Here is a 56440-nt window from a genome sequence, read left to right as displayed (position 1 = left end):
CCATTGGCTATCTGCTGATCTGCGTCGGAATGGTCAGTTCCTTCGTGGTCCCGGTGCAGATGCCGCAGCTGATGATCGACATCGGGCAGCACTCGTCGACGATGATCGGTGCGGTCTCGGGTATCGGTTTGCTATCGACGCTGGCCGGCTCCATCGCATGGCCATGGTTGCGCGACTCGCTCGGCCGGCGCTTCGTCAATGTCGCGCTCCTTGTGCTGCTTGCGGTGGGTCTGTATCTGCTTGCGAGCGCCAATACGGTGCCGGCCATCGTCGTGGCGGTCGTGATTCACGGCTTCGGCGGCGGCATGCTGGTCCCAAACGCAATCCTGCCGCTGATGCGCAGGCTATCGCTCGCGATTCGTGGCCGCGCCCTGGGCGGTTTCACAGCCGCGCTCTATTTGGGCCAGTTCCTCAGCCCGTTGGTCGTGCTCGGATGTGCACAGGCGTTCGGCGGACTGCGTCCCGCAATCGTCTCCATCGCGTCCGGTACAGCCGCCACGGCACTGCTGTGGTTGCTGCCGGCATTTCGTAGCCGCGGCGACGATTGATCCACTCCCATTTTCTTGTTCTCGAACGATAGACCTATGAAAGATTTCCAAACGCTCATCGCCACGCATGATGGCATCGCGCTCGCGGCGCTCGTTCGCGAGAAAGAAGTAACGCCGACGGAACTGCTGGACGCCGTCCTCGCCAGTCTCGACGCGATCAACCCCTCGCTGAATGCCGTCGCAGAGCGCCTCGACGAAACGGCCAGACTAGCCGCATCGACCATCACTGGCCACGAGAGCGTACTCGCCGGTGTCCCGACACTCATCAAGGACCTTTTCATGCCGGTGCGCGGCGCACGCATGGCGAACGGATCGTTCCTGTTCGGCGACTACCGGCCCGACTTCGACGGCGAACTCGTGGGGCGCCTACGGCGCGCGGGCATACCGATCGCTGGAACCTCGCTGTCGCCCGAACTGGGCACGTCGTTTTGCACCTCCTCAGCGCGTTTCGGCGTCACACGCAATCCGTGGAATCCGCATGTGAGCGCCGGCGGATCGAGCGGCGCCGCGGCAGCGCTTGTCGCCGCGCGCGTGCTGCCGTTCGCGCACGGCAACGACGGCGGTGGCTCGCTGAGGGTGCCCGCGTCCTGCTGCGGCGTGTTCGGATTGAAGCCGACACGCGGTCGAACGCCGAATGGCCCGATGATCGGCGAAGGATGGGCCGGCATGGCCATCAACCACGCGATCACGCGCTCGGTTCGCGACAGCGCCGCCCTGCTGGACCTGACCGCGGGCGCCGATACCGGCGCGCCCTATGCGGCGCCATGCCAACCGGAGACGTTTCTCGCGGCCACGCAGCGCGATCCGCGGCCGCTAAAAATCGCCGTGATAGAGCAAGCGCCACCGTGGCCGCTTCATCCGGCCTGCCGACCCGCACTCGCACATACCGTCGCGTTGCTGCGCTCGCTCGGACACCACGTCGAGCCGCTCGATAGTCCGGTCGATTCGGAGGCGTTCTATGACCGTGTATTCACGATCATCGGCGCACAAACGCGTGCGCTGGTCGACATGATAGGCAACCAGCGCGGACTTCCGGTACGCGACGGCGAAATCGAGGCCCGCACCCGTATCATCCTGCGGGAGAAAGGCAATGCAAGCGGCGCCGAATACGCGAGCGCCGTCGACTGGATCCATGCATTGGGCCGGACGTTCGGCCGGTTGATGGAGCGCTACGACGTGCTGCTAACGCCGACGCTCGCGATGCCGCCGCTTGCGCCGGCCGAACTTGCGACCGCGGACGACACGCAGTCGTTGAGCGAAGTCATCGATCGAGCGCATCGGTTTTCTCCGTTCACGGCATGGTTCAACGCGACCGGTCAGCCCGCGATGTCGGTGCCGCTTTACTGGGACGAGCAAGGCCTGCCGATCGGCAGCCATTTCGCGGGGGCGTTCGGCGCAGAGTCGCTGCTGTTCTCGCTCGCCGCGCAGCTTGAGCGCGCTGCACCGTGGGCGGATCGGGTTCCCCCGCTTTGCGTTTGACTGACGGTCCGGTGAACTTCCTGGCTGCAGGCGACTGAGCGCACGGGCGCGTTTGACCAGAGAGGAAGCAGACACCCCGAACGTCGTGTCGGGGTGTCCCGATATTCAATGTTGTACGCGCAGGCTTTCGCGTTTCCCGTTCTTGAACGTATAGAGTGTCATCGTCGCATTCTGGAGATCGCCCTTGGAATCAAATCGCGTTTTACCGATCAAGCTCTTGTAGTCGATCTTTCAGATACGGGAGGCACTTCGCCAGGCCGGACGAGCCAGCAGACTTCTTTGCGTCGACGGGTAATCATCCTTCGCCTGCGACTAAATCACCAGCATAACCGCATCGGACGTCCCACTTAAAATCTCAGAAGACTGTCCGAACGTGACAGGCACCTCTGTCTGTTGTCACGCTCACGATCACGGCACCCTACGCGCGCGTCCGCCTCTCCTCGCATGTAGAGAACCTGCCTGACAACGCCTGCGAGCCGGGCGCAGAGCACCATGCGCGTAAGTCAAGCGTCGCGCCGGACCGTCCCCACGTACGCGACCGGGTTGCGCAACACGCCGAGCCGCTCGATCTCGACTTCGCACACGTCTCCGGCTTTCATCCAGAGCTGCGGTTCGCGCGCCATCCCGATACCGGCAGGCGTGCCCGTGACGATCACATCGCCGGCCTGCAGCGTCATCACGTCACTCAGCAGCACGACCAGCGTCTCGACATCGAAAATCATGTCCGACGTCGATGCCTCCTGCACGACCGCACCGTTCAAGCGCGTCTGGATCTTCAGCCCCTTGCAGCCGCGCGGCAGTTCGTCGGCCGTGACGAACCACGGCCCGAATGCCCCCGTCCCGTCGAAGTTCTTACCCATCGTCCATTGCGGCGTGCGGAACTGGTAATCACGCAGCGTGGCGTCGTTGAAAATCGAATAGCCGGCAACATGATCGAGCGCCCGCTCGCGCGCGATGCTGCGTCCGCCCTTGCCGATCACCGCCACTAGTTCGCCCTCGTAGTCGAGTTGGGACGATTGCGCCGGCAGCGCGATCGGGTCGCCATGGCCGATCAGGCTCGACGCAAACCGCGCGAACACGGTCGGATAGGCCTGCTTCGCAAACCCGGTCTCGGTCGAGTGGTCGAGGTAGTTCAATCCGACACAGACGATCTTGCCGGACCGTCCGAACGGCGGCAGCAAGCGCACCGCCTCGAGATCGACCGGCGCGCCGCGCGCGAGAAGCGCGCCCACTTCGGCAAGATCAGCGCCGTGCGCCAGCAGCGCATCCAGATCGCCCGGATAGGCGGTGTCCTCGGCGGTCAGCCCGAACCATCGCCCGCCGTGCTCCACCGCGATGCCGCGGTGCCCATCCGTTTTATAGACTGCAAATCGCATCGCACACTCCTTGCTCGCCGTCCATGAAGTCGCCGACTACGCCTTCAATGTCCTGTTGGAGCACCGCTGGAGGCAGCGGTAGCCCCTCCTTCATCACGTTTCCGTCGCCCATGTACTGCTAGCGCGCGTACATCCAAACAGCCATCATTTGCGCACGGCCATCACCCCCGCATCCACATTCCAGATGGCACCGGTTACCCACGAGGTCTTGTCTGAAAGAAGGAAGACGATCGTGTTTGCAACGTCTTCGGGCGTACCGACGCGTCCGAGCGGATGAAACGACTCGAGCGCTTTCATCGCACCGGCAATGTCTTCCTTCGCCATAAAGCCTTCATAAATCGACGTCTGTACGATCGCCGGCGAGACAGCATTCACTCGGATACCCGCATCGGCGAGTTCAATCGCGAGATTGCGCGTGAGCGCGTGCAGACCTGCTTTTGCCATGGAATACGCCGATGCCGCGGAGTCGCCCAGCGCTGCCTGGGCTCCGATCGACCCGACGTTCACGATAGCGCCTTGGAGCTTCGCAGCGAGCATGTTCCTGACCACGTCCCGCGTAATGAAGAAAGTGGCACGATTGAGCGACAGGTACATGTCGTAATCAGATTCTTCGTGGTCGATGAAGGCCTTCGGAGCAAAGATGCCCGCAGAATTCACCAGAAGCGAGATATCTTTGTGATTCGCGTTGATCTCCGAGCGGATGGCGTTCATGCCTTCCTCGGTCATGAGGTTCGCCGCAATCACGGAGACCGGACCGAGCCCGCTCAGTTCGGCACGGACCGCTTCAGCTTTGTCTTTCCTGTTTCCCGTCAAGACGACGCTACCGCCGCTTTTCAGCACTTGTTTGGCCGTTGCGAGCCCGATACCGCTGGTGCCACCGACGACAAGAAGTTTCTTACCGGAAAAATCATTCATTTTGGCTTCCTTAATTTAAATGTCTGGATCAGTTCCGCATGCGCGGCCGCGCCAACGCGGACATTACTCGTCTTGCCGCGTCCATGAATCAGCTCGCCTCGCGGAGAACGCAGAACGCAGAACGCGGCCGGTATCGCAAGTACCTCCGCTGGTTAGCCTTCGCGGACTTCGAGAGTCGAGACCATGCGGATCGCCTTCGAGAAATTCGCGAGGTTGACCGAAGTTTTCGTCACGACCTGGTGCAACTCCTCGACACGCTCGCGCGAAGCGTCCGTGTGCAGGCGAACGACATAGCTCACTTCGTCGTATCCCGGGTTCACGCTCTCGTCGAGCCCGAGGAAACCGCGCAAGTCCAGCTCACCATCGGTCTCGATTTCCAGACTGTGGACAGTGATGCCCATCGCGGCGGCGTTGACCACGTATCCGACCGTCAAACAAGCGTTGAGCGCGGCCATGAGCAGCTCTTGCGGATTAGGCGCGCTATTCGTGCCCAAAAGCTGGGTGGGTTCGTCCGCTGCGATTTCGAAATGCCGCTGGTGAGTCACCCCGCCCAGCTCATAGTGGCTGACAGTCGCCACGGAACGCGTCTGGTGTTCCCATTTCGTCTTGACGTTGAAGCGCGCGTTTCGCTTCGTGGGGTCCGTGGCGACTTCTTGCGCGAATTGCTGCAAAGCCGGCACATCGATTCCGTTCGGGTGGGTAGTCATCTGCTGGTCCTCCTAGGAGCGCTCTCGCGCAGGGAAAAGTTCAAACACGCGGCAAGCCTACCATCTAGTTGGTAGCTTCACAAGGGCATTTCTCGTCCTTGTAGTCGTGACGCTCCTTCGAGATTGATCGGACGAATTTGCCGCTCTGCCCGCTCAATGAAAAAATGCACGAGGTCGGTTAGTGCAATTGGGGACACGTTCCTCCACCATCTGCTTGCGGGGCGTCCCTGCAAGGTTGGCCCGCTGCGAAGACGAGATGCGCCGTCATGCTTGACAAAAAACCAACTAGTAGGTAGACTCCGCTTGCAGTGATTCGCTGGGTTCGTTCAATTGAAGATGGCAGTGTGCCGGAGGATGCATGGCAGTAGGTACGCGCGACGCGTTGGTTCAAGCTGCAGAAGGCCTGATGCGCTCGAGGGGTTATGCCGCCTTCAGTTATGCGGATCTGGCCGAAACCGTTGGCATCCGGAAGGCAAGCATTCACCATCACTTCCCGACGAAGGAAGATCTGGGCGTTGCGATTGTGGAAGCCTATGTCGCGAGAGTGGTGGAAGCGTTCGAGCGAATCGACCGCGAGAATGAGGACTTCTGGGGCCGCTTGAACGGATTTTTCGATACCTTTCGCGCCAGCAGTGATGGAAGCCTGCTCCCGCTCTGCGGTGCGCTTGCCGCCGAGATGGCTGCTTTGCCGCCCGAACTGCAGAAGCTCACGCACCGGTTTTTCGAGCTGCAACTGCGCTGGCTGACCAGGGTCATCGACAAGGGCATCAGCGACGGCGAGATCGCCGCCGGTGTGGGGAGCTGCCAGAAGGCGTATCAGGTATTGAGCGTTCTAGAGGGAGCCAGCTTTGTCGAGTGGGCCATGAAGAACGGCGAAACGCTCGACCGCGGCATCATTCGACTCATCGTCTCCGCAGCATAAAAAGGGGATCGCTTCCCCAAACGATTCATCGTTGCACCCAGCGCCAGAGCCGTTTTCCGCGTGAACATGGCTCTTTTATTTGAGTATTTACCCTACCAACTAGTTGGTTGTTATTTGGAGAAAACCATGGAAAACTGGACTGAAACAATCGGCGCCGTCACCCGTCGCGTGCATGAACTCGCACGGTACACCCCGGACACGCTCAAAGGCGTTGGTTTGCTCGGTGCCGCCGGCGCCAAGACAAATCATCTCGACGCAAAGACGCGAGAGCTGATTGCGTTGGCAGTCGCTGTCACAACACGCTGCGACGGCTGCATCGCTTTTCACGCGGCAGAAGCCAACAAGCTCGGTGTGACGAAGGAAGAAGTCGCAGAAGCACTTGGTGTCGCCATCAATCTCAATGCCGGCGCCGCTGTGGTCTATAGCACTCATGTCCTCGACGCGCTGGACCATCTCGGTCGCGAGTAAATGTCCTACCCGGCGCTACCGCTGCGAGCGGAGCGCCACGAGGCAGCAATTTCTAGCTGAGGATGAAACATGAAGCGGGTCAATGTAGAAGTGTGGTCGGACTTTGTCTGCCCCTGGTGCTGGATCGCAAAACGACGCCTGGAAAAAGCGATAGAAGGCGTGACGCAGCACGTCGACGTGGTCGTGACACACAAGTCCTACCGTCTTGCGCGAGGCATGGTTCCGACCGGCTTTACAGACGCGCTTTATGCCAAGTTCGGAAACGCGACAGCAGCGCAAAGAATGATGGATGCGGTGTGCTCGGCCGGAGCCCAGGAAGGTCTGAACTACCGATTCGAGACCATGCGCTTTGGCGATACGAGCGACGCGCACCTACTCGTCAAAAGTGTCCAAACGTCCGAAGACAAACAACGGATGATCGAAGCGATCTACCGGGCCGCGACGACCGACGGGATTGACATCTTCGATAGAGCCGCGCTCATCGACCTTGCGAAGAGCATCGGCATTTCTGCTGCGTCGCTCTCCTTCGACGATCGCGAGATGGTGTCCGAAATCGCGCGAGATGAAGCAGAGGCAAATCGAATCGCAAATGGCGTTCCGCTGTTTGTCTTCAACAACCGAACGTACCTCTCAGGCGCACGTGAAGTTGCCGTGTTCGAAAAAGCGTTGTTCGACTCCGCCGAGAACGTACCGGACGAAAGCGAAGACACCGGAGGCATGAGCTGCAGCATTGACGGGTGCGCTCACTAGGCAGCCCCCCATTCACAAGGTATCGATTCTTTCCGGACTGACCGAAATGCGCGTGAAGCAGATTCCCGGCTGTTAGATAGCCATCCGTTTCATTTCGCATTTAACCCGACACTCACCAGCGCCCTGGCGCACCTACATTTTGAGCAACATGATGAGTAAATTGTTTACGCCCTACGATCTCTCCGGGACGCAGCTCGCCAACCGCGTCGTCATGGCACCGATGACGCGCACGCGTACGCCCGATAACATTCCCAACGATCTCACCGCGCTCTACTACGCGCAGCGTGCTTCCGCCGGCTTGATCATCACCGAAGGTCTTCCGGTGTCCGAAGAGGGCCGAGGCTATCTGTATACGCCGGGTCTGTACACCGACGAGCAGACGGAAGGATGGCGGAAGGTCACCGACGCCGTGCACAAAAAGGGCGGCAAAATCTTTGCCCAGCTCTGGCACGTTGGCCGGCTGTCCCACGTTTCCATCCAGCCTGGCAATGCGGCTCCGGTGTCGTCGGGCGAAGTGCCGGCGACCACGACCATGGTCTACGCGTGGGTAGAACCCGGCAAGGAGGGCCCGGTCCTCCCGAGTGTGCCGCGTGCGCTGACCACGGACGAAGTGCAACGTGTCACTCAGGACTTCGTTGCATCCGCGCGTCGGGCGATGGACGCAGGCTTCGACGGCGTAGAAGTGATGGCGGCCAATGCCTTCCTGTTCGACCAGTTCCTGAGCAGCGCGCTGAACACCCGCACCGACCAATATGGCGGTTCCATCGCTAATCGTCAGCGCTTTTTGCTGGAGACGATCGACGCCCTGGCAGACGCCATTGGCGGTGAAAAGGTGGGCGTGCGGGTCTCGCCGTTCGGGCGCATCTACGATATGGAGGCCTTCGAAGGGGAAGCGGATGCGTGGGCGAGCATGGCCTCGGCCTTGAACGAACGGAAGCTGGCGTTCGTACACCTGAACTATCAGACGACCATTTCTGCAGCAGGTACTCCGAATGGCTTTGGTGCGGCCTTTCGCAAGGCCTACCAAGGCACGCTGATCGGCGCCGGCGGCTTCACGCAGGAGCTCGCCGAAGCCGAACTGGCGAAGGGAGAACTTGACCTGATCGCGTTCGGCACGGCCTTCATTTCCAATCCCGATTTGGTGGAGCGGATGAAGAACGGTTGGCCGCTCACGGAGCCCGATCGGTCGACCTTCTATGGCGTCATTGGTGCCAAGGGCTACACCGATTATCCGACTTTCGAGCAGGAAACCGCGTAATCGGACTGAAATGCCGACGCATCATTCCGGTCCCCGACATGAACGCGAGATGAGGTACGGCGGGCTCGGACTGCTTGCATGGGAAGTCTCCGAATCAACTTTTCCAAGTCGTTCGAAGTGCTTCCCATCGGCATTTAATAGCATCAGAAGATCTGGCGAAACTTGGCCGGCCGACCGTGATCCGGACCGGCCGAGGCGTCGCCTCAGGTTGCATGCCACATTCAGACTCCCCATCGACGTCAATGCAGGCCTTCGAAACTGTTGCGCGTCATGGGACCGAAAGGTCAAGCGGATATGCCGTCGTCCGTCGGTGCGATAGACCAACAGCTGCATCGCGCGAGGCTCGTTGAATGCTTGATTTCGTACATGGAGAATCCAGTATGGGCTATAACTTTGATCGCTCGATCTCCCGCCGCAACACAAATGCAATGGCGGAGGAAGGTTTCGCGAATTATCTGTTCGGAGCGGATGCACCTGCACTTGCACTCGAGATGCCGAGAGAAGAGCTGATATCGATGTGGGTCGCCGACATGCAATTCGCCGCCCCCGATGCCGCCATCGATGCCATTACCGAGCGCCTCAAACATCCCATCTTCGGCTACACGGCGGACCTGGACGAGCAGCTCTATCAGGCTTTCCACTCCTGGTGTGCGCAACGATACAGCTGGCATTTCGCTCGCGAGGAAATGCAGGTCTCACTCGGCGTCATACCAGCCCTCTTCGCACTCGTAGAATATGTGTGCCGCCCCGGCGACAAAGTGCTTAGTCTGACGCCGGCCTATGGATACTTCAAACACGCGGCGCTTCAGCGCGATCGCGAATTCGTGACGTCACGCATGCTCGCATCCGACGACGGCAAGTACTCGATCGACTTTGAGGACTTCGAAGCGAAAGTTAGCGATCCGGCGGTGAAGCTCTTTTTCCTCTGCCACCCTCACAATCCGACCGGCCGGATCTGGACAAGCGACGAGCTGCGCCGAATGGGTGAACTCTGCATCGCAAACGGTGTGAAGATTGTTTCTGACGAGATCCATTGCGACTTGCTAAGAACCGGAAATGCACACACGCCGTTGGCGAAGTTGTTCCCGGGTAGCCCAGACATCATCACGTGCATGGCCGTTAGCAAGACGTTCAATCTGGCAGGAATGATGATCGCGACCGTCATCATCCCGGATCCGGAATTGCGCTCAGAATGGAAACGGCGCCACTACCCGTTCGTGAACCCGCTCAGTCTCGCCGCCGCCATCGGTGCGTACCGCGATGGCGCTCCGTGGTTGGATGCGCTGCGGCTGTATCTGGACGAGAACTTCGCCCTGACTCAACACTTTCTGAGCGATCACTTGCCAAAAGCAAAATTTCGCGTTCCGGAAGCGACTTATCTGGCGTGGATCGACCTACGGACCTATTTCGACGATTCAGTCAACCTCACGCGTTTCTTTCTTGAAAAATCAGGCGTCGTTCTGGAAGGCGGAGAGATGTTCGTCGAGAACGGCGACCGCAGAGTGCGACTCAATCTTGCGTGTCCGCGGGCGCAGCTTCGGCTGTCCCTCGAACGAATCCGAGATGCAATTGTGAAGCAATACCATTGAATCAAGCCGACGTAAGGCAAGACAGCAGCATCAATTCAAACGAACCAAAGGAACACTTATGCCGCTCATTAACGTAAAAGTCATCGAAGGCGTTTTCTCCGCAGCCGACAAGGAAAAGATCATTTCTACCCTTACCGACGCCATGGTGTCGATCGAGGGCGAAAGCATGCGGCCCGTTACCTGGGTTATCGTTGAGGAAGTAAAGAGCGGTGACTGGGGCATTGCCGGCAACGCACTAACAACCGAGAGGGTTAAGGCACTGGCCGCAGGCCAGTAACTGGCTGGCCCTGAACGGGCTCCAGCGGCAGTGAAGCGACCATCGCTTATGCCGTTGGAGCCCTTTTTCATTGCTTCCACGGCATGCTACCTAAAACGCGCAGCCAGCGCGATTGATCGAGTGGGCCAGGTCACCGCTCCGAATTTCAACAGCCGCCCAGTGCGAAAGTGAGCATGACGACAAGAGGCGCCTGAGATCACAATAACCAATCCGCCGATCTTTGCGGCGGCTTGCGCGTCAAACGGCAGCGGCAGGTCGGGCGTGATCGTCATGCGGGCTTGCTGCGTGATTTTCGCCTCGGTCGCTACACCACCACCGAGGGCGGTCCACCGGAATTTGAATCCGATGCGCAAGCCGGGCACGGCCAGCTCGTGTAGCAGTTCACAATCAATGCTAGCCGTGCCCAAAGTAGTGCTAGCAATGTTCACTAATACTGCTAGCGTAGTGTTTTGCTCAGCCTAAGCGGTGGGCATCGATAACGTGATATCGCCCGCAGCGCGGCGTCGAAATTCGGAGCTCTGGCGAAAATCGATTGCGGAACAGTCTCGAGCAGGCTGTGGTGCACCCGGCAGTAGTCGGCTGACGGATCGAGCCACTCCCTCTTCCACCGTGATGCAGTGACATCGGCGTCGTTCAGAACAAGACATCTGAAGCAATACACCAAGTACTTCTGGTCGAAGACCCACTCATGCGGCGTCTGGATCATGCTCAGAATGCCATCGTTGAGCCGCGCTACGCGAGATAGACGGCTCAGAGTTGCGGATGGAACTGGGGGAAAGAGGATCCAGCCGGCCTTGGTCAGGCTAGGCATCGCTACGCCTGTGCCCGATTCCCAGATCAGGTCTACGCTCGTCTGATACCGCGCCGCGATTCGACCCAACCAGCTACCAAACGCCTCTTCCAGGAAGGGGCGAGGTGCGATGGGCCACGGCCGGTGGGTGTCAGACATACGCGCGGGCAACTCGTTCTAGGTGAGCGATATCGATGCACTCGTCACCGTTCCTGATCGCCAACTCTGCTGCTTCGTTGAGGATCGTAGATATGGCGCCAGTCAGCCCTCCGCTTATCTCGAGAACGAGCTGGACAATCTCACGTCGCGACAGATTCGATGGTTTTCGTAGCGGCAAGACTTTCTCGAACGCAGCCATGAGCCTGCGAAGACTTTCACTTTCCCTCCACCTTGGGATCTCGAATGGTCTGTAGCGGCTGATCATCTGTGAATCGGTCTGAAGCCCTAGAACGGCATCGCGCGTACCGACAAGGACCATGCTAATCTGCAGGTCGTTGGCTCGGTATTTTAGAAGGTTCAAAGAGGCGCGTTGCTCACGGTAGGTTCCGGCGAGCAGGTGATGGACCTCGTCTACGATTAGCATCTGCGGCGACATCCGCCGCAAGATGTCGCGAGCGAGCCGCTCGAGTGTGGCAAGCCCTGCAGCGGGGTTATGTGGCGCACCGAGCTCAAAGAGCAAGGCGGCGTAAAAGCGGTGCTGATCGGGGGTGGGAGGCATCTGTACGCTCACGACCGGACACCGCTCTACCCCGGTTCTCTCGTCGAACTCGCTGGGGTGCGCTCGCCTGAACTTGGCCGTTATCTTGGTTTTCCCGATGTTCGAGTCGCCGTGCAGCAGAAGACACGGCATGCGCTCACGTCTCGGCGTGTCATAGAGCCGCTGCAGTAGCTGTAAGGCTTCAGTCGCTCGGGGATAGTCGATCCACCGGTCACGTAGCAGACTCTTTATGCGATCCTCTTTTCCGAGTAGGACCTGATCTCTTGCTGCGGGTAGCAGATGCGCGAAATCATCTTGCTTCATGCTGGCCCCCTACCACTGTTCAACGTCATACGCGGTAACTGGTGCGTCGTAGTTTACCTGCTCGACCTGCCGCTGTTCAGTGAGTGAGAGATCTTCGATGCTGCTCTTCGGAACCAAACCGCCAGCTTGACGTGCCATGCGGCGTCGCGCTCGAGTAGCCCGCTGGGAAGTGACGACCAGTTGTCGCTGCTGCTCAACAGTCTCGAATATCTCCCTCTCCGATACTGCCCGTTGTCCCCTAGCCCGGATAGCTCGCAAAGCTGCTCGCTGTTCGAACAGCGAGATGGGAGGCCGACGCAAGTCCGCGTATCGCACTTCAACGAAACTGCCTCTGCCAGCGCTTACGAAGATGCGCGAGAGGTCTTCTGGGTGATAGCGGACCGTCACGGACCGGCGTGTTTCCCGCCATGCCGCGAACAAGGGATGCCAATAGCGGATCAGGAAGAGCTTGAGGCCGTCCCGCTGAATGGTCCGGGATGCGACTGGCAGGAACCGGATCAGAAACTTCAGTTCGGCATCCGGTTGAGCTGGCAAGCATCGTGAATCCGCTGCTCGCCATGTTTCCTGCCACTTTTGCGCGGGCTGAAGTCCCAACAAACCGCGGTGGGGGCCGCAGTGATAACGCCTACCGATCTCGACAGCCAGCCACTGCTCGAACTGCTTCAACGTAAGCGAAGCTGTCTTTTCGGCCTGGCGCGCCTTGCGCCCTTTGACTGACGATCCAGTCGAACCAGGGAGGCCACGTACGCGCTCCATCAAGGTCCTGTTCAGCCGCTCGATGTGGCCACCAAAGTGCGGCTTGCCCACCGGTCGGTACATCAGTTCAATGCCGTACTCGCGGCATCCACTGCGAAGGGCACGGCTTTTGAATTCGGCCGCGTTATCAAGATGCAGCGTTCGAGGGATACCGCGCATCGGCCAGTCAGCCTCAACGCCTAGTCTTTCGAGCCACGGCTCTTTGCGCAGAACTACGCGCGAGAGGAGCAAGCTTACCGTCGCAGCCCCCGGCCTCTCCATTGCGACATAAAAGCCAAGCACACATCTCGTAGCAACGTCGAGAGCCACAGACAGCCACGGTCGACCGATAATCTGTCCGTCCAGTTCGCTAACGAGCAGGATGTCCGCTTGCGTGTGATCAACCTGCACGATATCTAACGGATGTCGGACCTGGAATGTGCCAGGGGCAACTGCAGCGTTCGGGAGCGCAGCTCGTGCCAAAGCATCCTGCTCGCGATAGGAGAGCCACCGTCGAGCAATTGTTGACCTGCTTGGAGGCGATAGACCTGCAACGCTGCAGCGACGTTTCACCTCAAGTACAAGATCAGTTGCAGGATGCGCAAGGTGTCGCTGATCAGGGAGCCATTCGTGCACGGCCTCGTCGATGACGCATTCGACGGCGGCGTCCAGTCTGCCCCCGGTCGCCCTACCCGGCTGCCTTGGCTCTAATGTGCTGGCGACCGGATCTGCGAGGAAACGTCGACGCAGGCGATATACGGTGGTGCAGTGAACGCCTAATAGCTGTGCTGCTCGTTCAGCCTGCTGTCGGGAAAGCACGCCGTTGCCAAGCGGTCGAAGCACGGACGCAATCTTCGCTGCTCGAGCGGCCCGCTCTTCGATCGAAGCCATATGGATCCCTATCAATCCACGCGACACGTGCGCTAGCAGTATTAAAGAACACGTGCAACGTGCTAGCAACGTTAGTGAACATTGGCCAAGTTTCCGTTGCAGAAACGCAACGGCTAAGCAGCCGCCAGAAAGCTTCAAAAAGTCCCTGTTCGCCGAGGCTTCTTTGAGAATTTCCGCTAGCAACGTTTCTGAACACGGCTAGCGCTAATAATGAACGCCTACACCAGGTCATCGCTCTACATCGGAAGACCGGCTATTTGTATAACGCCGGGGCAGCCCACCATCGACTTCCATCGTCCCGGTGTAGCTCTCGTCCTTTGCTGACTACGCCACCGCAAACGCACCCATCAGCAGTATCGGCGGACACTGTCAGCAGAAACTTCGAACGGCAACAATCGGCCTGGCCTTGTGGTCGCTGGGGAACGGCCGCGCCGTGTCACGCATGCTGCTGCGGCAGCCGATGATAAGCGCGCCCGTGATAGACGAGGCCCGTACACGCGGAGCCGAGATGTAGCGCCTGCACGGCGCAGAAAAAGACCGTATGTGTGCCGATGTCGATGCTCCGGTCCACCGTGCAGTCGAGACTCGCGGCCGCTGTGGCCAGCACCGGCGCACCCGTGACGAGACGGATCCACTCGCCGTACGTGAAGCGCTCGGTCATCTGGACATCGCCCTTGCCCGCGAAGATCGGTGCAAGCATCTCGTGCTCATGGGAAAGAACGTTGACGCAGATGATGCCCGCCTTGCTGAAGTGTCCATATTGACGGCTGGACCGGTCTATGCAAACGAGCACCGTAGCAGGATCGTCGGTGACGGAGCACACCGCGGACACCGTCATGCCGACATCGCCGGAAGGTGTCGTGGTGGTGATGATATTCACCGCTGCGCCGATACGGGACATGGCTTCGCGGAAGGTCGTGCGGTCGGGGGAAAGTGCTATCACGGCGGTACCTCTCTCGGTGGACGGAACGGCGGTGCGGCTTCGTGGCGGCGCGCCACGGGTCCTTGCATGAAGCATGCGTGGTGAAGTACCCGTGGCGTTGCACCGTTCATCACCCACGCCGCACCGTCGACGGGTTCTCGTGGCCAATTGCGCTGCCGGCGATTCCTATTGCCGGTGAACGGACGCTGCTGTCCCTGAACCGACGAGCTGCTCCTTGATCAACTGCTCTTCGGCATCGTCGTAAAGGCCGGCAATAATGTGCGCGTAGCGTGCCATCAATGCCTTGCGGCGTTTCTTGCGCGTGGCGGTCATCACGCCGTTTTCCGGTGTGAGTTCCTCGGGGAATATCCTGAACGCCTTGATCTGCTCCGCGCGCGCCAACCTCGCATTTGCCTTTTCCACTTCTTCACGGATCAGGTCGATAACGGGCTGCGAACTGGCCAGATCGGCGTACTGCGTGACCGACGGGTCGTGCGTCCTGGCCCAGTCCATGGCGAGCGTGCCGTCGACTTCGATCAACGCCGTCAGATACTTGCGCCCTTCGCCGATCACGAGTGCCTCGGTAATGTACGGACTCTGGCGCAGTTCGTTTTCGACCTGCACCGGGCTGATCGATTTGCCGGCGGCCGTATTGATGAGCTCCTTCTTTCGATCGATCAGCTTGTACGACCCGTCCGCGCCGACGTCGACGATATCGCCGGTGTACAGCCAGCCGTCCCGCAGCGCGGCCTTCGTTTCGGCTTCCTTGTTCCAGTAGCCGATGAACAGCCCCGGCCCCCGAACGATCATTTCGCCGTCCGGCAACACGCGGGTTTCCCAGGCGGGGTCGTCGAGCGGGACGCCGGAGTTGCCGGGCCTCGACCAGTCGGTCACCTGCGCGAGGTTGCCGCCGACCATCTCCGTTTGCCCGTAATTCTCTTTCAGGTTGACGCCCCACAACTGAAACAGCGTGACGACCTCGGGCGGCACCGGAGCGGAGGCCGTGTACGGATAGCGCAAATCGTCGAAGCCGATTCTGGCCAGCAACGGCTTGAACACGTGCTCACGGCAGATGGCGTAGAGCTGTTCCTTGAACGGGTCGCCCGTGCCTGCATCCTGGCGATCGGCCAGCACTTCCCGCGCGATGCCGAGCGCGAGCGTGTAGTTTCTCCGCTCGGCTTCGCTGCTGCCGTTCACGTGGTTGATGATCTGGGTCGCGAACTTCTGATAGAAGCGCGGCGGCGCCATATAGGACGTCGGTCTGACTTCCTGAATGCACTTCGCGAAATCGGCCGACACGTCGACGAAGTAAGGTACCGTCTTCGCGATCAACGGCAGCGTCGTCGCCTGAATGCGCGCGACCGTGTGCGAAAGCGGCAGATGGATCACCATGCGCTGCGGTTCGGACAATATCGCCGGACAGAAGGTCGGCCACGTGAACGCGCCCGCGAGCATCGACACGTGCGTCAGCATCGCGCCTTTCGGCGCCCCCGTGGTTCCCGAGGTGTAACCCAGGCTCACCAGGTCCGTCGGCCGCGCAAGCTCTGACTGCTCACGCAGATAAGCGACTTCGTCGCCGTCAAAATGCGACGCGAACTCGGCGAGTGAAACGACATTCATGCCGGTTTCGTCAGGCGAGCGCTTCCAGTCCGGATCGAGCACCACGATCTTGAGGAGCCGGCTGGACGTATCGGCCGCTTTCATGACCCGAAGCTGTTCGGCACTTCCGGCAAAAGCGAGTGTCGCCCCTGAATCCTCCAGGTAGTAGCGCACCTCTTCGACCGACGCGGTGAAATAGACGCCTACCGTCACCGCGCCCGAGCAGATCGTCGCCATGTCGGCAATCAGCCACTCCTGCGATACGTCGCCCATGATGGCAATCCGATCGCCTCGTGCGACACCGGCCGCGCCGAGGGCTGCGGATACGGAACAGACTGCGTTCGCATAGCCCTTCCAGGTGGTGGGCACCCACGCTCCGGCACGCCTCTGAAAGAACGCGTTTGCGTCGGCGTCGTTCTTCACGCGCTCGATCAGCAAGGCCGGAATGGTGGTGGTCGCGAATTGATTGCCGGAAGTCCACGGTGCCGCGCTCATTTCCAGTTGTCTCCAAAGCGCTTGCGCCTTTCGGTAAACGAAGCCACCGCTTCGCGGCGCTCGGGGGAATTGAACGTGATCGTCTCCAGAGCGATCGACGTGTCGAGAAGCAGATGGGCATTCTGCTTGACGAGCTTGTTGACGCAGTACTTCGTCCAGACGATCGCGTCGCGCGGGCCGCTCGCGAGCAGTTCCGCGTAATCGATCGCCGCCTCCAGCAGCTTGTCGCTTTCGACGATCTTGTTGATCATCCCCATCGTCAGCGCTTCCTCCGCGCTGACGAAGTCGCCCGTCATCAGATAGTGCCGCGCGCGGACCGGCCCGAGCAGAAGCGGCCAGATCACCGCACCGCCGTCGCCCGCGACGACACCGGCATTGACGTGCGTATCGGCGAACCGTGCGGTCGGGCTCGCATAAATCATGTCGCAGAACAGCGCGAGCGTCGCGCCCAGGCCCACGGCCACGCCATTGACCGCCGCCACGATCGGCACCTCGACCTCCAGCATGTTTCTTATGAGGTGACGGCCACCACGCGTCGCCGACGGGATATTGCCGTTGTCGATCGACTTCTGGTCGCCGCCCGAGCAGAACCCGCGACCGGCGCCGGTCAACACGATCGCCTTGACCGCTTTGTCGTGATCCAGCTCGACGAATACCCGTTCGAGTTCGTCGTGCATGTCCCAATTGATGGCGTTCAGGATTTCCGGGCGATTCATCGTAACGATCGCGACACCGGAGGACCGTTGTTCGACATTCAGATACTGATAGCGCGAAGACGTATTCATAGGTTCATCCTTGACTTTGCTTCGGGTTGGCGGCCTGCGGACGCATGGCGCGAATCTTCTCGAGCAACTCGTCGGTCGGGCGGACGATATTGTTGCGATCGTTGAAATGCGGAATCACGTAACGGCCCACCATGTCGATCGTCGACATGATCTGCTCGTGCGGCACCGAGTCGATATGCAGCAGCACCTCGTCGATTCCGAGCTTCTCGTATTGCTCCAACTGACGGATGACGGTATCGGGGCTTCCGCACACCGTGGTGGCGGATTCGTTCAGCAGGTAGTCCCAATCTTCGGCGGCGCGCTGCATCGCGGGCACGCTTTCGGCCATGTATGCGTAGTTGTCGGCGAGTTTGGCGAGCCGCGGATACGCATCGGTCGAGATGCGCGCATAGTTCATGATCGCGCCGGCGTAAATGTCCTTCGCTTCCTGGTCGGTCTTGCCGATACCGATGAAGATCGGCATGCCGGCGCGCGGCTTGTGCAACGGCCCGGTCTCATCGCGCTTCCAGCTGTTCCAGTAGGTGTCCAGCAGCCCCTTCTGTTTCTCCCATCCCTGATAAATCGCATGGCTCATCACCGCGAGACCTTCCGAGCCGGCCCAGGCATGGCTGTTCGCACTGGTGGCTGCAACGCCGAGGACGGGATACGGTTTTTGCAACGGCTTCGGCACGAGCGACCGGGGCGGCACCTGGTAATACTTTCCCTCGAAGGTGAACACGTCCTCACGCATCGCTTTGCGCAACAGCGCCATGCCCTCTTCCATTTGCGGCAGGGTTTCCTCCGGCGATACGTTGAACGCGCGCATTGCGATCGTCGTGTTCGCGCGCCCGCAATACATCTCCATCCGGCCTTCGGAGAGGATGTCGGTGGCCGCCAGCCGTTCCGCGGTACGCAGCGCGTGATTGATGGCCTTCGGCATCAGCGCCACGGCAGGACGCAGCTTGATTCGCGAAGTGACGGCCGCGAGATAACCGAACACCACTTCAGGCGCCGAACTCGACACGCCGCCAAGCGCAAAGTGCTGCTCCGACAACGCAACAAAGTCGAAACCCATTTGCTCGGCGAAGCGCGCTTCGCGAACCAGCTCGCGAAGCCTGTTCGAGTAGCTATGCCCGACCTGCGTCTCCTGCTCGGACCAAAAACCGAATTTCAATGGCATTTTCTTTTCCTTGACAGTCGTAATTCGAAAATTCACGGCGCGCGCGAACGGCTGCCGAGGTTCGGGCAGTGTCACGCCGCCAACCAATTAACATCGTCGTTTAACTTGATTTAGAAACAGCCCATCCAGATTGGATAGCGATACTCATCCATCCGGATGCCTTTTCTGCCTTGATGTCTCTTTTGTTTCCGTGAATAAATATTGCCGCACATCCCGCAGCATTTTTTATTCTTTTCATGCCGCAACCTTGCCGATACCGGCAGATCATGCTGCCGGCTCTCCGTCTTTTTCTAGGTCGACGATTCGGCCGCAAATGCCGACGCGAGAAGCCTCGCGGTCGCACGCAAACAGGCCTCGCCGATCTCGCGTGACGATCCTCGCGCATCGCCCAGCACGCCGTTTCGGGAGATCGACGCCACGCCTTCCTTCCACATCCGGTTCAATTGCTCGGTCGTCATGGCGCCCACGTGGCCGGCCGTGAGTCGAGCGAGTCGCACACTGTCCGGATCAAGGTGGATCATCAGGGAGGTTTCGGCGATGTCTGCGTGTCCGCCCACGGATTCCGGATCGCCGCCGGCTTCCTCGACGGCCAGTCGCCATTCGCGCAGCCACGCCTGATGATCCGTATAGGCAAGCACCTGGACGTCTGGCCCGACGGCCTGTCGCAATTCCGGCAACATCGCATGAAGGGCATTGAAGTTACCGACATGCGCCGAGAACAGATAGATGCACTTGAATCCATGTGCCGCGAGGCTCACGCAGTAATCGTGGCAGAGCGCGGCATACGTGTGCTCCTGCAACGAGATCGTGCCCGGGAAGGCCATGTGGTGCTTCGAGCATCCCACTCGTATCGTCGGCGCGATCAGGGTTCGCCCCAGCAACGTGGCGATTTCCACGGCCAGCGCGTCAGCATGATCGGCATCCATGCTCAGCGGCAGATGGGGGCCGTGCTGCTCGATTGCGCCGCAAGGAATGATGACGCGATCGAACTGCGTGGCCAATGCGGCCGCCACGCCCTCATACGTCATGCGCGCAAGATGCAGCGTTTCCGGCAGTTTGAGATTGCTCACGATCAGGCCTTCTTATTGCGGTTCAGAAATCTGGATCTTGCGTCCGCGGTCCGCGCGTTGCCGAGATATCCACGCAGGTCATCGAGCGTCATCTGCAGCAGAGCTTCGTCGTTCATCCGTGGACTCTCGCGCAGCGTTCGCTTGATGGCGGCGAACAGCTGGCGATCTTTGGCGCAAAGCGCGCGGCATTTGGCCAGCGCGTCTCTCAGCGTTTCATCGTGCGCGGAGATCGCGTCCACCGCGCCTATCGCCAACGCTTCTCCGGCCGTGATCAGTTCACCGGAGAAAAGCAGCGAACGCGCGGCACGCCGACCCAGCAGGGCCGCTGCGTGGCGCATGCCTTTTGCCGCGGGCAACAGGCCGTGATTGATCTCGGGAAATCCTAGCCGGGATTCAGCGGACGCGACGACGTAGTCCGCATGCAGCGCCATTTCGAATCCGGCACCCACTGCATAGCCGTTGACCGCGCACACGAGCGGGCTCGGATACTGCTCGAGTTGCGCCAGGAACGCGTGGAACGCTTCCATGCGCGACAGGGCGAGCTCATGGTCCGCCACTTCATTGATATCGCCGCCGGCACAAAAGAACTTCTCTCCCGCCCCGGTGAACACGATGCCGGGTGGCACGTCGTGTCGAGCGAAGTCGCGGAAGACGGACATCAATGCGGTGATGAGCGGTTCGTTCAGTGCGTTCGCCGGCGGCCGGTCGATCGTCAGTTGCACGACGTCCGCGTCGATCCGTGTGCAAATCAATTCGTCGGTTTTCATACCTGATGTCTCGTGAATTTACATCGAGTCAGTGTAGGTCCGACGGGGCCAAATTTAATTTTGATTTGCCGGCGCCATCGTTGATTCGGCGGATTAAAATCGCGTCAGTCGGATGGCCCACCGTATGTTGCACCGAGGGCGGCGATACATGAATTCACCGAGGCCAGGCAGGCGCAGAAAGCGAGTGAACCGTGGAACCCAACAATCCTGAAATCGGCATGTCCGCTTCGCGAGCCATGACAGACCCGGTGAAGATCAACTATCAGCCGTTCGATCCGGACTCCGTCGATTTGCCGGTCATTTCCGTTCTCCTGGAGACGAGCGGAAAAGAGGATGAGCTGCCGATGCACGTTCATCGCAAGGGGCAATTGGTCGTCGCATTGAGCGGGTCGGTCATGTGCCGATCGCCGAGCGGATGGTGGATCGTCCCGCCCAACGGCGCGGTGTGGATTCCGGGCGGCATTCCGCACAGCAATCATGCTTCCGATTTCGCCAAGCTGTACGTCATCTTCATTCCGCCCGACGAGGCCGGCCTGCCCACCGACTGCCGCAGCTTTACGATCACGCCGCTCATCCGCGAGTTGATCCGTTCACTGGCCAGGTTTCCGCCCGACTATCCGAAGGACGGCCCGGTGGGCCGGCTCGCCAGAGTGCTGCTGGATCAGCTCGCGCTGCTGGCGCCCGACGACGTCTTTCTCCCGATCTCCGACAATCCCCGGCTTCAACAGATCGCTTCGGCGTTGCTCGACAACCCCGCCGACCGCAGCACGATCGCGGAATGGGGGCGCCGATATGCGATGAGCGAACGTACGCTCGCGCGGCTGGTACGCAGCGAAACCGGCATGACCTTCGGGCGCTGGCGCGAGCGTCTGCATATCATCATTGCGCTTCAGCGATTGTCGGCAGGCGCGTCGGTTCACGCAGTGGCGCTCGAGCTCGGCTATGAAGGTCCGAACTCGTTCATCACCATGTTCAAGAAGACCATGGGACAAAGTCCCGGCAAGTTTCGCGTGGACCAGAAGGAGGCGTCCTCGCGCTGATCGAAACGCGGCGGCTGGCGCTACGCCGCCGCCCCTTTCACAGCTGGCGCGCCCGCTCCCTCAAGTGGAACTTCTGGATCTTGCCGGTCGCTGTCTTCGGCAGCGGCGAGAACACGATGGTCTTGGGCACCTTGAAATGTGCCAGCCGCTCGCGGCAAAACGCGATGATGTCCGCTTCGGTCACCGCCGAATCGTCTTTGAGCGCGATGAAAGCACAAGGTGTCTCGCCCCACTTGTCGTCGGGACGCGCGACGATTGCCGCCTCCAGAACGGCGGGATGGGAATACAGTATGTCCTCGATCTCGATCGACGAAATGTTTTCGCCTCCCGAGATGATGATGTCCTTCGAGCGATCCTTGATTTCCAGGTAGCCATCGGGATGCCATACCGCGAGATCGCCCGTGTGAAACCACCCGCCGGAAAATGCCTCCACGGTGGCGTCCGAATTCTTCAGGTAGCCCTTCATCACGTTGTTGCCGCGCAGAAATACCTCGCCGAGCGTTTGCCCGTCTTTTGGAACAGGCTCCAGCGTATCGGGGCTGGCTACCATCACTGCCTCGAGAGCGGGGCCGCGCACTCCCTGGCGGGCCTTGAGCCGCGCTTTCGCATCGAGATCGAGTGCATTCCACGAGTCGCGCCACACGCATTGCACGACCGGCCCATAGGACTCGGTCAACCCGTAGGCGTGCGTCACGTCCCAGCCCATGCGCTCCATGCCGGCGATCACCGAAGCGGGCGGCGGCGCACCGCCGGTCATGACCTTGACTCCATGACGGATGCCGGCTTTCAGCTCCGGCGCGGCGTTATTGATCATGTTCAACACTACGGACGCCGCACAAAAATGCGTGACCGCCTCGGTGCGGATGGCGGCGAGAATCCGCTCGGCCCGCGTATGGCGCAGAAAAACACTGGTGCCGGCCACCAACGCCATGGTCCACGGAAAGCACCAGCCATTGCAGTGAAACATCGGCAAGGTCCATAGATAGGTCGTGTCCTCGTCCAGATGCCACGATAGTGCGTTCGATACTGCGTTCAGATATGCGCCGCGATGGTGATACACGACGCCCTTGGGATTGCCCGTCGTGCCGGATGTGTAGTTCAGCGATATGGCCTGCCATTCGTCTTCCGGCATCGCGACAGAAAATTCTGTGTGCGCGGCCTCCTGCAGCAACGCCTCGTAGTCTTTTTCGCCGAGCAGATCGCCTTCTCCGAACTGTGGGTCGTCGATGTCGATGACCTGAATGGCGCGGCCGAGCCGTGCCAGGGCCTTCTTCACCGTCGAGGAGAATTCGCGGTCGGTGATCAGCAGCTTCGCGTCGCCGTGGCCGAGAATGAACGCGATCGTGTCGGCATCGAGCCGTGTGTTGATGGTGTTCAGGACAGCGCCGCAAAGCGGTACACCGAAATGTGCCTCGAACAGTTCGGGCGTATTGGCCGCGATCATCGCCACCGTATCGCCGTTGCCGATGCCGCGCCCGCGCAGCGCGCCGGCGAGCATCCGGCACCGCCGGTAGGTTTCGGCCCAGTCGCGGCGTATCGTGCCGTGCACGATGGCCGTGCGCTCCGGCCAGACGGACGCGGCGCGTTCGAGAAACGTCAGCGGCGACAAGGCAATGAAGTTCGCCGGGTCGCGCTCGAGTCCGATCGTATAGGGATTTTCCGCCGTCGTTTTCATGCGGGCCGCCCCGCGGCCACGGCGCTCGCGCGCGCGCCGACGATGTCGGGGTTTTCTGCGTGTCTCATCTCTCCTCCAGTTGCTTTTATGGTCACGAAACGCCCTGCGATGAGCGTCACGACTTCATCCGGAACAACGCTCCCGCGATCGGAACGGGACGACCCGATTTCTGCATCGGCACGGCGGCGCGACCGGATGGCGTCAAACTTCCTGATCGTCGTGAATTCGCTCTATTTTTCTCTGCTCGACCATGTTCAAACCGTAGCCCTCCAGGCCCACGATCGTTCTTTCATGATTGGAGAGCAGGATCATGTTCTTCACGCCGAGTTCGGTGAGAATTTGCGCGCCTATTCCGTAATCGCGCAGTTCCGGCTCGGCAGGCTTGGGATGCATCATGGCACGCACCCGCTCGGACACGGCCGTCGGGCGGGATTCGCGGATCACCACGATGACGCCGCGATTCTCGTTCTCCAGCAAACGCGCCGCGCCGCGCAGGGACGCGAGGTGGTGACCGCCGATGACGTCGTTCATGGTATCCATCGCATGCATGAGCACGAGAACGGGGTCGGCGCCCCGTAGATCGCCCATGACGAAGGCGATATGCTCGACCTGATCGATCCGGTTCCGGTAGACCACGATCCGCCAATGCCGTCCATTCGGCTCGGTGAAGCTCCCGTGTTCAACGGCCTCGACGAGCCGTTCCGTTCGTCGGCGATACGCGATGAGATCGGCGATCGTGCCCAGCTTCAGCTGATGCCGCCGTGAAAAGGCGATGAGGTCCGGCAGCCTCGCCATGGTGCCGTCGTCGTTCATGATTTCGCAGATCGCACCGGCCGGTGCGAGCCCGGCCAGCCGGGCGATATCTACCGCCGCCTCGGTGTGGCCCGCGCGCACGAGCGTGCCGCCGTCGCGCGCCATGAGCGGAAAGACGTGTCCGGGAGAAACGAGCTCGTCTCGCCCCGTTTCCGGATTGATCGCCAGCGAAATCGTGCGGGAGCGGTCGGCCGCCGAGATGCCGGTGCTCACACCGTCACGCGCCTCGATCGACACCGTGAAGGCCGTCTCGTGCCGCGAACCGTTGATTCGGCTCATCAAATGCAAACCCAGCGATTCGCAGCGCGAGCGAGTCATCGCGAGACAGATCAAGCCGCGCGCATGCGTCGCCATGAAGTTGACGGCGTCGGGCGTGGCGAATTGCGCGGGAATGACGAGGTCGCCTTCGTTCTCACGGTCCTCGTCGTCGACCAGAATGAACATCCGCCCGGCGCGCGCTTCTTCGATAATCTCCAACGCCGTTGCGATGTCGGCGCGCGAATCTGCCGGCCGGCCGGCGGACATTGCGTTACTCATGAGAGCACCTTACGCGATGTGATCACGACGCCTGCGCCAGTCCATGAATCTGGATAGGCCGCGTCTTGTCGATGGGAAGCGTCGTCTTGTTGGCAAGCCGTTTCAGGACGACGTTCGAGCGAACGCTGGCCACACCGGGAAGCGACGTCAGCTTGTGCGTGATGATGTGTTCGAGTTCGACGAGATCTCTCGCCACCACCCGCAGCAGATAGTCGGTTTGCCCGGTCATCATGAAGCAGTCCATGACTTCGGTGATGCCTCTGACCGTGTCGGCAAAACTCTCCCGCGCCTGCATGCCCTGCCGCTCCAGACTGATCTCGACGATGGCCATGATGCCCAGGCCGAGCAGGGACGCATTGAGCACGGCGACGCGTCGGCTGATTACACCGAGACGCTCCAGATTTCTGACCCTGACGAGACAGGGAGAGGGCGACAGGTTGACTCGAGCCGCCAGTTCGAGATTCGTCAAACTTGAGTCCTCCTGAAGTTCACTCAGGATGCTAAGGTCTATCCTGTCCAGCGCAACGTTCATAGCCCGCGTCTCCTCTTTGCACAAGGCTCCGGTGCCCTGAAGTTCGAACGCTCGCTTGCGCGGCAGAACATCGATTTCCGCTCCAGCAGGCATTCGAACAACATCACCTGATGAACAAGTTTATGCCTGGCAGCTCCGCGGAAAATTCTGATAAAAAGTCGAGTTATCACCAAAAACGGTCATTGTCGCCGCACGCTCGGGAAAACCCGCAACTCGTCATACTTGCGACACGCAAGCCGAGATGGCGATCAGGCCTTTCTGGGCGGCGGCAAGTCCGTGCAGACGCCTTCATACAATTCGGCGGCCATGCCGACCGATTCGCCGAGCGTCGGGTGCGGGTGAATCGTCTTGCCGATGTCTTCGGCGTCCGCGCCCATTTCGACTGCGAGACACACTTCGCTGATCAGGTCGCCCGCGTTCAGGCCCACGATGCCGCCGCCGATCACGCGATGAGTTTCCTCGTCGAAGATCAGCTTCGTGAAGCCTTCGTCGCGGCCGTTCGCGATCGCGCGGCCCGATGCGGCCCACGGGAACACCGCCTCGCCGTACTTGATGCCTTCGGCCTTGCACTGATCTTCCGTCTTGCCGGCCCATGCCACTTCCGGATCGGTGTATGCCACCGACGGAATCTGCAGCGCGTCGAAGTACGCCTTTTCGCCGTGCGCGGCTTCGGCTGCGACGTGGCCTTCATGCACGGCCTTGTGCGCGAGCATCGGCTGGCCGACGATATCGCCGATCGCGAAGATGTGCGGCACGTTCGTGCGCATCTGCTTGTCGACGTCGATGAAGCCGCGCTCGGTGACCGCGACGCCCGCCTTGTCCGCGCCGATCTTCTTGCCGTTCGGGCTGCGGCCTACCGCGACGAGCACAAGGTCGTAGCGCTGCGCTTCCGCGGGTGCCTTCTCGCCTTCGAACTTCACGTAGATACCGTCTTCCTTCGCTTCCGCGCCGACCGTCTTGGTCTTCAGCATCACGTTGCCGAAGCGCTTCGCGTTGAACTTTTCCCAGACCTTCACGAGATCGCGGTCGGCGCCCATCATCAGGCCGTCCATCATTTCGACGACGTCGATCTCGGCGCCGAGCGTCGAGTACACCGTCGCCATTTCGAGGCCGATGATGCCGCCGCCGATCACGAGCATCCGCTTGGGCAGCTGGCGCAGCTCGAGTGCACCGGTCGAATCGACGACGCGCGGGTCTTCCGGCATGAACGGCAGCTTCACTGCTTGAGAGCCGGCGGCGATGATGGCCTGCTTGAACTTGACGATCTTCTTGCCGTTGTCGCCCTGCACTTCCATGTGGAACGGGTCGACGAATGCGCCGATGCCGGTCACGACTTCGACCTTGCGCGCCCTCGCCATGCCGGCGAGGCCGCTGGTCAGCTTCTTGACGACGCCGCCCTTGAAGTCGCGCAGCTTGTCGAGGTCGACTTGGGGCTTGCCGAACGTGATGCCGTGCGACGCGAGCGCTGCGGCTTCCTCGACGACCAGCGCCGTGTGCAGCAGCGCTTTCGACGGGATGCAGCCGACGTTCAGGCATACGCCGCCGAGTGTCGAATAGCGTTCGATGAGCACCGTCTTCATGCCGAGGTCGGCGGCGCGGAACGCGGCCGAGTAGCCGCCGGGGCCGGCGCCGAGCACGAGCATGTCGCACTCGATGTCGGCTGAGCCGCCGTAGCTGCCGGCTTGCGGCGCCGGAGCGGCAGCGGCTGCGGCTGCGGCCTGTGCCGGAGCCGCAGCCGGTGCCGCGGCCGCGACGGGCTTGGCGGGCTCTGGTGCTTTCGCCGGTGCGGTGGCGTTTGCGGACGCTTCGACGAGTGCGATCACGGTGCCTTGGGAGACTTTGTCGCCGGCTTTGACTTTGATTTCCTTGATGGTGCCTGCGATGTGGCTGGGCACTTCCATGGATGCCTTATCGGATTCGAGCGTGAGGAGCGTTTGCTCTTTTTCGATCACGTCGCCGGGTTTGATGTTGACTTCGATGACATCGATGCCGTTGAAATCGCTGATATCTGGAACTTTGACTTCGATGAGACTCATGTACGTCCCCTTCTTGTTGGCTACGGAGAGAGGGAATGGAAACTCGCGCGATGAACCGGCCACGGCCTGACAAGAGAACGCGAACCTGGGCAGAACCACCTTTGCTGTCCGCCCAAGGACGCGCCTTTCTTTTGGTTACTTTTCTTTGGAAGACAAAGAAAAGTAACCGCCGCCCCGCGCAGGGGCGACGCTAGCAGACCGTATGCAAAACAGGTTCAACGACAGTACGGGGCGCACCGACAAAAACGCACGCCCCCGCGAGCCCCTCTTCTCATCAAAGAATGATGCGACGGAAATCCGCGAGCAACGCGCCAAGATAAGCATTGAACCGCGCGGCTTCGGCGCCATCGATCACGCGATGATCGAACGCCAGGGAAAGCGGCATCGTCAACCGCGGCACGAACTGCTTGCCGTCCCACACCGGCTTCATCTGCCCGCGCGACAACCCGAGGATCGCCACTTCCGGCGCGTTGATGATCGGCGTGAAGTGCGTGCCGCCGATCCCGCCGAGCGACGAGATCGAGAAGCAGCCACCCAGCATCTGATCGGGCTTGAGCTTGCCGTCGCGCGCGGCCTTCGACAGCTCGGCCATTTCCTTCGCGATGTCGACGAGGCCCTTCTTGTCCGCATCGCGGATCACCGGCACGACCAGACCGTTCGGCGTGTCGGCCGCGAACCCGATGTGGTAGTACTGCTTGAACACCAGGTTGTCGCCGTCGAGGCTCGCGTTGAAGGTCGGGAATTTCTTCAGCGCGGCCACCACCGCCTTGATCACGAACGCGAGCATCGTGAACTTCACGCCCGCCTTTTCGTGCTCCTTGTTCAGCTGCACGCGCAGCGCTTCGAGCTCGGTGATGTCCGCTTCGTCGTTGTTCGTGACGTGCGGGATCATCACCCAGTTGCGATGCAGGTTCGCGCCCGAGATCTTCTTGATGCGCGACAGCGGCTTCGGCTCGAACGGGCCGAACTTCGCGAAGTCGACCTTCGGCCACGGCAGCAGGTTCAGCTCGCCGCCGCCTGCCGGCGCGGCTGCCGCGCCCGGCGCCGCGCGCTGGCCCGACATCACGCCCTTCACGAAGCCCGTGATGTCGTCCTTGGTGATGCGGCCCTTCGGGCCGCTGCCCGACACGCGCGCGACGTCGACGCCGAGCTCGCGCGCGAACTTGCGCACCGACGGCGATGCGTGGCTGGCGCGAGACGGCTCGCCTTCGCGCGCCGGCGCGTGATGCAATGGCGCGGATGCGGAGTTCAGTTCGGGCGCCGGCGCAAGCGCCGGCACCAGCCCTGTCGCGACATTCGCCGACGGACACGCGAGATCGCGCGCAGCCGAGGCGGCCGGAGGCACAGGCGCCGCGTCGTCCTGCCGCTCGCCGTCGCTGTCGAGCAGCGCGATCAACGTGCCTTGCGACACCGTCTCGCCGACGGCGACCTTCATCTCCTTGATCACGCCAGCGGTGGGACTGGGCACATCCATCGTCGCCTTGTCCGACTCGAGCACGACGAGCGACTGCTCCCGTTCGACGCGTTGTCCGACTCCCACCAGAACTTCGATCACGGGGATGTTCTTGTAATCGCCGATATCCGGCACTTCTATTCGTGTCACCCGCACATTCGTCTCCAACAGCAAGCATTTCAACAGTCAACGCCCCCTCTTCATCAGGTCGGACGCACTTGATTCGATCGGATTTCCCGCGATGGACCGATGGACGCGCAAGGCCTTCGAGCAGCCACTTCGCGCGCCGCTCGCACGACGCTCACCGGTCAACGGGTGCTAGACCAGCCAGGGTTCGGTCAGCCCGGTTCCGCTTCGCCCGTATCGGTCGATCGCCTGACGCACGACGTCAGGGTCCTGCCGGCCCTCGTCGACGAGTGCTTTCAGCGCGGCGATCACGATCGACGCACGGTCCACTTCGAAGAACGCACGCAACGCCGCACGTGTATCGCTGCGCCCGAAGCCGTCGGTGCCGAGCACGACGTAGCGGGACGGTACATACGCGCGGATCAGCTCGGGCACGGCGCGCACATAGTCGGTCGCGGCGATCACCGGTCCACGTGCGGCGCCCAGGGCGGCCGTCACGTAGGGCACCGCAGGCTCGCCGTGATCCAGTAGCCGCTGCGCACGCTCCGCGGACACGCCGTCGCGATGCAATTCGGTAAAGCTCGTCACGCTCCAGACGGCCGCGTCGATATTCCAGTCGTCTTTCAACATCCGTGCCGCGGCCTGGACCTCACCGAGAATCGCGCCCGAGCCGAGCAACTGCACCTGCGCGATCTCGATCTGCGCGGGCTCCAGCACGTACATCCCCTTGAGCACGCCGCTACGGACGCGATCGAGATCCGCTTCAGTCAACGAACGTTGTGCGTAGTTTTCGTTGGTGACCGTCATGTAGTAAAAGACGTCGCGCTGACGCGCGATCATCTCCTGCATGCCCTCGTCGACGATCATCGCCACTTCGTACGCGAAGGCCGGATCGTACGCGCGGCAGTTCGGTATCGTCGAGGCCGCGAGGTGGCTCGTGCCGTCTTGATGCTGCAGACCTTCACCGCCGAGCGTCGTCTTGCCGGCCGTCGCGCCGATCAGGAAACCGCGCGCGCGCTGATCGGCAGCCGCCCAGATCAGGTCGCCGATGCGCTGGAAACCGAACATCGAGTAGTAGATATAGAACGGCAGCATCGTCAGATCGTGCACGCTGTATGACGTCGCCGCGGCAATCCACGACGACACCGCGCCCGCCTCGGAGATGCCCTCTTCCAGAATCTGGCCGCCGGTATCCTCACGGTAATAAAGCATCGAACCCATGTCTTCCGGCTCGTACAGTTGACCGAGCGGAGAATAGATGCCGATTTGCCGGAACAGATTCGCCATGCCGAAGGTGCGCGCCTCGTCGGCGACGACGGGCACCACACGCGGCCCCAGCTCGGCGTCCTTCAACAGGTTGCCGAGCATGCGCACGAACGCCATCGTGGTCGACATTTCCTTGTCGTTGGTATCGAGCGCGAATCGTCCCCACGACGACATCGCGGGCACGGCCGGCGCGTGCGACGCCGCTGTGCGCCTGCGCGGAAGGTAGCCGCCCAGCGCCGCACGGCGCGCGTGCAGATACTGCATGACGGCACTGCTTTCGTCCGGCTTGTAGAACTTGAGTTGTTCGACATCGTCGTCGGAGAGCGGCAGGCGAAAGCGGTCGCGAAACGCCTTCAACTGTTCGATGTCGAGCTTCTTCTGCTGATGTGTGGTCATGCGCCCCTGGCCGATCGAGCCCATGCCGAAGCCCTTCATCGTCTTCGCGAGAATCACCGTAGGTTGCCCGCTGTGTTTCGACGCCTTGTCGTAGGCAGCGTGCAATTTGCGCACATCGTGGCCGCCGCGCCGCAGGCGGTCGATATCGTCGTTGCTCAGATGCGCGGCGAGTGCGGCCAGTTCGGCGTTCTGACCGAAAAAGCGGTCACGATTGTAGGCACCGTCGTTGGCGGAAAAAGTCTGGAACTGGCCGTCCACGGTGTGCGCGAACGCGCGCAACAGCGCCCCACTGCGATCGCGTGCGAACAGGGGATCCCAGTCCGAACCCCACAACACCTTGATGACGTTCCAGCCCGCCCCCGTAAACTGCGCCTCGAGTTCGTCGATGATGCGGCCATTGCTGCGCACCGGTCCGTCGAGCCGCTGCAAATTGCAGTTGATCACGAACACGAGATTGTCGAGCCGCTCGCGCGCGGCCAGCGACAGCGCGCCGATCGCCTCGGGTTCGTCCATTTCGCCATCGCCGAAATAGCCCCACACCTTGCGGCCTTCCGTGCGTTGCAGTCCGCGGTTCTGCAGATAGCGCATGAAGCGCGCCTGGTAGATCGAGTTGATCGGCCCAATGCCCATCGAGCCGGTCGGGAACTGCCAGAAGTCCGGCATCAGCCACGGATGCGGGTAGGAACACAGGCCCGCACCGGTGATTTCCTGTCGGTAATGCTCGAGATGCGCTTCGTCGAGAAAACCTTCGAGGTAAGCCCGCGCGTAAACGCCCGGCGCGGAATGGGGTTGAAAATAGACGAGATCGCCACCGTTGGCATCGTTCGCGCCGCGAAAGAAATGATTGAAGCCCACTTCGAACAGGTCGGCCGCCGACGCATAGCTGGCAATATGCCCGCCGAGTTCACCGTAGGCGCGATTGGCCCGCACGACCATGGCCAGCGCATTCCAGCGCAGCGCGGCGGCAAGCTTTTCTTCGATATCGAAGTCTCCCGGATACGGCGGCTGCTGAGCGACGGCGATCGTATTCACGTAGGGCGTGACATTGAGGCGCGCCGTTGCGATACCGTTGGACGACGCGTGGGCCGCGAGCCGATCGAACAGGTACTGAGCCCGTTCGGCACCGGCATGCCGAACCACGCCATCGAGCGCATCGAGCCATTCGGCGGTTTCGAGTGGGTCGTCGTCGACTTTCGTCTGGCCCAGGGAAAGGATCGAGGGTGTCCCCGTCGATAAGTCGGTCATCTTGCAACTCCGTAAAAGCAATGCGAGTTCAGTGGCGAGTGCGCAAAGATTACGGGGGATGCCGCAGAATGTGTGGTCGTATTGAAGGCCGCCAAAGCGGTATCGGCTGCAGTGTCTTCTGCGGAATGCGCGATCTACAGCATTTCTATTCGATGCGCGCGGTCTCGCATGGAGAACCCGGCGTCACGGGCGGGAAAATGGGCGAAGGCGCGGCTTCATGCATCGCCCACAACGTCCGCTGCGCCATCCGCTCGGTCGTCCATCTCGGTCGCAGCCGCCGGCGCGAGCCCGGCCTCCGATTGCGTGCGAGCCAGCGCGGCGAAATAGCGGCCTGGCGAATGCCCGAGCGCTTTCTTGAACATGGTGATGAAGGCGGTTACCGACTCATAGCCGAGCTCGTCCGACACGCGTTGCACGGAAGCGCCGCCGGCAAGCTCGCGCACCGCAACGAGCAGTTGCAACTGCTGCCGCCAGCGGCCGAAGGTCAGTCCCGTTTCACTGACGACGAGTCTTGCCAGCGAACGCTCGCTCATGGCGAGACGCTTCGCCCATTGCGCGACGGTGCTGCGATCGCCGGGATTGGCGTTCAATGCGTCCGCCATCTGCCGGATGCGCGGATGATCCGTAACCGGCAGATAGAGGCGCTCGACCGGCATCAACGTCAGCTCATGCAACAGCACGCGCGCAAGCCGGTCGGTATGGCCGCCCTGCTCGTAGTCGAGCGGCGCACCGGCCAGATGCAGAATCATTTCGCGCAGCATCGGCGAAATGGACAGCGTGCAGCACTCCGTCGGCAAGTCGACGACACCGGGCTCGGCGAACAGATAGCAAAGCCGGGCATTGGGTGTCGCATGGTTACTGTGCGGCATCTCGCCGGGAATCCAGACGCCGCATTGCGGCGGGACGATCCAGAACGCGCCCGCGACCCGGCAGGTCACGGCGCCGTGCAACGCCAGCACCAGCTGCCCCTTCTGATGCTTGTGAACCGGAATTTCGGCAGCATGCTCGTCGACGTGCATGCACATCGCTACCGCCGGCCGATCGATCGCGTCCGGATCCGCAAAATCAGGAAGGCTAACGTAACGGTTCATATCGGGCATTCTAGCGACATGTTGAAATTGTGGCGAACGATGCGAAGCATAAGCAGGCACAGCCGCATCACGTGCCACGCTGGAATGGCGCCACGACTTCATTGCGCGAGACCGCCCCTTCCCGGACGCCCGACGTCCGGGCTCGCGCGTGAGCGGTTCGACGGTGTCGATGCCCATGCAGTCCGGTTCGGCCCCGATTGTGCTTCGTACATGGGCTGTGGCGCGTCACGTGCACGCTCGACGAGCCGGGCGAACCCCACGATGGCGTCGAGCAGATCGGCGTGGACGGCACCGCGAAGTTCAGCGGGCCACCGACCGCGAATTACGCTTCGATCGACCGCTCTCACCGCACAATCTGCCGAACGGAGCACCGCCGCGGCAACACAAGAATAATAAATACTGCCTGGACTGCGGCAATATTTCTCCGTGCAATCAAGATGACTTCACGATCCCGGCGCCCCGGATTTCTTCAAACGCAATGAAATACGGAGCGACGGAATAATAAATCAAGCGAGACAGTTTTTTCACACCAATACCGAACGGACGATGGCGCCGCACCATTGTGCATGGCGCTCGCCCCGTTCGGGACGGGACGGCACGGTCGTCGATCGAATCCGCCGGGCCGCCGCATTTGCATCAACAATCAGCTTCGTAAATTTATCAAGTATTCGTCGCATTAATCGTCGATTCTTCAATCCCATTTTAATGGCACCGAATGCTCGCCCATTCGCGCCACCACCTTTAACCCGGCAAGAAAATGCAATACCCGAAGTAAAACCTTTTCTTTTAACGCGAGGAGAACGATGTGGAAATACGGAAAATCAACGTCTACGACATCATCGACAGTCGCAGAATCGGCAGGAGGCAGTATTTCATCGTCGCCTTCTGCGCGCTGCTGATGCTTTTCGACGGCTTCGACACCCAGGTCATCAGCTTCATCGTGCCCGTTCTCGCGAAAGAATGGCAACTGCCCAAGGCGGTATTCGGCGCGATTTTTTCAGCGGTGTTCTTCGGGTTGCTGATCGGCAATTTCGGCATTCCGTTCGCGACCCGACGCTTCAGCACGAAGAAGATCGCTTTCGTGGCAACCGCTGCTTTCGGCCTGTTCACCGTCCTGACCGTCTTTGCCACCAGCGTGCCGCAGCTGATCGCCTTGAGGTTCCTCACCGGCATCGGGCTCGGAGCGGCCACGCCTTGCGCGGTGGGCCTCGTTTCGGAATTCAGCCCGAAGAGAACCCGCGCGACTTTCGTCATTCTCGTCTACATGGGATATGCGCTGGGGTTCATCTTCGCGGGCATCTGCAGCAGCGCGTTGATCCCGCGGTTCGGCTGGGAAGGCCCACTGTGGCTGGGCGGGCTCGCGGCAGTCGGCTTGACGGTGTTGCTCGTCCCGCTGCTGCCGGAATCCGTGGCCTACCTGTCGGCGAACGCGCAGCCCGGTGAATTGCTTCGTGCAACCAAGCGCCTCTTTCCCGATTTCACGCTGCAAGCGGACAGCGAACTGGTCACTCACGAAGAGAAGCCGGCAGACGCAAGTGTGCTCGGGTTGTTCTCCGCACAATTCCGCGTGGGGACATTCCTGCTGTGGGCCGTATTCGCCATCAACCTGGCCGCGTTCTATTTTCTGCAGAGCTGGCTGCCGACCGTTCTCGCGTCCATCTCGTTCCCACCCGCGCTCGTGGTCTGGGCGACCATCACCGTGATCATCGGCGGCATGGTGGCCAGTCTGCTGATGGGACCCATCATGGATCGCACGAGCCCTTACAGAATTCTGTCCGCGGTCTACGTCGGCGGCGCCGTGTCGATGTACGCAATCTCCATCGCGATCGGCTCATCGCATCTCGCTTTACTCACGACGATCTTCTTTTGCGGCTTTTGCATCAGCGGCGGACAAACCTGCGCGATCGCGTTGTGCACGCTGTTCTATAGCCCGGAATTGCGCGCCCCGGGCGTCGCGTGGGCCTACGGATTCGGTCGGCTCGGCGCCGCGGGCGGCACTTACCTCGCGGGCGTCCTGTACGCGAACAACTGGAGCGTCGACGCGATGTTTCGCGTGGCAGCCGCGCCAATCCTCATTGCAGCGGCTTGCGTGGCGCTGATGGGCGCTTGCTATGGCCTGACGAAGAACGGCCTGAAGAAATCCTTTTCGGCCTGACCGGTACCGCTCGCTGAATCGATGAACGTCAAGTGAACCGTTCTTTTGTATGGCCTTTTGATTGCGGAGATCTCATGAAAACCAAAAAAATCGAAATCATTGTCGGCTCGCTCGTGGGGCTGGCCAGTTCCGTCGCGCATAGCCAGAGCAGCGTCACACTCTATGGCGAGATCGACAACGGCATTCATTACCAGACCAACGTAGGCGGCGGCAAAGCCGTCTACATGGACTCGCTGGACGGCATCGACGGCAGCCGCTGGGGGCTGACCGGCAAGGAAGACCTGGGTGGCGGTCTCAAGGCGATTTTTACGCTCGAGTCCGGCATCAACGTGAACAACGGACAGTTTGCCCAGGGCGGCACGGCGTTCGGCCGGCAGGCTTTCGTCGGACTGAGCAGCGACACTTACGGCTCTCTCACCGCCGGCCGTCAATACGACATGGTGTGGTATTTCCCCGAGTTTCTTGCCGGATCCGCGGCGGTTGGCGACCTGCCGAGCGCGCATCCGGGAGATTTCGACAACACCAGCAACAGCGTGCGATTCAACAACTCCGTGCGCTACATGAGCCCGGACTTCCGCGGCTTCTCCTTTGGCGTCGAATATAGCCTTGGCGGCGTACCCGGCGACTTCACGTCGATGTCGGGCTATTCGCTTGGAGTCGGTTACACACACGGTCCGCTTCAGATCGGCGCGGCGTTCGATTACTTCAAACACCCGACCTCGACGCCAGGCAACGGATGGTTCACCAACTATGCAAGCGGCTTCAATCTGCTGGCCTCCTCTCTGAACTCGGCCTATCAGGTCGCGCAGGCCTATCAGGACGCCGTCATCGCGGCGGCCTACACGATCGGAAACGCGACGATCAGCGCATCGTATTCGAACGTTCAATACGCCAATCTCGGTGCGGGGTTCATGAACGGTACCGCCGTCTTCAACAACTACGACATCGGGTTGAACTACCGTGTCACGCCGGTCTTTTTCGTCGGCGTCGCGTACGACTACATGAACGCGCGGAGCGTCACGACGGCACAAGGCAATGCCGTCGGCAACCAGCACTACAATCAGGTGGCGTTCACGCTGGATTATCTGCTGTCGAAGCGTACCGACGTGTACTTCTCCGGCGGCTGGCAGCGCGCTTCGGGCACATCGTCGACGGGCGCGCCAGCCGTCGCCAACATCGGCGGCTCCGGAGATTCGTCGAATAACCACCAGATGGTTTATCGGCTCGCTATACGACATAAGTTCTGAGCGTGGCTCGCCCTGGAGCCTACATGACGATGCAGCGATATTGCAGCGCCAGCATGCGGACGCCAGGGTCATTGTTCAAGGCTGCTGGTTCGACGCCTGCAAGGATGGCGTCGCCACCGCGCCTGCATCGCGGACATCCCGATTCCGGCGAGCCTGCGCCATATCGGGCGGATAGGTCCGCTGCCTGGGCGAGTGAGTCGAAATCCAGCCGTCGCGTTCTGCCTGAACGAGTTCGGCCCGCACTTCGGCGCGCGTCTTTCCGCTCGTGACCACGGCCGCGGCGCAGCCCGCATCGACTACACCGGCGCTCGCGGCAAACGGGATGCACGTGACGAACCAGAGTATCGCTGCAATTGTCGTGCGCATGAGAATCTCCTTCCTTGTGAGGCCGTGGCGCCGCGCTCAGACGAAGCCATACATGGTGAACAACATGACGTACGGGATCTGCTGTCCCGCCGAATTGCAGACCATGACGTCGGCCCTCTGAATGGCGCACGCGGACACGATTGCCTTTGCGACTTTCGAAATGACAAGTTTCATGATGATTAACTCCCCAATCTGACCCGACCTTACGGTCGATCTCTCGGCAATCCGTCGATGGTGCTGAGCAGCGCTCGAAGCGCTGCATCATGGGTTCATGACGCATCGCGGCCATCGACATCGCACAACGCTTGTTCACTACCGGGTCGAAGCACGGGAACCCGGCACGTCGGTGCTTTGAAGCGTCTGCGTGATGCGTACTTTATCGACATCCAGCCAGCATGAATTTGTGGAAGATGACAACGCATCTGCAAAAACTGCCAGAGTTTTGCTGATGCACGATGTCCTGTCGGCGGTCCATTGCCGAACCGCGCGCCGATTCGAGGCGGTCGTTCGGAGACAGCGCCAAATGCCGGACGATCGGATCGGGATCGACTTTCATCTGCTTCGCCTGATCGTCGTCGAGCCGTCGGCCAAAGCAAAGTCGTCAACGTTCGCGAAGTAAAAATGTCACTTCAGACGTCGATACGGGGCATGCAGATTGCATGGACGAGCCTGACCGAGGCCCCACACGATGCACCTCGCACGCGCGAAAGCGCGGCGACGTGCATACTGGCGTGGCTCGCTCCACCCGCCGCTTGCGGCCGTATCGCAAGAGCATCACCACGAGGAGGCTCACGCATGACGACGCCGTTCGAACCGGGCGACCATGTCCGCTGGAATTCCGAAGCCGGTTACGTGACCGGCACGATCATCGCGGTGCACACGCAGGATTTCGACTACAAGGGCCATCGTCATCGCGCGTCGCCCGACGATCCCCAATACGAAATCAAAAGCGATCGCACCGACCACATCGCCGCGCATCGCGGCCGCGTGCTCGAACGCGTCGCCGGCAAGGAGCGCACGTGACGCTCCCGTTCTACACGATCGGCCATTCGAACCGCACGCTCGACGAACTCGTCGCGATGCTGCGGGCCGTCGACATCACGCTGCTCGTCGATATCCGCAAGATGACGCGCTCGCGCACCAACCCGCAGTTCAACGAGGCAACGCTGCCCGACGCGCTGGCCGCTGCCGACATCGGCTACGAGCACATCGCCGAGCTCGGCGGGCTGCGCGGCAAGTCGCGCGACGTGCCCGACGCACTCAACGGCTTCTGGACGAACCGCAGCTTCCATCGGTACGCCGACTACGCGCTGTCGCCGGAATTCCGCGCCGGCCTCGCGCGGCTGATCGCGCTCGGGGAGCAGCAGCGCTGCGCGCTCATGTGTTCGGAGGCCGTCTGGTGGCGCTGTCACCGGCGTATCGTGTCCGACTACCTGCTCGCGCGCGGCGAGACGGTGCTGCACATCATGGGCCTGAATCGTGTGGAGCCGGCGCGCATCACGGCCGGCGCGACGGTCCGCGATGACGGTGCGATCGTCTATCCGGACGCCGACGGCGATACGCAGGAAGATGCCGCGGCGCAATCGAACGAATGACCGGGCGTCGGCGCTGCCCGCGCCGGCTGGTTGACGCCGTTGGTTGACGCCGTTGGGTGACGCCGTTGGGTGACGCGGTTGGTTGATGCGACGGGTTGACACGACCGGTTGACGCAGCCGGCCGATGCGCCGCCGCACGGCGGCCGCCCGTGCGCGTCTGAAACGGAGCGCACGCACCGCCTTTGCGCGGACGCGATCCTGCATTACCATCGGGCCACCTTCGCGCTCGCGCTCGCCGCCGGCGCGCCCTGCCACGCTACCCTTCCTGCGCACCGATGCTCGTCCTCATCATCCTCGCCGGCCTGTGGGCCGGTCTCCAGAATGCCCTCGCGGGTGGCGGTTCATTCGTCACGCTACCGGCGCTGATCGTATCGGGGATGTCGCCGCTCGCGGCCAACATCACGTCGACGGTCGCGCTGTTTCCCGGCCAGGTCACGACCGGCTGGGCAAGCCGCAAGATGGTCCGCGGCGCAGGCACGCTGTCGTTTCGCGCGCTGTTCGTGATCAGCGTGATCGGCGGCGCGCTCGGCGGGCTGCTGCTGCTCAAAACGCCGTCGTCGATCTTCTCGCAGCTGGTGCCGTGGCTCGTGCTGTTCGCAACCGTCGTGTTCGCATGGGGCAGCTTCTTCCGCAAGCCGACCGAGGCCGCGCAGCATCTCGGCCCGATGGCGGCCGGGATCTCGCAGTTCCTGATCGCGATCTACGGCGGCTATTTCGGCGGCGGCATCGGCTTCCTGATGATGGCCGCGCTCACGATGGCCGGCCTGTCGCCGCGTCACGCGATGTCGACCAAGAACGCTCTCGCGGGCGTGATGAACGCGTCGGCGGTCCTGCTGTTCGTCACCTCGCCGCAATTGCACTGGGGCGCGGCGCTTGCGCTCGGCAGCGGCGCGATCGTCGGCGGCCTGCTCGGCGCATGGGCGCTGCACCGCGTGAACGAGCGCGTGCTGCGGATCGCGATCGTCTGTATCGGCGCGGCACTGACGGTCGGGCTGTTCGTCAGGCCGATCTGACGCGCGCGCCGCGAGCGTCGTCGCTATGCGCTCGCGTCGATGCGCGGGCGAACTCGCCAGCCGCCGCGCGATCGTGCCCGCCGTCGGTCAATGCTGCCGCCGATCTGCAATGCGTCGGCCGGTAGGCCGGGCGATGCCTGCCGCTCGCGCGCCGGGCCGCGGCCGATCAGCGTGACGCGGTCGCCGAGCCTGCGTACGCGGAACGTTCAACCGAACGGCCGCACGCCGATCAACGGGTCGTGCAGGAACAGCGCAAACACCGCCCACCCGACGACGCCGGCCGCGATCGCCGACACATCGCCCGACTGTAGTGGTCTAATGAATCCGGACACTGATTTAGGCGAGAATGGTCGCCATGAAGAGGTGTCTGATGAGCAAGCAACGACGTACGTTTTCCCCGGAGTTCAAACAGCAAGCCGCCTGTCTGGTGCTCGACCAGGGTTATAGCCATATGGAAGCAAGCCGCTCGGTCGGCGTCGGCGAGACGGTGCTGCGCCGCTGGGTGCAGCAACTTCAGATGGAACGCCAGGGCGTCACGCCGCAGGGCAAGGCAATCACGCCGGATCAACAGCGTATTCAGGAACTCGAGGCGCGTATCGAACGCCTCGAGCGTGAGAAGGCCATTTTAAAAAAGGCTACCGCGCTCTTGATGTCGGAAGGCATCGAACGTACGAAGTAATTGATCAGATTGGCGCAAGCGAATCGGTCGAGCTGATCTGCGCGGTATTCGACGTGTCGCGGTCCTGCCTGTATGCACACCGAGGGCGAGCCCGACGCGTTGATACCGAGCGCATGGTACTGCGTAGCCGGGTACACGAGCTGTTCATCGAGAGTCGAAGCTCTGCTGGCAGTCGCAGCATCATGGGCATGATGCGCGAGGAAGGTACGGCGATTGGACGCTTCAAGGTCAGCCGCTTGATGGAAGAACTCGGGTTGATCTGCAAGCAGCCGGGTCGCCATGCCTACAAGCAGGCCACGGTCGAGCGGATCGATATCCCGAACCATCTCAATCGCGAATTCGAGGTTGGTACGCCGAATCAGGTGTGGTGTGGTGTGGTGACATCACGTATGTCTGGGCGCAGGGACGTTGGCATTATCTGGCCGTAGTACTCGACCTGTTCACGCGTCGGGTTGTTGGCTGGGCGTTCTCGACACGCCCTGATGCCGATCTGGTCGTGCAGGCGTTGGAGATGGCCTATGAGCAACGTGGTCGACCGCAAGGCTTGCTGTTTCACTCGGATCAAGGCGGCCAATATGCAAGCCGGAAATTCCGTCAGCGCCTCTGGCGCTATCGGATACAGCAGAGCATGAGCCGTCGAGGAAATTGTTGGGATAACTCCCCGATGGAGAGGCTGTTCCGCAGCTTCAAGACCGAATGGCTACCGTCAGTGGGCTACATGTCGGCGCAGGAGGCACACCGGGACATCAGCCACTACCTGATGCACCGGTACAACTGGATACGGCCGCATCAGTTCAATGACGGACTGGCGCCGGCGGTTGCGGAAGAAAAACTTAACGCAGTGTCCGGGATTAGTTGACCACTACACACTACCTCGTCAATTCATCAATGTCCGGCGCAGAAATTTCCTTCCTGCTGGGTTTCGAAGATCCCAACTCCTTCGCGCGGGCATTTCAGGCATGGACCGGAAAAACCCCGCAAGCGGTGCGCTCGGCGCTCAGGCAAGACGGCCCCTGAATCCCTTCGCATGAGGTGCCTGGGTTCTGGCACTTGTCGCTGCTGGCGTCCACGTCGCTGTCACGGACTACCGAGCGGATGTCAGCGTTTCCCCTCTCGAATCAGCAGCTTAGCACCAGACTCGGCGGAATTTGCGAATCCCGAACGCCCCTCGTATATGACCGGCCCGTAACCGACCTCGCCGCCGAGCTTTTCAGAGACAGGAAGTGACGACAAAAGGGTGAACGCTTTCTAGAACGTGTGCCGAATGCCGACGGCAAAGGTGTTGCCGATGGGATGATCGCTCAGCTTGTCGATAGAGTAAATTGCGTAAATGTCCGTCCGCTTGGACAGCAGATGGTCGTAACCGAGTGCGGCAGTATTGCGAAGGCTGTTGGTCGTATGCGTAGGACCGGACCGTTGCGTACGCGCCCACTCAGCAAGCAGGAAATCGGCCGGTGTGAACGGGATCGAAAAACCCGCCTCGTACGTGTGGCTGCCTGTCGGCGTACTCACGTCACTTGTCATCGCCCACGCGCCATAAAGTGTCACGAGCTTGAAGTCATAGGCCGCGCCCGCGAGGTAGGCGTATTGTGCGCCCACTGGCCCCGCTGCGGTGTAGCGTACGCGCTGGCCGGACACCACTGCCGTGAGACCGTGACCTTGATAATTCAAATGCGCGCCGAGATTGCCGACGCCGGGCGACCCCGCAACGCCACCCAGGCCATAGATCACGGTTGCGCCGAAACCTTTGAAGTCCGGTGTTGTGTACTTGGCGGTGTTGTTCCACACCGTATCGCCAATGATCGTGCCACCATAGTTGGTCACGAACGTCTGGAGGACGAGAGGCGAAAAGACAGTCGACGAACTGAACGGGTTGATGAGGGATTCGGCCGTATAGGTCGGATTTCTTTGGCGCCCGAAGGTCAACTGACCGAAGTCGCCTTGAAAGCCCACGTACGCATTGCGTGAAAAGAACGGGTCTGTGGCATTGCGGCCCTGCGCGCCGTTTTGAGGCTGGAAGAAGCTCTCCAGAGCGAAGATGGCGCTGACACCGCCGCCCAGATCTTCCTTGCCGCGGATTCCCCAGAATGATGTGGTCAATCCGCCGCTGCCTATGAGTACCGTGGATTGAGGCGTATCGCTACGTTTGACACTGCCGACATAGGTGCCGACGATCCCATACAGCTGGACTTGCGAACCACTATCTGCGCGGGCGCCGACAGAGGTCAATGCGAGGCCGGCGCTGAGCATCGCTGCTACGCCAAGTGTGCCAGCGACTTTCCGCATCGAAGCGCGGGCCATGACCCGTTGTGCCTTTTTCATTTCCGTTGTCTCCATTCGTTTTGTTATATGCGATCTTTGCCGCACGACATCCGATAAGGACTACAAACAGAGTCGTGGAACGTTGTCGCTATCTGTGAACCTGTCGCGCTGAAATTATCGGTGTTTCGAACCAGGACGCTCCTTCCCCTTGACTCACATCAGGAGAAGGAGCGGCAAGGGATGCGAGCGGTTACGGGGAGATCTCTTCGAGAGCGCGATTGGTGGTCTCCACCATTCGCGAAGCTACAAAGAAACCCACAGCGCTGACCACCGCAAAAAGGATGAATACCGCCGCGATGCCCTTCCCTGTCAATACGACGCCCACGATCGCAGGCGCGGCAGCAGAAGCGGCCCGCAGCCAGGACGTCGCGAGGCCAGTACCAATCGCGCGCATCCGGGTCGGATAGATTTCAGGTGTGTACAGGTACAGCAGTACGGTTGTGGTTGCCATCACTGCGTATGCGGAAGATCCCAAGAACATCACTGACCAGGCACTACCTGCTCCATGAATACCCAGAGCGGCGAGCAGGATCCCGCTGATGATGAAGCAGGCCATTGCCCAGCGGCGGCGCCCGACACGATCGATCAGCAACGCGCAGGCAAGCACCCCGCACGTACTCAGGACGTTCGAGATGGACGCCATGTGAAGCGACTCTTGCAGCGGCAGATGGTAGACCGTCTTGTAGAGGCTGGGCAGCCAGTTGTTGATGCCGTTCGCGACAAAATATGAGGTCGCCCAAAGTAACCACACTACGATGGTGCGCCCGCGGTAGAACGGCGAAAAAAGTTCCTTCCACGATCCCGTCTGCTTCGACTGCAGGCCGTTCAGCAGGCCGACCACGCGCTCATCAACTTCGGCCTTCTGCGTTTTCGTATCAAGGTTTCGCTTGGGCGTGCTGGCCTCCAGTCGCTCGATGATTCCTTCCGCCTTATCGAAGCGCCCCTTTGAAATGAGCCAGCGCGGCGATTCCGGGAGTCGTGCGATCAGGAAGGCGACAATTATGCCCGGGATGCCCCCCACGAGGAACATGTACTCCCAACCGAAGCGGGGGACGATGAACGCCCCCAGTTGCGCGGCTGCGAGCAAACCCAGCGGGAAAATGAGTTCGTACAAAATAAAGAAACGTCCCCGGCCGTGCGCTTGCGACAGCTCGTTGATGTACGTGGCCGCGACGGGCACTTCTCCTCCCACGCCGATGCCTTGCAGAAAGCGCATTAGGAACAGCATATGGAAGCTGCCGGTGAATGCGCAGACGATGCTCATGGCCGACATCACGCCCACAGTCACCGTCGCACTCGGTACGCGACCGATGCGCTCAGCGAGCCAGCCGAACACCAACGCGCCTACGACCTGGCCGAGATAGCCGGCGGCGATCAGCACGCCGATCTGGCCGGCCGAGAGATGCCAGAGGCCAATCAATACGGGCAGTACGAAGGCAAGCGATAGGGCGTCGAATGCGTCAAAGAGGGTCGCGCTGCCCATGATGATACGGGCCTTGGTGTGCCACCGGCAGAACGGTACGTTCTCGATTCGGAACAGCAGGTTCGCCGCACGCAACTGCTCGCTCGTGGTGCGCGTTGCGCTCTCGGATTGACCAACACCGACGCTGTAGGCGGTCAAAGGGGTGTTCATGCTGTCTCCTGAAAAGCTGCATTTTATGGGCCCTCGGACTTCGTCTTTTTTAAGCACCGTCGCGCTTCTGTCTTGTAGTGTCGCGATGTTGGAGCTTGTTTGGTCGTTTCCCGATCCTGTTATGGGCGACGTGCGAAACGAGCGTTCGTGCGTCGCCGTGACGGCTTAACGCGGATAGCGAAGCGGGGGCAGCGCTTCGCTATCGTCATAACGGCTATGAATGCGCCGCTTCCGCGTCAGTCGACGAGGCCTGCCGAACGCAGTGCGTCGGCGATTTCAACGTCCGCGCCTTCCGCGAGCGGCAGCAGCGGCGAGCGCACCGTCGCGTGCTCGAGAATCCCGCGAGCCACGAGGCCGTGCTTGAGTGCCACGGTGCCTTCCATGTGCGAGCCACGGTGGTACACATTGCGCGTGACGGGCAGCAGACGATCGTGGATCGCGCGTGCGGCCGCGTAGTCTTTCGCCTTACCGGCCTTGATCAGCTCGATGAGCGGCTCGGGGGCCAGGCCGCCGTAGCCGACCAGTGCACCGTCAACGTCGAACATCGTGTGCAGCAGATACTCGTCGTGGCAGGTCAGGATTTGCAGTTCCGGACGCTCGCGACGGATGATGGGGATTTCAACATCCCAGCGACGCATGTTGCGCACGCCGTTTTTCATCGCGAACACGCCCGGCTGTGCGGCGATTTCGAGTTGCGTTTCGAGGTTGTACGTCGCCTTGGTGGCATCCGGGTACTGGAACAGGATCAGCGGCAGGCCGCTGCCTTCGTAGATGGCGCGGTAGCGGTCCTGCGGCGCACCCTTCTGGTAGCCGAAGCGCAACCAGCCGTGCGACGGATACACCAGACCAGCCGACGCGCCGGCCTCGACCGCGCGCTTCGCTTCGTCGACGGCGACTTGCGTACCTTCGAGCGTGATACCGGCGATGACCGGAATCTTGCCGTCGACGGACTTAACGAAGCTTTCGATGACCTGAGCCTGTTCTTTCTGCGTCATGAACGTGCCTTCGCCAGCGTGGCCGAGCACCGTCAGACCTTTCACGCCTTCAATGCTGCCGAGCCAGGAGCCCAGACGTTGAATTGCTGCATGGTCCACCGCGCCGTCGCGGGTGAAAGGGGTAACGGGTGCCGGGACCAGACCGCGCAGATCGATTGCTTTCATGACGTCTCCAAATGTGAGCTTTTCCGCTCCTCTTTCGTAGAGGAGAGCCCGCTGCTCGTTTCGCTTCAAGCTGGAACAACGGTGCATGCGTTGCAGTGTAGGGATGGACGCCTCATGCGAGAACTGCCTAGCAGCACATTTCAGATATACTGATTTGACATATCTGATTGGAGGCCGGAAAGTGGACTACGCGGCTTGGAAGCTTTTCATCGACGCGGCGGAACTCGGGAGCTTGAGCAAGGCGGCCGTTGCCTACGGAACCAGCCAGCCACATATCAGCCGCCAGATCGTTGAACTGGAGCAATACTGCGGCGGCCGCCTGTTCCAACGGACGGGGCGCGGCGTGGTATTGACCGATTTGGGGGCGCGGATTGCCCCGCGCGTCAGGACATGGCTGGCCAGCACGGAACAGTTATCCAACGACATTCGCAGTTCGGCCGGAGAGCCGATCGGCGTGGTCCGACTCGGAATCTTGCCCTCCACCGCTCATCCGCTGGTCAGCACGCTCTACCATCGCCTTCGAGAACGTTATCCCCTAGTGCAGTTACAGGTGCGCGAGGGTCAGGGGGCTTTGTTGGATACGTGGTTGGAAAACGGCAGTGTTGACCTCGCCATCCTCTTTCGAAATAGCCCGACGCCGAAAGACGGTGACGAGTATTTGGTTGAGGCGGCGACTTACCTGGTCGGCGCGGAAGGCGACCCTTTGACCAAGCACCCTACTATTGCTTTTTCAAAGCTCGACGGGATTCCGCTGGTCTTTTTCTGCCGCCCCAATAGCTGGCGCGACCGGCTCGAACAAATTGCCGGTGAACATCAGGTCTCCCTGAATTTTGCGGCAGAAGCCGACTCGTTGAGTCTGCAGGGCCACATCGTGGCCGATGGCGGCATCTATGGGTTGCTCGGACCTTACGCGATTGCCACTCTTGAAAAAGAATGCCGGTTGCAGGCGTCAATGGTGGTTGAGCCGTCCGTGCCGCGCTTCATTGCGCTGGCCATGTCGCCCCACGGCGAACTGACGCTGGCGTGCCGCACGGTGAAGCAGCTCACCAAGGAGATCGCGCGGTCGCGCGCCCTCTCCTCGGACCTGCGACTGGGCGTGTCCGCTGCCTTTCTGCGGTCCATCTGAAAGCTGTACGCGCGCAACAGTGTGCTTTTCGCAATGTAGTATTGTCAGAATAAGGGTAAATACCTAGCTTTAGGCGCATATACTTCGAGACTTCTAGCAGTACTTCAGTTGAACCGACGCCCAAAATTACGTATGTGATGAAACAGATTATCGTGACGGCTGGCCTCGCCCTGCTCGCCTCGGCTCCCCTTACGTCGTTCGCCCAGAGCGACATGCCGCTCTCGCGCGCACAAGTACGCGCCGAACTTGCGAACCTCGAACAAGCCGGCTACAACCCGCTTTCCGTTGATGTGGACTACCCGGCGGGGCTCCAAAAGGCTGAAGCGCGATTGCAGGCTGAGCAAACGTCATCGCAGCGTCAGGCCGCGATTCAATCCGGCGCACAGCAGCACTGATTTTTGCCGTTCTTTGGACGAAGAGCCGGCACGCCTCGTTTCGGCTGGCCGAATTCGGCCAGGGGCAGAATCATGATCTCTCGCACGGGGTGTCGGCCACAGATGCAGCGACGCTTCCCGGAGACGAACCGTCGTTCGAACGTCACGATGCCGGCGGCCGCGAGCGTCCCTTCCTGGCCGAACGCGGCCGGCCACCGCCCTACAACGCGCGACCGGCGCAGATCGACCCATCTCCGCCATAGGCAGCGTCAGTATCACAGTCTGCAGTTCGCTCCCCAAACAGCCACCCAACTCTCACGGACGCGTTTTCTCGAAGTCGGAAACAGCAATGAATGGGGCTGCGGCACGCCCTAATGGAGCCCTTGTCCTAGCGCAAGAGCTCAACAATCACGACATCAGTGTCGTCTCGCGCCCTCAATACGAGCCGCGCTTCATCTCGAACGGCAATGCCATCGCGTCGCGTCAGCCTGATCGGCCCTATGTCCAGTCGCCCATGATCCGCAACCAAATAAGCCGAACCGGGCATCGGCAAAACGTGCTGCATTGCCGCGCCTTCGCGCAGCGTCGCGATACGCACCCGCGCGTCGGCATGGAGGGGCAAAGCACCCGTGCGGACATCCTCCGGATCGCCGCTCGCCAGTGTGACGAATCGGCCCTCTCGACATCCTGGCGAACAGACCCGCGTCGAGCAGCGCGGCGTACCGGCCGGTGTGCGCGGACGGAGCCAGATCTGAAACTGCCGCGCGGGTATGTTTTCCTCGTTGCGCTCGGCATGATGGATCGCCGTGCCGGCACTCATCACGTGGACGCAGTTGGCAACCAGGCGCGCGCGATTGCCCGCATCGTCTTCGTGGGTGATGGCCCCCGAACGTACCCACGTGACGATCTCGACGTCGCGGTGAACACGAAGCCCGAGGCCCGCGTGCTGCGCGAATTCGATGTCGTTCCACATATGGAGCGGACCGAGCGGCGCATGGTCGGCGTGCCCGACGTCGCCCGCGCGGAAATGTTGGCGGACATCAACGCCGTCGCGCCGGATTGCGTCAAGCGAAGGAAAAGGCCGATGTTCAATCATGACGATGCTCGATTCGAGTGCGCCGGGCGTGGATCGCGATCGTCGAAGACCGCGTCCACCACACCCCGCGTGCTCAACCTGGCTCAGATCTGTTGCTGGCCGCCGTCGACGAACAATTCGATACCGTTCACGAAGCTCGCGTCGTCCGAGGCCAGGAACAGCGCCGCGCCGGCGATCTCTTCCGGTTCACCGAGGCGCCCCATCGGAATCAGGGAAGCCAGGTAATCGGCAAGCCCTTGCCGTTGCGTGGCGTCGTCACCGGCGAGGTCGAGCAGGCCCGGCGTGCGAGTCGCGCCCGGGCTGATCGTGTTCACGCGGACGCGGCGCTCCTTGAGGTCGAGAATCCAGCTGCGTGCAAAGGCACGCACCGCCGCTTTCGAAGCCGAATACACGCTGAACGCCGCGGTGCCTGCGCTACCTGCCGTCGAGCCGGTGAGAATCACCGATGCGCCCTCGGCAAGCAGCGGCAGCGCTTTTTGCACCGTGAACAGCACGCCCTTCACGTTGCGGTCGAAGGTGTCGTCGTAGTGCGCTTCGGTGATGTTGCCAAGCGGCAGCATCGAGCCGCCGCCGGCGTTCACGAACAGGACGTCGAGGCGCCCCTGTTCTTCCTTGATTTGCGCATACAGCGCGTCGAGTTCATCGAGCTGGGTGGAATCCGAACGGACGCCGGTCGCGTTGCCGCCGGCTTCGCGAATGCCTTTCACGGCGGCATCGAGTTCTACCTGTCGGCGGCCCGTGAGATAGACGTGCGCGCCTTCCGCCGCGAAACGTTGCGCGGTGGCGAGACCGATGCCGCTGGTTGCGCCGGTGACGAGTGCGATCTTGTTGTCGAGTTTGCGTGCCATGGTATTGCTCCTTTCGATGGTCGGTGGATGTTTGCGTCGCAGCGGCTTGCTGCGATGTGAGGAGAATATCGACGGCCTTATCTTTTCGAAATAGAATTGATCGCAATTTAACGTTGCATAAATGAAAAGATAAGGACATGGCTCAACTACCCGATTTCGAGGGGCTCGCGATGTTCGCGAAGGTGGCCGAGCACGGATCATTTGCAGCCGCAGCGCGCGCGACCGGCGTGTCGGTCGCCACGGTCTCGCGCGGCGTGGCCCGCCTGGAGGACCGGCTGGGTGCGCGGCTTTTCAATCGCACGTCGCGCCAGCTCTCGCTCACCGAGTTCGGCCGGACGATCAGCGAGAAAGCCGGCGAGATCTATCACCAGGCCGAGGAAGCGGAAAGCTCGGCGCGCGAAATGTCGGTGCAGCCACGCGGGCTGGTGCGGCTGGCCGTGCCGATGTCATATGGGCTGCGTTGGGTTGCGCCGCTGCTACCCGGCTTCTTTCGCGCGTATCCGGAGGTGTCAATCGACCTGCATCTATCGGATGCGTCGGTCGATCTGGTCGCCGATGGGTTCGACGCCGCCCTGCGTATCGCCGCGCTTCCGGATTCATCCCTGGTCGCGCGGCGGCTGTGCGCGGTGACGCAATTCGTGGTGGCGTCGCCAGAATATCTGAGACGTGAAGGACGACCCACGCATCCGCGCGAGCTGGTGGATCGCCCCTGTCTCTCATATGCGTACCGTGCGCGTAGCGCTGTATGGCGCTTCACGAACGACGCAGGCGAGGAGGAGCCGGTGATGCCGACGGGCCCGCTGCGCGTGACGAACTCCGATGCGCTGTTGCCCACGCTGCTCGATGGCCTTGCAATCGCCGAGCTGCCTGAATTCATCGCGGGCGAGTATTTGGCCGATGGCCGTCTTGAAGCGATCCTCACCGACTGGTCGCTGACGAAGGGTGGTCTTTACTTCGTTACGCCGTCGGCGCGCGCGCGGCCCGCGAAAGTCGCGGCGCTGTCGGATTACTTTGCCGAGCACCTTTCCGAGCCAACATGGCGGTGGCCGAAATGATCCATCGGCGCAGTTGATCAGCCGGCGTCCATCGTTGCATTCATGCAATGATGGATTTCAAACGATTCTATTTCGCAAATATTGTCCGATCCGTATTCTCCTTTCCACCGGCTGCACGACATCACGTCGCAAGCCACTGGACCAAGCAAAAGGAGAATCACGATGAATACGCAAGCCACACCGAACACGCCCGATACCGCGACGGTTACCTTCCTCGATGCGCTGAACAGTGCCACCGGCCCAGCAATCGAGACGCTCACGCCCGCCGAAGCGCGCGAAGTCTTGGCAGGCGCCCAGCGCAGCGTGCCGGTCGACGTCTCGGGCATTGACGTCACGCGCCGCACGGTCGAGCAGGACGGCCTGGTCGTGTCGCTTGTCGTCGTCAAGCCGCAGGATTCGCGCGGTGTGCTGCCCGTGTTCATGTTCTTCCACGGCGGTGGCTGGATTCTCGGCGACTACCCGACGCATGAGCGTCTCGTGCGGGATCTTGTTGTCCAGTCGGGCTCGGCGGCGGTGTTCGTCGAATACACGCCTTCGCCCGAAGCGCGCTATCCGGTCGCGATCAACGAAGCCTACGCCGCGACGAAGTGGGTTGCCGCACATGGCGCGGAGATCGGCGTCGATGGTGCGCGGCTGGCCGTCGTGGGCAACAGCGTGGGCGGCAACATGGCCGCGGTCGTCAGCCAGATGGCGAAGGACCGTCAAGGCCCGGCAATCCGCTTCCAGGGCCTCATGTGGCCGGTGGCCGACCACGCGTTCGACAATGCCTCGTACGACGCCTTTGCAAATGGCTACTTCCTGAGCCGCGACATGATGAAGTGGTTCTGGAATGCCTACACGATCGACGAAGGTGAGCGCAACGAACGCTACGCGTCGCCGCTGCGCGCGTCACTCGACGAATTGAAGGGCTTGCCGCCCGCGCTCATCCAGACGGCGCAGTTCGACGTGCTGCGCGACGAAGGCGAAGCATATGGATATCGGCTCGACCAGGCGGGCAACGACGTGACGACGATCCAGTACAAAGGCACGATCCACGACTTCGGCCTACTCAACGTGCTTGCTGCGGACGCACCGACGCGCGCAGCGATGCAGCAGATGGCGACTGCGTTGAAGACGCATCTGCAATGAATCGCATCCTTTAACGCCTTTATCGAGCCGATCATGAACGACGCTAAACAACTGCTTTCCGCTTATCTCGAATCGATTCGTGACCCACGTGCGGCCGCTGCACTGTTTGCCGACGATGGCGTGCTGGAGCTCCCTTATCTGAAGTCGCTTGGCATTGACGGGCGAGCACAGGGGCCAAAAGCGATCGAAGGCTTCATCGCCTCGCTGCTCGCGAAAGTACCGGATTTTTCGTTCAGAAATGTGCGGCTGCTGATCGAAACGCCTGAGCAGGTATTCGCCGAATATGAAGTCGAAGCGCTCGTGCCATCGACGGGGAAAATCTATCGACAGATGTACGCAGGGCGGCTGGTGGCGAACAACGGCAAAATCCTGCTCTTGCGCGAAGCACTGGATACAATGGCTGCGGCACGCGCATTCTCGACGGCGCAGGCCATTTGAAGAGATGACGATGAAAGGCCGCTTGATCAATCGAAGCGGCCTGCCGCTGTTTCATCCCGACTGGTCGCTTCTGGCCGGTTTCCGCCCAACACGGTCGGCTGTAGCCGACCCTGAAGCGACAGTCGCCGGTCCAGAGAGCGGTCATTCAACGTGCGCATCGATGAACGGGCGGATGCTTCGAACGCCTTCTTCGGCGAGGCAAGCCGATGTATCCCGGCGCATCGTCGCGCGCACAAATTTCGCCCGAGATCGAAATCCCGATGAGTCAGTTGGCGCTTAGCTACTACACCCCGGCTGTATCCGCATTCGACTCGCTATTGCTAACACCAATCTCCGTTCGTACCTTGTGCGGCGTTTTGCCAGTCCATGAGTGGAACGCGCGAGCAAAGGAATTGGAATCGTCGAATCCCAGTAGAAAGGAGATCTCGGCGCTAGACATCGTAGTGTTGCCAAGATAGTGATAGGCCAACGATTCACGCAAAGTGTCCAGCGTTTGCTGGAACGAGGTTCCCTCATCTTGAAGCCTGCGCTGCAACGTGCGGACGCTGACCGCAAGTTTTCGACTGATCACTTGCATGGACACCTCTCCTGCCGGGAGCGTCTCCAGCAGGGTACTGCGCACTCTTTCCGCCATACTGGCCGTCCTATCCAAATCCGCTAGTCTCTGACGTAGCGATGGCTCGAAGAACTGCCACATTTTGTGGTTTTCGGTCAGGAATGGCCGCTCGATATCCTCAGCAGCGAATACAACGGTGGCTAAGGGCGCATCTGTCACTGGCACGCCGAAATATGCTTGGTAGGCGGCCACGCTGTCATTCGATTCGCCCGTCGCCAACGGCCAACTCACTCGTAATGGGCGTACCGGACTTCGTGTCGCCAAGCGTGCTAGTTGCACGAAAAAGACCAGCTTGAAAGTGAGAAATACATCGGGTGGCGGCAGGGTGTGATCCAAGAAGTCGATGGAAACTGTGGTGTGCTCGATCGCTCGATCGATCCGAATGATCATGGGCGCTATCAGTCTGACGTACTTCGCGATTCGGTCGAGTGCTCCGCCCATATTTGAACTACATAGCGCGGCGAAAAGCTCGGGATCGAACCAGTCCGACGACATCACCTTTGCGATTTGCAGCGCTGCCGGTACGTCCGCGTTGATTGTCGCTGCCTCGGCCTCAATGGCCTTCCACAACATGAAGAAACTGGTCGGATCGAGGCGAACGTTCTGACGCGAAAACAGATCCCCCGGTAGCTGCGCACGGCGCAAAACCGGCGAAGCTGCAATGCCTGCATCCTGCATCAACAAGCGCCATCCGGGCCAAATGGCATAGTCCGTCGGATGGCCATGCCGACCGCTCGGGGGATAGTTACTTTTCGTATTCATCGCATGAGTCTATCCCGCAGATCGCGCCATCACAATAGCAAAACCCGCCACTTGGGACCGCGTAAATATTGGCGTGTTCGGCGAGTCTGTTGGCGTGATCGGCTAGTGTCCATGGCGCGATCGGCAGGCAGAATGGCAGCAACCGTCGAGGATCGTCAGAATTGGTTTGCACCTCGAATCGCGCGTCATGCCGTTGCCGAGCCAGCATGGCCATCCACTCTAGCCAGCCTCGCCGAGTCGTTCTTGAAGGAGGCCGGCAATGACGAACTCGGATCCATCTACATCAACAATTTTTCGCAAGCCTTCATAGGCCATTTCGAATACCGGGAGCTGGAGAGATGAAGAAGACAATTTTGATTACTGGGGCATCGTCGGGCTTTGGTTTGATGCTGGCGAACAAACTCCACAAGGACGGCTTCAACGTGATCGGCACCAGTCGTCAGCCGGAAAAATACGCGCGGAACGTGCCCTTCAAGTTGCTGCGCCTTGATATCGACGACGACACTTCTATCGAGTCGTTCACGCATGAGCTTTTCACCTATACGAAGCAACTTGACGTTCTCGTCAACAATGCGGGCTACATGGTGACGGGTATCGCTGAAGAGACACCGCTTGAAGTCGGGCGGCAGCAGTTCGAAACGAACTTCTGGGGAACGGTCAAGGTCACGAACGCCTTGCTCCCCTTCTTTCGCAAGCAAAAGAGCGGGCAGATCATCACCGTCAGTTCCATCGTTGGCTTGATCGGCCCGCCGAATCTGTCCTATTACTCGGCTTCGAAGCATGCGGTCGAAGGTTATTTCAAAGCCCTGCGTTTCGAGCTGAACCAGTTCAACATCAAAGTCAGCGTGGTCGAGCCGGTGTGGTTCAAAACCAACCTTGGACAAAATTCGGTTTCGTCTACAGGTGGCAATATCCCCGACTACGACGCTTACCGCAAACAGGTTCGTGCCGCCACGCAAAAAGGTATCGATGAGGCCGAGGCGCCTGATGCGGTTGTGCACACCATCACGAAAATGATCGGCACGAAAGAACCGAAGTTCAGCAATCCGGTTGGCAAGATGACGGGGATGATTCTTTTCCTGCAAAGCTATGCGCCCAAGATGTTCGAAAGCTCGATTCTCAAGAGCGTCAGGACCGCCGGATAAGCACGCCGGAGGCGAGTAGAACGAACCGAACCGTCAAGCTAGAACGGTTATGGTTCAGAATATTCAATAAGGAGTATTGATGAAATATTACCTGTGCAAGTTCATTCCTCCGCGACCCGACTTTCTCGCGACAATGTCGGACGACGAGTTGAAGTTGATGAAGCGACATGGCGCCTTTCTCGATGAGTTGTTCGCGCAAGGCGTGATCGTGGCACACGGTCCTGTGATTGATGACACTGGTGGCTATGGTGTCTCCCTCTACCAAATTCCGGACGAGGATGACATTGCCGCTTTCACCTCACAAGATCCCATCGTGCAAAACGGCGTCGGTCACTACGAGCACTACGTCATGCTGCGTTTGACATCGCACAACTGACCCACTCTCTGTAAGGAAGTCTTCATGAAAATCCAAGGTTCTGTCGCGCTCGTTACGGGTGCCAATCGCGGACTGGGTGCAGCCTTCACCCGCGCCTTGCTTACCGCTGGCGCGGCCAAGGTCTATGCAGCAGCGCGCGAAGCGTCCACCGTCACCGCATCTGGCGTGGTGCCCGTACGGCTCGACGTGACTCGCGCCGATCAGGTCGAAGCGCTCGCCCGCGAATTGGGCGACGTCAGCTTGCTGGTGAACAACGCCGGCATCGGAGGCTCCGGCGCAGTGCTTGCACCATCATCGATCGATATGCTGCGACAGCAGTTCGAGACAAATGCCGTGGGGCCGTTACGGATGGCGCAAGCGTTCGCGCCGATCCTGGCGGCGTCTGGCAGTAGTGCCATGATCAATGTCATTTCCGCGCTCAGTTGGGCGACTCTGCCAGGCATTACCGGCAGTTACAGCGCATCGAAGGCCGCCGCTTGGGCCTTGAGTAACGCGATGCGGCAGGAATTAAGTGCCCAAGGCACAGAAGTTCTTTCGCTGCATGTCGCCTTCATGGATACCGACATGGCGCGGGGCGTACCCGGCCCCAAGGCTTCCCCAGACGAGGTTGCGCGTATGGCTCTCGCCGCATTAGAGGCCGGTCACTCAGAACTCTTGGCGGATGAGGTTACCCGCAGCGTACATGCTGGCCTGACGGCAGTGCCACCGATGTATCTAGGAATGCTTGGATGACGCCCGGTCCGAGGCGCGCCCCGAGCCACGGGAATGAGCTGCACCGGCTATCCTCTCTCTTGGGACGATGTTCGTTGTGTCCGGTGGAGGAGGCAAGTACGGTCACACTTACTCCAGCGTAGCCAATTCAACGGATTACTTCATCAGGCGGCCCGGCGCATCTGCGAAACGGCCCGCGCGCGCACCGCGAACGTCAGGATAACCGCACCGGCGAGCGCCGACGCGCCCGCAAGCACGAACGCACTTGCATACCCACCACCATACTGGACGAGCCAGCCGGTCAAGCTTGGCGACAGGATGCCTGCGAGATTCGCGAGCAGATGAACGAACCCGCCGGCCGAGCCGACGCGTTCGCGAGGCACGATTTCCTGCAGCAACGACCAGCAAGCCTGCGGTGCCATGAACGCGAAAAGGCTTGCGATCGCGATCAACGTGACGGCCGCGCCGAGCGAACTCACCCGTGACGCCAGCAGCACGCACGCCGCCGCCACCGCCAGCCCGACGACGATCACGATCTTGCGCGCGAACAGCACGTCGCCGGTGCGCCGGTAGATGCGGTCCGACACGGTGCCGCCGGCCACGAAACCGACGGTCGCGCCGAGCCAGGGCAGAATCCCGACGACGCTCATCTGCTTGATGTTTAGATGCTGGTAGTCGGTGAGATAGCTGGGCAACCATGACAGGAAGAAATAGAGCACGTAGTTGAAGCTGAAGAACGCGAGCGCGACGCCGAGCACCGGCCGCGACAGCAGATCGCGCAGCAGCGGACGCGCGGCGCGCTCGTCCGCATGCGCATCCAGTGAGACGCCGACCGTCCGGTCGGATGCGATCTCGCGCACCTCTTCCGGCGACACGCGCGGGTGGCTCGCCGGATCGTCGCGGAACAACGCCCACCACGCGGCCAGCCACACGAAGCCGAGCGTGGCGATCACGACGAACGAAACGCGCCAGCCAAACTGCAGCGCAACCAGGCCGACGATCGGCGCCGCGATCGCCGCACCGAGCGGCTGCCCGGCGTTGGTCCAGCCGACCGCGCGCCCCGCTTCGCGGCGCGGGAACCAGTTCGAGATCGCCTTGTTGGTGGTCGTCCCCATCGGCCCTTCGCCGATCCCGAACGCGACGCGCACGATCAGTAGGTGCGCGAACGACCCGGCGAGCGCTGTCGCGCCGCAGAACAGAGACCACACGCCCGCCGCGCACGCGAACACGCGACGCGGCCCGAACCGGTCCGCGGCCCAGCCGCCGACGAAGCAAAACACGCAGTAGCCGATGAAGAAGCTGCTGAACAGGATACCCATCTGCGCGTCGTCGATGCCGAGTTCGCGCTTGATGATCGGCGCGACGACGGACAGCGCCGCGCGATCGAGATAGTTCAGCATGCCGGCGCCGAACAGCAGCGCGCCGATCCACCAGCGGTAACGCGTTTTCATGTTGTCTCCTGTCGAGCCGGGCACGTGCCTGCGCATCCGCCCGGCTTCCTGATTTCCGATTGCGCCGCCACACCGGCAACGGCTTCGCGTGCGTGCGCCGAGCGCACCGTTCCTGCGTTCAACCGATCGTCGCGTGCGCGATCGTGTTGCGTGCCAGCACTGCTTCGTCCGGCAAGAAGCCAAGCCCGGGCACATCGGGCAAGCGCAGCCGCGCCCCGGGCCGCTGCCCGTCATGCAGCCGCTCGGGCCAGTCGAGATAGGGAATTTCGAGCGCTACATCGTCCGGTAGCGTCGCGACCACGTGCGCGGTCGCCAGCAGCCCCGCTCCGTAATAGAAACAGTGCGGCACAACCCGCACGCCGTGCTCCGCCGCAAGCGCGATCACTTCCGCGATGCCGGTCGGTCCACCGA

The 56440-nt window shown here is 61.1% G+C and carries 53 protein-coding genes and 3 pseudogenes (2 of these 56 only partly in view); 25 read left to right on the top strand and 31 right to left on the bottom strand.

Going from position 1 to position 56440, the window contains the following annotated elements; translation table 11 throughout:
• On the top strand, positions 1-548 hold the 3' portion of the coding sequence (locus APZ15_RS38020) for an MFS transporter (protein ID WP_011548512.1). The gene continues 682 nt to the left of window position 1, outside the view; 548 of the gene's 1230 nt are visible here — the last part of the coding sequence; its start codon lies beyond the left edge, outside the window; it ends in the stop codon at positions 546-548.
• Between the two features lie 36 nt (positions 549-584).
• Complete coding sequence (locus tag APZ15_RS38015; RefSeq protein WP_011548513.1) at positions 585-2027, top strand: amidase; 1443 nt, start codon at positions 585-587, stop codon at positions 2025-2027.
• 503 nt (positions 2028-2530) lie between these two features.
• Here APZ15_RS38015 and APZ15_RS38010 read toward each other — a convergent pair.
• From APZ15_RS38010 to APZ15_RS38000, 3 genes are all read right to left on the bottom strand, one after another.
• The gene (locus tag APZ15_RS38010) at positions 2531-3403 is read right to left on the bottom strand and encodes a fumarylacetoacetate hydrolase family protein (protein ID WP_011548514.1); all 873 of its coding nucleotides are present in this window, start codon (positions 3401-3403) and stop codon (positions 2531-2533) included.
• 144 nt (positions 3404-3547) lie between these two features.
• Positions 3548-4318 (bottom strand): SDR family NAD(P)-dependent oxidoreductase, encoded by a 771-nt coding sequence (locus APZ15_RS38005; RefSeq protein ID WP_011548515.1) that lies wholly within the window; start codon positions 4316-4318, stop codon positions 3548-3550.
• 152 nt (positions 4319-4470) lie between these two features.
• Positions 4471-5025, bottom strand: a complete 555-nt coding sequence (locus APZ15_RS38000) for an OsmC family protein (protein ID WP_011548516.1) — start codon at positions 5023-5025, stop codon at positions 4471-4473.
• Between the two features lie 358 nt (positions 5026-5383).
• Here APZ15_RS38000 and APZ15_RS37995 point away from each other — a divergent pair, with 358 nt between their 5' ends.
• The 6 genes from APZ15_RS37995 (at position 5384) to APZ15_RS37970 (ending at position 10289) form a co-directional block, all read left to right on the top strand.
• Positions 5384-5947, top strand: coding sequence for a TetR/AcrR family transcriptional regulator (locus APZ15_RS37995; RefSeq protein WP_011548517.1), 564 nt, complete (start codon positions 5384-5386; stop codon positions 5945-5947).
• Positions 5948-6073: 126 nt separating this feature from the next.
• The gene (locus tag APZ15_RS40550; protein ID WP_011548518.1) at positions 6074-6415 is read left to right on the top strand and encodes a carboxymuconolactone decarboxylase family protein; all 342 of its coding nucleotides are present in this window, start codon (positions 6074-6076) and stop codon (positions 6413-6415) included.
• Between the two features lie 69 nt (positions 6416-6484).
• Complete coding sequence (locus APZ15_RS37985; RefSeq protein WP_011548519.1) at positions 6485-7165, top strand: DsbA family oxidoreductase; 681 nt, start codon at positions 6485-6487, stop codon at positions 7163-7165.
• 151 nt (positions 7166-7316) lie between these two features.
• A complete protein-coding gene (locus tag APZ15_RS37980) occupies positions 7317-8423 on the top strand; it encodes an alkene reductase (protein WP_027791965.1) in 1107 nt (368 codons plus the stop codon).
• Positions 8424-8803: 380 nt separating this feature from the next.
• A complete protein-coding gene (locus APZ15_RS37975) occupies positions 8804-10012 on the top strand; it encodes a MalY/PatB family protein (protein ID WP_011548521.1) in 1209 nt (402 codons plus the stop codon).
• A gap of 58 nt (positions 10013-10070) precedes the next feature.
• Complete coding sequence (locus tag APZ15_RS37970; RefSeq protein WP_011548522.1) at positions 10071-10289, top strand: tautomerase family protein; 219 nt, start codon at positions 10071-10073, stop codon at positions 10287-10289.
• 86 nt (positions 10290-10375) lie between these two features.
• Here the strand turns inward: APZ15_RS37970 and APZ15_RS40545 are convergent, their stop codons facing one another.
• The 10 genes from APZ15_RS40545 to APZ15_RS37930 all read right to left on the bottom strand — a co-directional run bounded on the left by APZ15_RS40545 (position 10376) and on the right by APZ15_RS37930 (position 20523).
• A complete protein-coding gene (locus APZ15_RS40545) occupies positions 10376-10717 on the bottom strand; it encodes a hypothetical protein (RefSeq protein ID WP_011548523.1) in 342 nt (113 codons plus the stop codon).
• Between the two features lie 8 nt (positions 10718-10725).
• Positions 10726-11238 carry a TniQ family protein gene (locus APZ15_RS40540; protein ID WP_011548524.1) on the bottom strand — a complete coding sequence of 171 codons (513 nt, stop codon included), beginning with the start codon at positions 11236-11238 and terminating at the stop codon, positions 10726-10728.
• Positions 11231-12100, bottom strand: coding sequence for a TniB family NTP-binding protein (locus tag APZ15_RS37965; RefSeq protein WP_011548525.1), 870 nt, complete (start codon positions 12098-12100; stop codon positions 11231-11233). The genes APZ15_RS40540 and APZ15_RS37965 overlap by 8 nt, the downstream gene beginning before the upstream one ends.
• Positions 12101-12109: 9 nt before the next feature.
• On the bottom strand, positions 12110-13726 hold the full coding sequence (locus APZ15_RS37960; RefSeq protein WP_027791966.1) for a Mu transposase C-terminal domain-containing protein: 1617 nt from the start codon (positions 13724-13726) through the stop codon (positions 12110-12112).
• A 436-nt stretch (positions 13727-14162) separates the two neighbouring features.
• The gene (locus tag APZ15_RS37955; protein WP_011548527.1) at positions 14163-14744 is read right to left on the bottom strand and encodes a flavin reductase; all 582 of its coding nucleotides are present in this window, start codon (positions 14742-14744) and stop codon (positions 14163-14165) included.
• Between the two features lie 90 nt (positions 14745-14834).
• Positions 14835-16742, bottom strand: a complete 1908-nt coding sequence (locus APZ15_RS37950) for an AMP-dependent synthetase/ligase (RefSeq protein ID WP_011548528.1) — start codon at positions 16740-16742, stop codon at positions 14835-14837.
• Positions 16739-17527 (bottom strand): enoyl-CoA hydratase/isomerase family protein, encoded by a 789-nt coding sequence (locus tag APZ15_RS37945; RefSeq protein ID WP_011548529.1) that lies wholly within the window; start codon positions 17525-17527, stop codon positions 16739-16741. Before APZ15_RS37945 ends, APZ15_RS37950 begins: the two co-directional genes overlap by 4 nt.
• A 4-nt stretch (positions 17528-17531) precedes the next feature.
• Positions 17532-18686, bottom strand: a complete 1155-nt coding sequence (locus APZ15_RS37940; protein ID WP_011548530.1) for an LLM class flavin-dependent oxidoreductase — start codon at positions 18684-18686, stop codon at positions 17532-17534.
• A gap of 290 nt (positions 18687-18976) precedes the next feature.
• Entirely contained in the window at positions 18977-19756 is a 780-nt protein-coding gene (locus APZ15_RS37935; RefSeq protein ID WP_011548531.1) for a creatininase family protein, read from the bottom strand.
• A gap of 2 nt (positions 19757-19758) precedes the next feature.
• Positions 19759-20523 (bottom strand): enoyl-CoA hydratase/isomerase family protein, encoded by a 765-nt coding sequence (locus APZ15_RS37930; protein ID WP_011548532.1) that lies wholly within the window; start codon positions 20521-20523, stop codon positions 19759-19761.
• A gap of 218 nt (positions 20524-20741) precedes the next feature.
• Between APZ15_RS37930 and APZ15_RS37925 the strand changes: the two genes are divergently transcribed.
• Positions 20742-21563 (top strand): AraC family transcriptional regulator, encoded by an 822-nt coding sequence (locus tag APZ15_RS37925; protein WP_011694458.1) that lies wholly within the window; start codon positions 20742-20744, stop codon positions 21561-21563.
• Between the two features lie 37 nt (positions 21564-21600).
• Here APZ15_RS37925 and APZ15_RS37920 read toward each other — a convergent pair whose 3' ends face one another.
• The 7 genes from APZ15_RS37920 to APZ15_RS37890 form a co-directional block, all read right to left on the bottom strand.
• Positions 21601-23238 carry an acyl-CoA synthetase gene (locus APZ15_RS37920; RefSeq protein ID WP_011548534.1) on the bottom strand — a complete coding sequence of 546 codons (1638 nt, stop codon included), beginning with the start codon at positions 23236-23238 and terminating at the stop codon, positions 21601-21603.
• Between the two features lie 201 nt (positions 23239-23439).
• Positions 23440-24588 carry a 3,4-dihydroxy-2-butanone-4-phosphate synthase gene (gene ribB / locus APZ15_RS37915; RefSeq protein ID WP_027791968.1) on the bottom strand — a complete coding sequence of 383 codons (1149 nt, stop codon included), beginning with the start codon at positions 24586-24588 and terminating at the stop codon, positions 23440-23442.
• A 22-nt stretch (positions 24589-24610) separates the two neighbouring features.
• Positions 24611-25120 (bottom strand): Lrp/AsnC family transcriptional regulator, encoded by a 510-nt coding sequence (locus APZ15_RS37910; protein ID WP_011661374.1) that lies wholly within the window; start codon positions 25118-25120, stop codon positions 24611-24613.
• A gap of 248 nt (positions 25121-25368) precedes the next feature.
• Positions 25369-27156, bottom strand: a complete 1788-nt coding sequence (gene lpdA, locus APZ15_RS37905; RefSeq protein WP_011548537.1) for a dihydrolipoyl dehydrogenase — start codon at positions 27154-27156, stop codon at positions 25369-25371.
• A 274-nt stretch (positions 27157-27430) separates the two neighbouring features.
• Positions 27431-28765: a dihydrolipoyllysine-residue acetyltransferase gene (aceF, locus tag APZ15_RS37900; protein ID WP_099318695.1), complete on the bottom strand. Its 1335-nt coding sequence runs from the start codon at positions 28763-28765 to the stop codon at positions 27431-27433.
• 162 nt (positions 28766-28927) lie between these two features.
• Positions 28928-31642: an alpha-ketoglutarate dehydrogenase gene (mdeB, locus tag APZ15_RS37895; RefSeq protein ID WP_011694457.1), complete on the bottom strand. Its 2715-nt coding sequence runs from the start codon at positions 31640-31642 to the stop codon at positions 28928-28930.
• A gap of 215 nt (positions 31643-31857) precedes the next feature.
• Positions 31858-32742 carry an AraC family transcriptional regulator gene (locus APZ15_RS37890; RefSeq protein WP_034196180.1) on the bottom strand — a complete coding sequence of 295 codons (885 nt, stop codon included), beginning with the start codon at positions 32740-32742 and terminating at the stop codon, positions 31858-31860.
• 796 nt (positions 32743-33538) lie between these two features.
• On the opposite strand from APZ15_RS37890, the gene APZ15_RS37885 reads away from it, so the two are divergent.
• Positions 33539-34888, top strand: a complete 1350-nt coding sequence (locus APZ15_RS37885; RefSeq protein WP_011694456.1) for an MFS transporter — start codon at positions 33539-33541, stop codon at positions 34886-34888.
• A 74-nt stretch (positions 34889-34962) separates the two neighbouring features.
• Positions 34963-36135 (top strand): porin, encoded by a 1173-nt coding sequence (locus APZ15_RS37880; RefSeq protein ID WP_011548543.1) that lies wholly within the window; start codon positions 34963-34965, stop codon positions 36133-36135.
• Positions 36136-36210: 75 nt separating this feature from the next.
• Here APZ15_RS37880 and APZ15_RS37875 read toward each other — a convergent pair whose 3' ends face one another.
• Together APZ15_RS37875 and APZ15_RS41610 are read right to left on the bottom strand one after the other, a co-directional pair.
• Complete coding sequence (locus tag APZ15_RS37875) at positions 36211-36501, bottom strand: DUF4148 domain-containing protein (protein ID WP_011548544.1); 291 nt, start codon at positions 36499-36501, stop codon at positions 36211-36213.
• Between the two features lie 376 nt (positions 36502-36877).
• Positions 36878-37057: a hypothetical protein gene (locus APZ15_RS41610; protein ID WP_124675975.1), complete on the bottom strand. Its 180-nt coding sequence runs from the start codon at positions 37055-37057 to the stop codon at positions 36878-36880.
• Between the two features lie 239 nt (positions 37058-37296).
• Between APZ15_RS41610 and APZ15_RS37870 the strand changes: the two genes are divergently transcribed.
• From APZ15_RS37870 to APZ15_RS37860, 3 genes are all read left to right on the top strand, one after another.
• Entirely contained in the window at positions 37297-37524 is a 228-nt protein-coding gene (locus tag APZ15_RS37870) for a hypervirulence associated TUDOR domain-containing protein (protein ID WP_011548546.1), read from the top strand.
• Positions 37521-38096 carry a DUF488 domain-containing protein gene (locus APZ15_RS37865; RefSeq protein ID WP_011548547.1) on the top strand — a complete coding sequence of 192 codons (576 nt, stop codon included), beginning with the start codon at positions 37521-37523 and terminating at the stop codon, positions 38094-38096. The genes APZ15_RS37870 and APZ15_RS37865 overlap by 4 nt, the downstream gene beginning before the upstream one ends.
• Before the next feature lie 275 nt (positions 38097-38371).
• On the top strand, positions 38372-39109 hold the full coding sequence (locus tag APZ15_RS37860; RefSeq protein ID WP_011548548.1) for a sulfite exporter TauE/SafE family protein: 738 nt from the start codon (positions 38372-38374) through the stop codon (positions 39107-39109).
• Positions 39110-39315: 206 nt separating this feature from the next.
• On the opposite strand, the pseudogene APZ15_RS41605 reads toward APZ15_RS37860, so the two are convergent.
• Positions 39316-39414 (bottom strand): annotated as a pseudogene (locus APZ15_RS41605) (NnrU family protein); the annotation flags it as partial.
• A gap of 65 nt (positions 39415-39479) precedes the next feature.
• Here APZ15_RS41605 and APZ15_RS37850 point away from each other — a divergent pair.
• Together APZ15_RS37850 and APZ15_RS40530 are read left to right on the top strand one after the other, a co-directional pair.
• Positions 39480-40647: pseudogene (locus APZ15_RS37850) on the top strand (IS3 family transposase).
• A gap of 8 nt (positions 40648-40655) precedes the next feature.
• A pseudogene (locus APZ15_RS40530) lies at positions 40656-40805 on the top strand (helix-turn-helix domain-containing protein); the annotation flags it as partial.
• A 231-nt stretch (positions 40806-41036) separates the two neighbouring features.
• On the opposite strand, the gene APZ15_RS37845 reads toward APZ15_RS40530, so the two are convergent.
• The 3 genes from APZ15_RS37845 to APZ15_RS37835 form a co-directional block, all read right to left on the bottom strand.
• Positions 41037-42110, bottom strand: a complete 1074-nt coding sequence (locus APZ15_RS37845; RefSeq protein WP_011548551.1) for a porin — start codon at positions 42108-42110, stop codon at positions 41037-41039.
• Positions 42111-42300: 190 nt separating this feature from the next.
• Entirely contained in the window at positions 42301-43743 is a 1443-nt protein-coding gene (locus APZ15_RS37840; protein ID WP_011548552.1) for an MFS transporter, read from the bottom strand.
• A 236-nt stretch (positions 43744-43979) separates the two neighbouring features.
• A complete protein-coding gene (locus tag APZ15_RS37835) occupies positions 43980-44903 on the bottom strand; it encodes a dihydrodipicolinate synthase family protein (RefSeq protein ID WP_011548553.1) in 924 nt (307 codons plus the stop codon).
• Between the two features lie 181 nt (positions 44904-45084).
• On the opposite strand from APZ15_RS37835, the gene APZ15_RS37830 reads away from it, so the two are divergent.
• Positions 45085-46029 (top strand): LysR family transcriptional regulator, encoded by a 945-nt coding sequence (locus APZ15_RS37830; protein WP_011548554.1) that lies wholly within the window; start codon positions 45085-45087, stop codon positions 46027-46029.
• Positions 46030-46166: 137 nt separating this feature from the next.
• Positions 46167-46424 (top strand): DUF4148 domain-containing protein, encoded by a 258-nt coding sequence (locus APZ15_RS37825; protein WP_011548555.1) that lies wholly within the window; start codon positions 46167-46169, stop codon positions 46422-46424.
• A 367-nt stretch (positions 46425-46791) separates the two neighbouring features.
• On the opposite strand, the gene APZ15_RS37820 is transcribed toward APZ15_RS37825, so the two are convergent.
• On the bottom strand, positions 46792-47499 hold the full coding sequence (locus APZ15_RS37820; RefSeq protein WP_011548556.1) for a pirin family protein: 708 nt from the start codon (positions 47497-47499) through the stop codon (positions 46792-46794).
• 83 nt (positions 47500-47582) lie between these two features.
• Positions 47583-48347: an SDR family NAD(P)-dependent oxidoreductase gene (locus APZ15_RS37815; protein WP_011548557.1), complete on the bottom strand. Its 765-nt coding sequence runs from the start codon at positions 48345-48347 to the stop codon at positions 47583-47585.
• Positions 48348-48484: 137 nt separating this feature from the next.
• Between APZ15_RS37815 and APZ15_RS37810 the strand changes: the two genes are divergently transcribed.
• The 3 genes from APZ15_RS37810 (at position 48485) to APZ15_RS37800 (ending at position 50968) form a co-directional block, all read left to right on the top strand.
• On the top strand, positions 48485-49402 hold the full coding sequence (locus APZ15_RS37810; RefSeq protein WP_011548558.1) for a LysR family transcriptional regulator: 918 nt from the start codon (positions 48485-48487) through the stop codon (positions 49400-49402).
• A gap of 162 nt (positions 49403-49564) precedes the next feature.
• Complete coding sequence (locus APZ15_RS37805; RefSeq protein ID WP_011548559.1) at positions 49565-50530, top strand: alpha/beta hydrolase; 966 nt, start codon at positions 49565-49567, stop codon at positions 50528-50530.
• A 33-nt stretch (positions 50531-50563) separates the two neighbouring features.
• A complete protein-coding gene (locus tag APZ15_RS37800) occupies positions 50564-50968 on the top strand; it encodes a nuclear transport factor 2 family protein (RefSeq protein ID WP_011548560.1) in 405 nt (134 codons plus the stop codon).
• A gap of 283 nt (positions 50969-51251) precedes the next feature.
• Here the strand turns inward: APZ15_RS37800 and APZ15_RS37795 are convergent, their stop codons facing one another.
• On the bottom strand, positions 51252-52346 hold the full coding sequence (locus APZ15_RS37795; RefSeq protein WP_011548561.1) for an AraC family transcriptional regulator: 1095 nt from the start codon (positions 52344-52346) through the stop codon (positions 51252-51254).
• Between the two features lie 132 nt (positions 52347-52478).
• On the opposite strand from APZ15_RS37795, the gene APZ15_RS41600 reads away from it, so the two are divergent.
• From APZ15_RS41600 to APZ15_RS37780, 4 genes are all read left to right on the top strand, one after another.
• Entirely contained in the window at positions 52479-52688 is a 210-nt protein-coding gene (locus APZ15_RS41600; RefSeq protein WP_124920132.1) for a hypothetical protein, read from the top strand.
• Positions 52685-53491, top strand: coding sequence for an SDR family NAD(P)-dependent oxidoreductase (locus APZ15_RS37790; RefSeq protein ID WP_011548562.1), 807 nt, complete (start codon positions 52685-52687; stop codon positions 53489-53491). The genes APZ15_RS41600 and APZ15_RS37790 overlap by 4 nt, the downstream gene beginning before the upstream one ends.
• A gap of 79 nt (positions 53492-53570) precedes the next feature.
• Positions 53571-53867, top strand: a complete 297-nt coding sequence (locus APZ15_RS37785) for a YciI family protein (RefSeq protein ID WP_011548563.1) — start codon at positions 53571-53573, stop codon at positions 53865-53867.
• 24 nt (positions 53868-53891) lie between these two features.
• Positions 53892-54599 (top strand): SDR family oxidoreductase, encoded by a 708-nt coding sequence (locus APZ15_RS37780; protein WP_011548564.1) that lies wholly within the window; start codon positions 53892-53894, stop codon positions 54597-54599.
• A gap of 143 nt (positions 54600-54742) precedes the next feature.
• Here the strand turns inward: APZ15_RS37780 and APZ15_RS37775 are convergent, their stop codons facing one another.
• Positions 54743-56029: an MFS transporter gene (locus tag APZ15_RS37775; protein WP_041489432.1), complete on the bottom strand. Its 1287-nt coding sequence runs from the start codon at positions 56027-56029 to the stop codon at positions 54743-54745.
• Between the two features lie 118 nt (positions 56030-56147).
• Positions 56148-56440: the 3' portion of a mandelate racemase/muconate lactonizing enzyme family protein gene (locus tag APZ15_RS37770; RefSeq protein ID WP_011548566.1), read on the bottom strand. Its footprint extends 853 nt past the window's final position; 293 of the gene's 1146 nt are visible here — the last part of the coding sequence; its start codon lies beyond the right edge, outside the window — the gene reads right to left on this strand; the stop codon is at positions 56148-56150.

It is taken from the genome of Burkholderia cepacia ATCC 25416 (assembly GCF_001411495.1).
GTDB lineage: Bacteria > Pseudomonadota > Gammaproteobacteria > Burkholderiales > Burkholderiaceae > Burkholderia > Burkholderia cepacia.
This window is presented reverse-complemented; position numbering and strand designations above follow the sequence as displayed.

Excerpts from the sequence above, each read along its gene's own strand:
- APZ15_RS38015 (WP_011548513.1), top strand. The coding sequence starts at position 585 with ATGAAAGATTTCCAAACGCTCATCGCCACGCATGATGGCATCGCGCTC.
- APZ15_RS38010 (WP_011548514.1), bottom strand. The coding sequence starts at position 3,403 with ATGCGATTTGCAGTCTATAAAACGGATGGGCACCGCGGCATCGCGGTG.
- APZ15_RS38005 (WP_011548515.1), bottom strand. The coding sequence starts at position 4,318 with ATGAATGATTTTTCCGGTAAGAAACTTCTTGTCGTCGGTGGCACCAGC.
- APZ15_RS38000 (WP_011548516.1), bottom strand. The coding sequence starts at position 5,025 with ATGACTACCCACCCGAACGGAATCGATGTGCCGGCTTTGCAGCAATTC.
- APZ15_RS37995 (WP_011548517.1), top strand. The coding sequence starts at position 5,384 with ATGGCAGTAGGTACGCGCGACGCGTTGGTTCAAGCTGCAGAAGGCCTG.
- APZ15_RS40550 (WP_011548518.1), top strand. The coding sequence starts at position 6,074 with ATGGAAAACTGGACTGAAACAATCGGCGCCGTCACCCGTCGCGTGCAT.
- APZ15_RS37985 (WP_011548519.1), top strand. The coding sequence starts at position 6,485 with ATGAAGCGGGTCAATGTAGAAGTGTGGTCGGACTTTGTCTGCCCCTGG.
- APZ15_RS37980 (WP_027791965.1), top strand. The coding sequence starts at position 7,317 with ATGAGTAAATTGTTTACGCCCTACGATCTCTCCGGGACGCAGCTCGCC.
- APZ15_RS37975 (WP_011548521.1), top strand. The coding sequence starts at position 8,804 with ATGGGCTATAACTTTGATCGCTCGATCTCCCGCCGCAACACAAATGCA.
- APZ15_RS37970 (WP_011548522.1), top strand. The coding sequence starts at position 10,071 with ATGCCGCTCATTAACGTAAAAGTCATCGAAGGCGTTTTCTCCGCAGCC.
- APZ15_RS40540 (WP_011548524.1), bottom strand. The coding sequence starts at position 11,238 with ATGTCTGACACCCACCGGCCGTGGCCCATCGCACCTCGCCCCTTCCTG.
- APZ15_RS37965 (WP_011548525.1), bottom strand. The coding sequence starts at position 12,100 with ATGAAGCAAGATGATTTCGCGCATCTGCTACCCGCAGCAAGAGATCAG.
- APZ15_RS37960 (WP_027791966.1), bottom strand. The coding sequence starts at position 13,726 with ATGGCTTCGATCGAAGAGCGGGCCGCTCGAGCAGCGAAGATTGCGTCC.
- APZ15_RS37955 (WP_011548527.1), bottom strand. The coding sequence starts at position 14,744 with ATGCTTCATGCAAGGACCCGTGGCGCGCCGCCACGAAGCCGCACCGCC.
- APZ15_RS37950 (WP_011548528.1), bottom strand. The coding sequence starts at position 16,742 with ATGAGCGCGGCACCGTGGACTTCCGGCAATCAATTCGCGACCACCACC.
- APZ15_RS37945 (WP_011548529.1), bottom strand. The coding sequence starts at position 17,527 with ATGAATACGTCTTCGCGCTATCAGTATCTGAATGTCGAACAACGGTCC.
- APZ15_RS37940 (WP_011548530.1), bottom strand. The coding sequence starts at position 18,686 with ATGCCATTGAAATTCGGTTTTTGGTCCGAGCAGGAGACGCAGGTCGGG.
- APZ15_RS37930 (WP_011548532.1), bottom strand. The coding sequence starts at position 20,523 with ATGAAAACCGACGAATTGATTTGCACACGGATCGACGCGGACGTCGTG.
- APZ15_RS37925 (WP_011694458.1), top strand. The coding sequence starts at position 20,742 with ATGTCCGCTTCGCGAGCCATGACAGACCCGGTGAAGATCAACTATCAG.
- APZ15_RS37920 (WP_011548534.1), bottom strand. The coding sequence starts at position 23,238 with ATGAAAACGACGGCGGAAAATCCCTATACGATCGGACTCGAGCGCGAC.
- ribB (WP_027791968.1), bottom strand. The coding sequence starts at position 24,588 with ATGAGTAACGCAATGTCCGCCGGCCGGCCGGCAGATTCGCGCGCCGAC.
- APZ15_RS37910 (WP_011661374.1), bottom strand. The coding sequence starts at position 25,120 with ATGAACGTTGCGCTGGACAGGATAGACCTTAGCATCCTGAGTGAACTT.
- lpdA (WP_011548537.1), bottom strand. The coding sequence starts at position 27,156 with ATGAGTCTCATCGAAGTCAAAGTTCCAGATATCAGCGATTTCAACGGC.
- mdeB (WP_011694457.1), bottom strand. The coding sequence starts at position 31,642 with ATGACCGACTTATCGACGGGGACACCCTCGATCCTTTCCCTGGGCCAG.
- APZ15_RS37890 (WP_034196180.1), bottom strand. The coding sequence starts at position 32,742 with ATGCCCGATATGAACCGTTACGTTAGCCTTCCTGATTTTGCGGATCCG.
- APZ15_RS37880 (WP_011548543.1), top strand. The coding sequence starts at position 34,963 with ATGAAAACCAAAAAAATCGAAATCATTGTCGGCTCGCTCGTGGGGCTG.
- APZ15_RS37875 (WP_011548544.1), bottom strand. The coding sequence starts at position 36,501 with ATGCGCACGACAATTGCAGCGATACTCTGGTTCGTCACGTGCATCCCG.
- APZ15_RS41610 (WP_124675975.1), bottom strand. The coding sequence starts at position 37,057 with ATGAAAGTCGATCCCGATCCGATCGTCCGGCATTTGGCGCTGTCTCCG.
- APZ15_RS37870 (WP_011548546.1), top strand. The coding sequence starts at position 37,297 with ATGACGACGCCGTTCGAACCGGGCGACCATGTCCGCTGGAATTCCGAA.
- APZ15_RS37860 (WP_011548548.1), top strand. The coding sequence starts at position 38,372 with ATGCTCGTCCTCATCATCCTCGCCGGCCTGTGGGCCGGTCTCCAGAAT.
- APZ15_RS37845 (WP_011548551.1), bottom strand. The coding sequence starts at position 42,110 with ATGAAAAAGGCACAACGGGTCATGGCCCGCGCTTCGATGCGGAAAGTC.
- APZ15_RS37840 (WP_011548552.1), bottom strand. The coding sequence starts at position 43,743 with ATGAACACCCCTTTGACCGCCTACAGCGTCGGTGTTGGTCAATCCGAG.
- APZ15_RS37835 (WP_011548553.1), bottom strand. The coding sequence starts at position 44,903 with ATGAAAGCAATCGATCTGCGCGGTCTGGTCCCGGCACCCGTTACCCCT.
- APZ15_RS37825 (WP_011548555.1), top strand. The coding sequence starts at position 46,167 with ATGAAACAGATTATCGTGACGGCTGGCCTCGCCCTGCTCGCCTCGGCT.
- APZ15_RS37820 (WP_011548556.1), bottom strand. The coding sequence starts at position 47,499 with ATGATTGAACATCGGCCTTTTCCTTCGCTTGACGCAATCCGGCGCGAC.
- APZ15_RS37815 (WP_011548557.1), bottom strand. The coding sequence starts at position 48,347 with ATGGCACGCAAACTCGACAACAAGATCGCACTCGTCACCGGCGCAACC.
- APZ15_RS37810 (WP_011548558.1), top strand. The coding sequence starts at position 48,485 with ATGGCTCAACTACCCGATTTCGAGGGGCTCGCGATGTTCGCGAAGGTG.
- APZ15_RS37805 (WP_011548559.1), top strand. The coding sequence starts at position 49,565 with ATGAATACGCAAGCCACACCGAACACGCCCGATACCGCGACGGTTACC.
- APZ15_RS37800 (WP_011548560.1), top strand. The coding sequence starts at position 50,564 with ATGAACGACGCTAAACAACTGCTTTCCGCTTATCTCGAATCGATTCGT.
- APZ15_RS37795 (WP_011548561.1), bottom strand. The coding sequence starts at position 52,346 with ATGAATACGAAAAGTAACTATCCCCCGAGCGGTCGGCATGGCCATCCG.
- APZ15_RS41600 (WP_124920132.1), top strand. The coding sequence starts at position 52,479 with ATGGCAGCAACCGTCGAGGATCGTCAGAATTGGTTTGCACCTCGAATC.
- APZ15_RS37790 (WP_011548562.1), top strand. The coding sequence starts at position 52,685 with ATGAAGAAGACAATTTTGATTACTGGGGCATCGTCGGGCTTTGGTTTG.
- APZ15_RS37785 (WP_011548563.1), top strand. The coding sequence starts at position 53,571 with ATGAAATATTACCTGTGCAAGTTCATTCCTCCGCGACCCGACTTTCTC.
- APZ15_RS37780 (WP_011548564.1), top strand. The coding sequence starts at position 53,892 with ATGAAAATCCAAGGTTCTGTCGCGCTCGTTACGGGTGCCAATCGCGGA.
- APZ15_RS37775 (WP_041489432.1), bottom strand. The coding sequence starts at position 56,029 with ATGAAAACGCGTTACCGCTGGTGGATCGGCGCGCTGCTGTTCGGCGCC.